The organism is Bradyrhizobium sp. 197 (genome assembly GCF_023073375.1).
In the GTDB taxonomy this organism is placed as follows: Bacteria; Pseudomonadota; Alphaproteobacteria; order Rhizobiales; family Xanthobacteraceae; genus Bradyrhizobium.
Window position 1 is genome coordinate 1 of record NZ_JADPJJ010000189.1, and the last position, 55706, is coordinate 55706.

At 64.3% G+C, this 55706-nt stretch carries 57 protein-coding genes (1 of these 57 running past the window's edge); 28 read left to right on the forward strand and 29 right to left on the reverse strand.

All coding sequences use genetic code 11. The features are described from left to right. Positions 1-255: 255 nt before the first annotated feature. The 7 genes from IVB27_RS41135 to hemJ all read right to left on the reverse strand — a co-directional run bounded on the left by IVB27_RS41135 (position 256) and on the right by hemJ (position 8753). The gene (locus IVB27_RS41135; RefSeq protein ID WP_247352561.1) at positions 256-1140 is read right to left on the reverse strand and encodes a ParB/RepB/Spo0J family partition protein; all 885 of its coding nucleotides are present in this window, start codon (positions 1138-1140) and stop codon (positions 256-258) included. Between the two features lie 148 nt (positions 1141-1288). Further along, a complete protein-coding gene (locus tag IVB27_RS41140; RefSeq protein WP_247448231.1) occupies positions 1289-2143 on the reverse strand; it encodes a ParA family protein in 855 nt (284 codons plus the stop codon). Positions 2144-2173: 30 nt separating this feature from the next. Next, positions 2174-2857: a 16S rRNA (guanine(527)-N(7))-methyltransferase RsmG gene (gene rsmG / locus IVB27_RS41145; protein WP_524536567.1), complete on the reverse strand. Its 684-nt coding sequence runs from the start codon at positions 2855-2857 to the stop codon at positions 2174-2176. A 99-nt stretch (positions 2858-2956) separates the two neighbouring features. Further along, positions 2957-4837, reverse strand: coding sequence for a tRNA uridine-5-carboxymethylaminomethyl(34) synthesis enzyme MnmG (gene mnmG / locus IVB27_RS41150; RefSeq protein WP_247448234.1), 1881 nt, complete (start codon positions 4835-4837; stop codon positions 2957-2959). 282 nt (positions 4838-5119) lie between these two features. Further along, positions 5120-6478 (reverse strand): tRNA uridine-5-carboxymethylaminomethyl(34) synthesis GTPase MnmE, encoded by a 1359-nt coding sequence (gene mnmE, locus IVB27_RS41155; protein ID WP_247448235.1) that lies wholly within the window; start codon positions 6476-6478, stop codon positions 5120-5122. 327 nt (positions 6479-6805) lie between these two features. Next, positions 6806-8071: a transcription termination factor Rho gene (gene rho / locus IVB27_RS41160; RefSeq protein ID WP_247448236.1), complete on the reverse strand. Its 1266-nt coding sequence runs from the start codon at positions 8069-8071 to the stop codon at positions 6806-6808. A gap of 247 nt (positions 8072-8318) precedes the next feature. After that, the gene (gene hemJ / locus IVB27_RS41165; RefSeq protein ID WP_247448237.1) at positions 8319-8753 is read right to left on the reverse strand and encodes a protoporphyrinogen oxidase HemJ; all 435 of its coding nucleotides are present in this window, start codon (positions 8751-8753) and stop codon (positions 8319-8321) included. A 456-nt stretch (positions 8754-9209) separates the two neighbouring features. On the opposite strand from hemJ, the gene IVB27_RS41170 reads away from it, so the two are divergent. Genes IVB27_RS41170 through dnaQ form a run of 4 tightly spaced genes read left to right on the forward strand, consistent with a single transcriptional unit; the run spans position 9210 to position 12039 of the window. Next, on the forward strand, positions 9210-10049 hold the full coding sequence (locus tag IVB27_RS41170; RefSeq protein WP_247352572.1) for a pyruvate, water dikinase regulatory protein: 840 nt from the start codon (positions 9210-9212) through the stop codon (positions 10047-10049). Between the two features lie 19 nt (positions 10050-10068). Then, positions 10069-10677 (forward strand): Maf family nucleotide pyrophosphatase, encoded by a 609-nt coding sequence (locus IVB27_RS41175; RefSeq protein ID WP_247448238.1) that lies wholly within the window; start codon positions 10069-10071, stop codon positions 10675-10677. A gap of 23 nt (positions 10678-10700) precedes the next feature. Continuing rightward, the gene (gene coaE / locus IVB27_RS41180) at positions 10701-11294 is read left to right on the forward strand and encodes a dephospho-CoA kinase (RefSeq protein ID WP_247352576.1); all 594 of its coding nucleotides are present in this window, start codon (positions 10701-10703) and stop codon (positions 11292-11294) included. A 28-nt stretch (positions 11295-11322) separates the two neighbouring features. Continuing rightward, on the forward strand, positions 11323-12039 hold the full coding sequence (gene dnaQ / locus IVB27_RS41185) for a DNA polymerase III subunit epsilon (protein WP_247448239.1): 717 nt from the start codon (positions 11323-11325) through the stop codon (positions 12037-12039). On the opposite strand, the gene secB is transcribed toward dnaQ, so the two are convergent. Then, positions 12036-12518: a protein-export chaperone SecB gene (secB, locus tag IVB27_RS41190; protein WP_247352580.1), complete on the reverse strand. Its 483-nt coding sequence runs from the start codon at positions 12516-12518 to the stop codon at positions 12036-12038. The two genes, dnaQ and secB, sit on opposite strands and share 4 nt — an antisense overlap. 419 nt (positions 12519-12937) lie before the next feature. Between secB and IVB27_RS41195 the strand changes: the two genes are divergently transcribed. Genes IVB27_RS41195 through IVB27_RS41205 form a run of 3 tightly spaced genes read left to right on the forward strand, consistent with a single transcriptional unit; the run spans position 12938 to position 15787 of the window. After that, positions 12938-13633, forward strand: coding sequence for a Tim44/TimA family putative adaptor protein (locus tag IVB27_RS41195; protein WP_247352582.1), 696 nt, complete (start codon positions 12938-12940; stop codon positions 13631-13633). Next, on the forward strand, positions 13611-15200 hold the full coding sequence (gene mltA, locus IVB27_RS41200) for a murein transglycosylase A (protein WP_247448240.1): 1590 nt from the start codon (positions 13611-13613) through the stop codon (positions 15198-15200). The genes IVB27_RS41195 and mltA overlap by 23 nt, the downstream gene beginning before the upstream one ends. Then, complete coding sequence (locus IVB27_RS41205) at positions 15197-15787, forward strand: Smr/MutS family protein (protein ID WP_247448241.1); 591 nt, start codon at positions 15197-15199, stop codon at positions 15785-15787. Before mltA ends, IVB27_RS41205 begins: the two co-directional genes overlap by 4 nt. On the opposite strand, the gene IVB27_RS41210 is transcribed toward IVB27_RS41205, so the two are convergent. From IVB27_RS41210 to hslV, 4 genes are all read right to left on the reverse strand, one after another. Then, the gene (locus IVB27_RS41210; protein ID WP_247448242.1) at positions 15784-16908 is read right to left on the reverse strand and encodes a hypothetical protein; all 1125 of its coding nucleotides are present in this window, start codon (positions 16906-16908) and stop codon (positions 15784-15786) included. The two genes, IVB27_RS41205 and IVB27_RS41210, sit on opposite strands and share 4 nt — an antisense overlap. Before the next feature lie 29 nt (positions 16909-16937). After that, the gene (hslU, locus tag IVB27_RS41215; RefSeq protein ID WP_247448243.1) at positions 16938-18242 is read right to left on the reverse strand and encodes an ATP-dependent protease ATPase subunit HslU; all 1305 of its coding nucleotides are present in this window, start codon (positions 18240-18242) and stop codon (positions 16938-16940) included. Between the two features lie 51 nt (positions 18243-18293). Next, complete coding sequence (locus IVB27_RS41220) at positions 18294-18911, reverse strand: DUF2585 domain-containing protein (protein ID WP_247448244.1); 618 nt, start codon at positions 18909-18911, stop codon at positions 18294-18296. Positions 18912-19012: 101 nt separating this feature from the next. Continuing rightward, a complete protein-coding gene (gene hslV, locus IVB27_RS41225; RefSeq protein WP_247448245.1) occupies positions 19013-19573 on the reverse strand; it encodes an ATP-dependent protease subunit HslV in 561 nt (186 codons plus the stop codon). Positions 19574-19761: 188 nt separating this feature from the next. Here hslV and hisB point away from each other — a divergent pair, with 188 nt between their 5' ends. The 8 genes from hisB (at position 19762) to IVB27_RS41265 (ending at position 24935) form a co-directional block, all read left to right on the forward strand. Further along, positions 19762-20355, forward strand: a complete 594-nt coding sequence (hisB, locus tag IVB27_RS41230; protein ID WP_247448246.1) for an imidazoleglycerol-phosphate dehydratase HisB — start codon at positions 19762-19764, stop codon at positions 20353-20355. A gap of 63 nt (positions 20356-20418) precedes the next feature. Continuing rightward, positions 20419-20949, forward strand: a complete 531-nt coding sequence (locus IVB27_RS41235) for a DUF2628 domain-containing protein (RefSeq protein ID WP_247448247.1) — start codon at positions 20419-20421, stop codon at positions 20947-20949. Then, the gene (gene hisH, locus IVB27_RS41240) at positions 20946-21596 is read left to right on the forward strand and encodes an imidazole glycerol phosphate synthase subunit HisH (RefSeq protein WP_247352601.1); all 651 of its coding nucleotides are present in this window, start codon (positions 20946-20948) and stop codon (positions 21594-21596) included. Before IVB27_RS41235 ends, hisH begins: the two co-directional genes overlap by 4 nt. Beyond that, on the forward strand, positions 21593-22330 hold the full coding sequence (gene hisA / locus IVB27_RS41245) for a 1-(5-phosphoribosyl)-5-[(5-phosphoribosylamino)methylideneamino]imidazole-4-carboxamide isomerase (RefSeq protein ID WP_247448276.1): 738 nt from the start codon (positions 21593-21595) through the stop codon (positions 22328-22330). The genes hisH and hisA overlap by 4 nt, the downstream gene beginning before the upstream one ends. A gap of 10 nt (positions 22331-22340) precedes the next feature. Continuing rightward, positions 22341-23117 (forward strand): imidazole glycerol phosphate synthase subunit HisF, encoded by a 777-nt coding sequence (hisF, locus tag IVB27_RS41250; RefSeq protein ID WP_247448248.1) that lies wholly within the window; start codon positions 22341-22343, stop codon positions 23115-23117. Between the two features lie 103 nt (positions 23118-23220). Next, positions 23221-23547 carry a phosphoribosyl-ATP diphosphatase gene (locus IVB27_RS41255; RefSeq protein WP_247352605.1) on the forward strand — a complete coding sequence of 109 codons (327 nt, stop codon included), beginning with the start codon at positions 23221-23223 and terminating at the stop codon, positions 23545-23547. A gap of 21 nt (positions 23548-23568) precedes the next feature. After that, positions 23569-24525: a type I pantothenate kinase gene (gene coaA / locus IVB27_RS41260; protein WP_247448249.1), complete on the forward strand. Its 957-nt coding sequence runs from the start codon at positions 23569-23571 to the stop codon at positions 24523-24525. A gap of 107 nt (positions 24526-24632) precedes the next feature. Beyond that, on the forward strand, positions 24633-24935 hold the full coding sequence (locus IVB27_RS41265) for a hypothetical protein (protein WP_247448250.1): 303 nt from the start codon (positions 24633-24635) through the stop codon (positions 24933-24935). Between the two features lie 21 nt (positions 24936-24956). On the opposite strand, the gene IVB27_RS41270 is transcribed toward IVB27_RS41265, so the two are convergent. From IVB27_RS41270 to IVB27_RS41285, 4 genes are all read right to left on the reverse strand, one after another. Next, positions 24957-25586: a histidine phosphatase family protein gene (locus IVB27_RS41270; protein WP_247448251.1), complete on the reverse strand. Its 630-nt coding sequence runs from the start codon at positions 25584-25586 to the stop codon at positions 24957-24959. A 103-nt stretch (positions 25587-25689) separates the two neighbouring features. After that, on the reverse strand, positions 25690-27915 hold the full coding sequence (locus IVB27_RS41275) for an ATP-binding protein (protein ID WP_247448252.1): 2226 nt from the start codon (positions 27913-27915) through the stop codon (positions 25690-25692). A gap of 140 nt (positions 27916-28055) precedes the next feature. Further along, positions 28056-28523, reverse strand: coding sequence for a hypothetical protein (locus tag IVB27_RS41280; protein ID WP_247448253.1), 468 nt, complete (start codon positions 28521-28523; stop codon positions 28056-28058). Between the two features lie 108 nt (positions 28524-28631). Then, positions 28632-30170, reverse strand: a complete 1539-nt coding sequence (locus IVB27_RS41285; protein WP_247352613.1) for a YifB family Mg chelatase-like AAA ATPase — start codon at positions 30168-30170, stop codon at positions 28632-28634. 228 nt (positions 30171-30398) lie between these two features. Here IVB27_RS41285 and IVB27_RS41290 point away from each other — a divergent pair, with 228 nt between their 5' ends. Together IVB27_RS41290 and IVB27_RS41295 are read left to right on the forward strand one after the other, a co-directional pair. Continuing rightward, the gene (locus tag IVB27_RS41290; protein WP_247352615.1) at positions 30399-30644 is read left to right on the forward strand and encodes a PilZ domain-containing protein; all 246 of its coding nucleotides are present in this window, start codon (positions 30399-30401) and stop codon (positions 30642-30644) included. A 136-nt stretch (positions 30645-30780) separates the two neighbouring features. Further along, positions 30781-31566 carry a tetratricopeptide repeat protein gene (locus tag IVB27_RS41295; protein ID WP_247448254.1) on the forward strand — a complete coding sequence of 262 codons (786 nt, stop codon included), beginning with the start codon at positions 30781-30783 and terminating at the stop codon, positions 31564-31566. Between the two features lie 75 nt (positions 31567-31641). Here the strand turns inward: IVB27_RS41295 and IVB27_RS41300 are convergent, their stop codons facing one another. The 7 genes from IVB27_RS41300 to rsmI form a co-directional block, all read right to left on the reverse strand. After that, positions 31642-32931, reverse strand: coding sequence for a CpaE/TadZ family protein (locus tag IVB27_RS41300; RefSeq protein WP_247448255.1), 1290 nt, complete (start codon positions 32929-32931; stop codon positions 31642-31644). Further along, a complete protein-coding gene (locus IVB27_RS41305) occupies positions 32928-33662 on the reverse strand; it encodes a CpaD family pilus assembly protein (RefSeq protein ID WP_247448256.1) in 735 nt (244 codons plus the stop codon). The genes IVB27_RS41300 and IVB27_RS41305 overlap by 4 nt, the downstream gene beginning before the upstream one ends. A 56-nt stretch (positions 33663-33718) precedes the next feature. Next, complete coding sequence (locus IVB27_RS41310) at positions 33719-35236, reverse strand: type II and III secretion system protein family protein (protein WP_247448277.1); 1518 nt, start codon at positions 35234-35236, stop codon at positions 33719-33721. Between the two features lie 10 nt (positions 35237-35246). After that, on the reverse strand, positions 35247-36071 hold the full coding sequence (cpaB, locus tag IVB27_RS41315) for a Flp pilus assembly protein CpaB (protein ID WP_247448257.1): 825 nt from the start codon (positions 36069-36071) through the stop codon (positions 35247-35249). A gap of 309 nt (positions 36072-36380) precedes the next feature. Then, a complete protein-coding gene (gshB, locus tag IVB27_RS41320; RefSeq protein ID WP_247448258.1) occupies positions 36381-37325 on the reverse strand; it encodes a glutathione synthase in 945 nt (314 codons plus the stop codon). A gap of 10 nt (positions 37326-37335) precedes the next feature. Beyond that, positions 37336-37737, reverse strand: coding sequence for a YraN family protein (locus tag IVB27_RS41325; RefSeq protein ID WP_247448259.1), 402 nt, complete (start codon positions 37735-37737; stop codon positions 37336-37338). Continuing rightward, positions 37724-38674: a 16S rRNA (cytidine(1402)-2'-O)-methyltransferase gene (gene rsmI / locus IVB27_RS41330; protein WP_247448260.1), complete on the reverse strand. Its 951-nt coding sequence runs from the start codon at positions 38672-38674 to the stop codon at positions 37724-37726. Before rsmI ends, IVB27_RS41325 begins: the two co-directional genes overlap by 14 nt. Before the next feature lie 337 nt (positions 38675-39011). On the opposite strand from rsmI, the gene IVB27_RS41335 reads away from it, so the two are divergent. After that, complete coding sequence (locus IVB27_RS41335; RefSeq protein WP_247448261.1) at positions 39012-40277, forward strand: penicillin-binding protein activator; 1266 nt, start codon at positions 39012-39014, stop codon at positions 40275-40277. Between the two features lie 606 nt (positions 40278-40883). On the opposite strand, the gene hemW is transcribed toward IVB27_RS41335, so the two are convergent. From hemW to rph, 3 genes are read right to left on the reverse strand one after another with little or no spacing between them, the layout of a single operon-like run. Beyond that, positions 40884-42038 (reverse strand): radical SAM family heme chaperone HemW, encoded by a 1155-nt coding sequence (gene hemW, locus IVB27_RS41340; protein WP_247448262.1) that lies wholly within the window; start codon positions 42036-42038, stop codon positions 40884-40886. After that, on the reverse strand, positions 42025-42660 hold the full coding sequence (rdgB, locus tag IVB27_RS41345) for an RdgB/HAM1 family non-canonical purine NTP pyrophosphatase (RefSeq protein WP_247448263.1): 636 nt from the start codon (positions 42658-42660) through the stop codon (positions 42025-42027). Before rdgB ends, hemW begins: the two co-directional genes overlap by 14 nt. Positions 42661-42671: 11 nt before the next feature. Continuing rightward, complete coding sequence (rph, locus tag IVB27_RS41350; protein WP_247352635.1) at positions 42672-43385, reverse strand: ribonuclease PH; 714 nt, start codon at positions 43383-43385, stop codon at positions 42672-42674. 181 nt (positions 43386-43566) lie between these two features. On the opposite strand from rph, the gene hrcA reads away from it, so the two are divergent. After that, a complete protein-coding gene (hrcA, locus tag IVB27_RS41355) occupies positions 43567-44655 on the forward strand; it encodes a heat-inducible transcriptional repressor HrcA (protein ID WP_247352636.1) in 1089 nt (362 codons plus the stop codon). Between the two features lie 95 nt (positions 44656-44750). Next, a complete protein-coding gene (gene grpE / locus IVB27_RS41360) occupies positions 44751-45356 on the forward strand; it encodes a nucleotide exchange factor GrpE (protein ID WP_247448264.1) in 606 nt (201 codons plus the stop codon). 78 nt (positions 45357-45434) lie between these two features. Here the strand turns inward: grpE and pncA are convergent, their stop codons facing one another. Both pncA and IVB27_RS41370 read right to left on the reverse strand, forming a co-directional pair. Next, a complete protein-coding gene (pncA, locus tag IVB27_RS41365) occupies positions 45435-46157 on the reverse strand; it encodes a bifunctional nicotinamidase/pyrazinamidase (RefSeq protein WP_247448265.1) in 723 nt (240 codons plus the stop codon). Between the two features lie 100 nt (positions 46158-46257). Next, positions 46258-47199 carry a hypothetical protein gene (locus IVB27_RS41370; protein ID WP_247448266.1) on the reverse strand — a complete coding sequence of 314 codons (942 nt, stop codon included), beginning with the start codon at positions 47197-47199 and terminating at the stop codon, positions 46258-46260. 394 nt (positions 47200-47593) lie between these two features. Here IVB27_RS41370 and dnaK point away from each other — a divergent pair, with 394 nt between their 5' ends. From dnaK to IVB27_RS41410, 8 genes are all read left to right on the forward strand, one after another. After that, a complete protein-coding gene (gene dnaK, locus IVB27_RS41375) occupies positions 47594-49495 on the forward strand; it encodes a molecular chaperone DnaK (protein ID WP_247352644.1) in 1902 nt (633 codons plus the stop codon). 259 nt (positions 49496-49754) lie between these two features. After that, on the forward strand, positions 49755-50891 hold the full coding sequence (dnaJ, locus tag IVB27_RS41380; protein WP_247448267.1) for a molecular chaperone DnaJ: 1137 nt from the start codon (positions 49755-49757) through the stop codon (positions 50889-50891). Positions 50892-50979: 88 nt separating this feature from the next. After that, entirely contained in the window at positions 50980-51579 is a 600-nt protein-coding gene (locus IVB27_RS41385; protein ID WP_007598495.1) for a class I SAM-dependent methyltransferase, read from the forward strand. A 57-nt stretch (positions 51580-51636) separates the two neighbouring features. After that, positions 51637-52215: an NADPH-dependent FMN reductase gene (locus IVB27_RS41390; protein WP_247352649.1), complete on the forward strand. Its 579-nt coding sequence runs from the start codon at positions 51637-51639 to the stop codon at positions 52213-52215. 6 nt (positions 52216-52221) lie between these two features. Further along, complete coding sequence (pyrF, locus tag IVB27_RS41395) at positions 52222-52935, forward strand: orotidine-5'-phosphate decarboxylase (protein WP_247448268.1); 714 nt, start codon at positions 52222-52224, stop codon at positions 52933-52935. A 73-nt stretch (positions 52936-53008) separates the two neighbouring features. Further along, complete coding sequence (locus tag IVB27_RS41400; RefSeq protein WP_247352652.1) at positions 53009-53320, forward strand: DUF1330 domain-containing protein; 312 nt, start codon at positions 53009-53011, stop codon at positions 53318-53320. 319 nt (positions 53321-53639) lie between these two features. Continuing rightward, the gene (gene dapB, locus IVB27_RS41405) at positions 53640-54455 is read left to right on the forward strand and encodes a 4-hydroxy-tetrahydrodipicolinate reductase (RefSeq protein ID WP_247448269.1); all 816 of its coding nucleotides are present in this window, start codon (positions 53640-53642) and stop codon (positions 54453-54455) included. 87 nt (positions 54456-54542) lie between these two features. Then, positions 54543-55166 (forward strand): 2,3-bisphosphoglycerate-dependent phosphoglycerate mutase, encoded by a 624-nt coding sequence (locus IVB27_RS41410; RefSeq protein WP_247448270.1) that lies wholly within the window; start codon positions 54543-54545, stop codon positions 55164-55166. 111 nt (positions 55167-55277) lie between these two features. Here IVB27_RS41410 and IVB27_RS41415 read toward each other — a convergent pair whose 3' ends face one another. Beyond that, positions 55278-55706, reverse strand: partial view of a methylated-DNA--[protein]-cysteine S-methyltransferase gene (locus IVB27_RS41415; protein ID WP_247352659.1) — the 3' portion only. Its footprint extends 468 nt past the window's final position; 429 of the gene's 897 nt are visible here — the last part of the coding sequence; its start codon lies beyond the right edge, outside the window — the gene reads right to left on this strand; it ends in the stop codon at positions 55278-55280.

Below are 55706 nucleotides of genomic sequence, written 5' to 3' on the forward strand. Positions count from 1 at the left end.
ATCCACAGACAATGAGGAATTTGGCGGCGTCACCCATACCTTGACTCACAAACACATGTGGTCAGTCAAGAGAATACAAACGGCCACCTGGGCAGTTACCGCTGCGCTCGCAATGACGTGTGGATGGGCGTTAATTCCTCATCCTGAGGAGCGCGCTCTTGCGCGCGTCTCGAAGGATGAAGGCCCGGGCCCTTGCCCTTCGAGACGCTGCTTCGCAGCTCCTCAGGGTGAGGGTAAGAGAGTACGAATGACGGCCTACAGCGCGCCCTTCGCCAGCCGCCGCATCACCTCGTCGAGCTGGTCGAGATTGCGATAGTTGATCTGGACGGAGCCGCCGGGGTCGCGGTGGCTCACCGTGACCTTGAGGCCGAGCGCGTCGCTGACGCGCTTCTCCAGGTCGACCGTGTCGGGATCCTTTTCCTTCGCCCCCGTGCGCGCCTTCTGCGGCTTGCGTTCCGGCACGCCCTCTTCATGCGCCAGCGCTTCGGTCTGGCGGACGTTGAGGCCCTCTTCGACGATGCGCTTGGCAGCCGCGAGCGGATCGGGCACGCCGATCAGCGCACGGGCGTGACCTGCGGTCAGCTCGCCGCTCGTGATCAAGGCTTGCACCTCGTCGGGCAGCTTCGTCAGCCGCATCATGTTGGCGATGTGGCTGCGGCTCTTGCCGACGACTTTGGCGATGTCGTCCTGGCTGCGTTTGAACTCGTTGGCGAGCGCGTGATATCCGAGCGCTTCTTCCATCGGGTTGAGGTCTTCGCGCTGCACGTTCTCGACGATCGCGAACTCCAGCGCATCGCTGTCGCTGATGTCGACGGGGACGATCGGCACTTCGTGCAGGCCGGCCATCTGCGAGGCACGCCAACGCCGTTCGCCCGCGATGATCTCGAAGCGGTCCTGCCCGCCCTTCACCGGACGCACCACGATCGGCTGGATCACGCCATGCTGCTTGATGGAGTCAGAGAGCTCCTTGAGCTCGGCCTCCGAAAAAGCGCGGCGCGGGTTGCGCGGATTGGGTTTGATGAATTCGATCGGCACCTTGCGCTGCGCGCGCGGGCGGTCGACATGCTGAGCCTCGCCGCCGACGTCCCCGATCAGACTCGCAAGACCCCGGCCCAATCGCGAACGCGCTTCGTCGGCCATCGTCAGCTCCCTTGGATTCACTTGAGCGCACTCCAGAACTGAATTCTCGAAACTTGTAGGATGGGTAGAGCGAAGCGAAACCCATCGCTGTTGGCGCGTTCGATGATGGGTTTCGCTGCGCTCTACCCATCCTACGAATTAGCGCACCTCAATGCGTCGTCCGCAGCTCGCGCTCGCGCTGGATCACTTCGGTGGCGAGCCGCAAGTAAGCTTCGCTGCCGACGCATTTGAGATCGTAGACCAGCACCGGCTTGCCATAGGACGGCGCCTCCGAGATGCGCACGTTGCGCGGGATCATGGTCTTGTAGACCTTTTCGCCCATGAACTGCCGGACGTCGGCAACGACCTGGTTCGAGAGGTTGTTGCGCGAGTCGAACATGGTCAGCACGATGCCGTGGATCGACAGGTTCGGATTGAGCGTCGAGCGCACCTGCTCCACCGTCTGCAGCAATTGCGACAGACCTTCGAGCGCGAAGAACTCGCACTGCAGCGGCACCAGGATCGCGTCGGAAGCCGCCATCGCGTTCACGGTGATCAAGTTGAGCGAGGGTGGACAGTCGATCAGCACGTAGGTGTAATCGGCGTCGGGCGAGACGTTGTTGTTGAGCGTGCTGATCGCGTCACGCAGCTTGTAGGCACGACCGGGCGTGGTGCCGAGCTCGAGCTCGAGGCCGGAGAGATCCATGGTCGAGGGCGCGATATGCAGCCGCGGCACGGCAGTCGACACCACCGCTTCTCGCAGGCTCGCCTCGCCCACCAGAACGTCATAGGTCGAGCAGGAGCGGTTGCGGCGATCGATGCCGAGGCCGGTCGAGGCGTTGCCCTGCGGATCGAGATCGACGATCAGGACGCGCTCGCCAATCGCCGCGAGCGCCGTGCCGAGATTGATCGCCGTGGTTGTCTTTCCCACGCCGCCCTTCTGATTCGCCAGCGCCAGGATGCGCGGATGGCCCTGGGGGACGGCGGCGGTCTGTTCCTGCTGCGGTTCGTCAATCACGCTCATCGCAAATTCCCCACTCGACCCCTGAACGCCTCACCCGCGCCGTTCGGCGGAAGCCAGCTCGACGATCCAACCGTCACCTGTCCGGCTTTGGTGGAGCTGCGGCTGAATATTCCAATATTTAGTGGCTTCGGTCAATTCAGACTCTACATCTTGACCCTTGAGAAACAACGCTTTTGCGCCCTGGCGCATCAGCGGCTCCGCAAAGCCGATGAGCTGGTGTAGCGGAGCCAGCGCACGCGCGGTGACGCAATCGACCGGGCCGGTGATTCTATCCACATTATCCCCGATCTCGGCGAGATGTACGACTCCCGGAGATGTCGTGACGCGAATAGCTTCGCGCAGGAAGGCCGCCTTCTTGGCGGTTCGCTCGACCAGATGGACGCTCGCCTCGGCGGTCCCCGCCATGGCGCAGGCGAGGACGACCCCAGGAAAACCGCCGCCGCTGCCGAGGTCGGCCCAGCGTTTGGCCGACGGCGCGAGCGCCACGAGCTGAAGCGAGTCGGCGATGTGCCGGGTCCAGAGATGCGGCAACGTCGAGGGCGCGACGAGGTTGGTCTTGGCTTGCCATTCCCGGAGCAGTGCGATGTAGCGATCGAGCCGGGCTTCCGCTTCATGTGAAACGGGCGCGAGCTTGAGCGCCGCGATCTTGTCGGCAGCGACGATGGAGTCCAGCGACTGATCGTTGGCGCTGGCCTTGTCGAGCTTCGGCCTGATCGGCGCCGGTTCGGAGCGAAGACCAGTGCCCTCGCCCGCCGAGGGTTTTCCTGATGACGATCTGCCGCCGCCCGGCCCGCGTTGTTTCACGTGAAACGCCTATGCGATTGCTTTGGAAGCCTTCCGCGCCTCACGGCGAAGATAGGCCGCGAGGATGCCGAGCGCCGCCGGAGTCATGCCGTCGATCCGGCCGGCCTGGCCGACGGTGAACGGCCGCGTCTTCTCCAGCTTGGCCCGGACCTCATTGGAAAGACCGGGGACCTGCTGGTAATCGACGTCCGACAGCACCATCCCCTCATCCCGCCTGAAGGCTTCGACGTCCGCGCTCTGGCGCTCCAGATAGACATCGTACTTGGCATCGATCTCGAGATGGGTCGCAATGACGGGATCAATGGCAGAGAGCTGCGGCCAGATCGCGCGGACCTGGCTCCAGCCGATGTCGGCATACGCCATCAGCTCGAAGGCCGATCGACGCTGGCCATCCCGGTTCAGGGACTGCCCGTGCTTGATGGCTTCGTTTGGGGTGATCGTCAGTGACTTCGATAGCACTCGTGCCGCATTCAGAGCGTCCATCTTGGCCCGATGATGCAGCGTCCGGGCGCTGCCAACGCAGCCCAAGGCGATACCCTTCTCGGTCAGACGCTGATCGGCATTGTCGGCGCGCAGCGTCAGCCGGTACTCGGCCCTTGAGGTGAACATCCGATAGGGTTCGCTGATGCCGCGGGTGACGAGGTCGTCGATCATCACACCGAGATAGCCATCGGCACGATCGAACACCGTCAGTTCGGCGCCGCTGGCGGCCAGCGCCGCATTCAGCCCGGCCACGATGCCCTGGCCGGCGGCTTCCTCGTAGCCGGTCGTGCCGTTGATCTGCCCGGCCAGGAATAGACCGCGAAGACGCTTGGTCTGGAGGGTCGGATCGAGCTCCCGGGGATCGACGTGGTCGTATTCGATGGCATAGCCCGGCCGGACCATCTTCACCCGCTCCAGGCCGGGAATGGTTGCGAGGATGGCGAGCTGGACCTCCTCCGGCAGCGAAGTCGAGATGCCGTTGGGATAGACAGTGCTATCGTCGAGACCTTCCGGCTCCAGGAAGATCTGGTGACCGTCGCGATCGCCGAAGCGAACGATCTTGTCCTCGATCGAGGGGCAATAGCGCGGTCCGGAGCTCTTGATCTGGCCGGAGTACATCGGGGAACGATGCACATTGGCCCGGATCACCTCGTGGGTCGCGGACGTGGTCCGGGTGATCCCGCACTGGATCTGCGGCGTGGTGATCCGCTCGGTCATCACCGAAAACGGCTCCGGAGGCTCGTCGCCCGGCTGCATCTCGACGGCAGACCAGTCGATCGTCGTACCATCCAGACGCGGCGGAGTCCCCGTCTTGAGCCGTCCAAGGGTGAACCCGGCTCGCTCAAAGGAGGTCGAAAGGCCGATCGCAGGAGGCTCGCCAACCCGGCCGGCCGGCCAGTTCTTCTCACCGAGATGGATCAGGCCGCGGAGGAAGGTGCCGGTGGTGACGACCACGGCCCCTGCCCGAAGTTCGCGCCCATCCGCTAGACGCAAGCCGGTCACGCGGCCCTCGATCACGATCAGCTCGTCCGCCTCGCCCTCGACAACGGAAAGACCCTCGGTCTCCCGGATCGCCGTCTGCATCGCGGCGGCATAGAGCTTTCGGTCCGCCTGCGCGCGCGGTCCGCGGACAGCCGGTCCCTTGCGGCGGTTGAGAACACGGAACTGGATTCCGCCGGCATCGCCGACGCGGCCCATCAGACCATCAAGGGCATCGACCTCACGAACCAGATGGCCCTTGCCGAGACCGCCGATGGCGGGATTGCAGGACATCGCACCGACCGTGGAGAATCGATGCGTCACCAGAGCGGTCGCTGCGCCCATGCGGGCAGAAGCAGCCGCGGCCTCACAGCCGGCATGACCGCCGCCAATCACGATGACGTCGAAGCTCTCTCGCTCTGTTCGCATAGGCGGACTTGTATCCCAGAGGCCGGGAAGCCGGAAGTGGAAACTGAATGAGGATGCTGTTTCACGTGAAACGGAACTTCGAGGCCAGAACGCTGTTCGTGAAAACAACCCCATGCACAGTAGACAGTGCCTTGTTCCGCCTCCTGTTTTTCACGAAGCAAAACGAGTCAAAGAGCCAATGTTTCACGTGAAACACATGGAACTCCACTCTTCCTCAGCCAAAGTCCAAAGAGTGGAACAAGAGCTGGTCCTACAATCTAGTCCTACAATGAAGAACTAGCCCTACTTTCCGATACAGAATTTCTGGAAAATCGCCCCGAGGACGTCCTCGACGTCCACCCGACCCAACAGCCGGCCCAAGGCATAGGCGGCAGCACGCAGTTCTTCGGCGGCAAGCTCCTCGCCCTCTTCTACAAGCTCCAGACTCCGGCGCAAGCTGTCCGACGCCCGGCGCAGCAGATCCCGCTGGCGGGCCCGGGTCACCAAGGCGCCCTCGGTCGTTCCGAAGAAGTCAGCGGCGAATTTCACGAGGGCATCGACCAGCTCGGGAATGCCGTCCCCCCGGCTCGCTGAGATTCCGAACCCGCCGCGCGGCCCGGCGTCCTTGTCTCCGCTGAGATCGATCTTGTTGCGCACGATCCAGACCGAGCCGCTGGAGGGACTGCTCCCGCTGCTGGACTTCCCCAGCGACCCCATCGCGTCCGGATCGACAGCGCTGCCACCCTCCACCAGCCACAACACGAGGTCGGCGTCTTCGGCCCGCGCTCGCGCCCGGCGGACACCCTCCTGCTCGACCGGATCATCGGTCTCGCGAATGCCGGCGGTGTCGATCACCGTGACGGGATAGCCGTCGAGATCGAGCTGCACTTCGATCACATCACGCGTGGTGCCGGCATGCGGCGAGACGATCGCGACGTCGCGGCGCGCGAGCTGGTTGATGAGTGTCGACTTGCCGACATTCGGCTCGCCCGCAATCGCAACCACCAGACCGTCGCGCAGCCGTTCAGCTTGTCCCTGTGCCGCAAGGACTTCTGCGATTTCGCCGTGCAGAGCCTCGATCGCCTTGACCGCAGGCGCCCTCAACTCGGCGGGCACATCGCCCTCGTCGGAGAAATCGATGCCGGCCTCGATCAAGGCCGAGGCCTCGATGATGCGCTCACGCCAGTCACGCGCGCGATTACCGAGGAGACCCTGCAACTGCCGTAGCGCCTGGCGGCGCTGGCGGTCGGTGTCGGCATGAATGAGATCGTCGAGGCCTTCCGCCTCGGTCAGATCGAGCTTGCCGTTCTCGAACGCGCGCCGCGTGAACTCGCCGGGCTCGGCGGCGCGCATATTCGGAATTACGGAAATAGCGGCGAGGAGTGCAGCCAGCACCGCGCGGCCGCCATGGACGTGAAATTCGGCGACGTCCTCGCCGGTCGCGCTGGCCGGCCCCGGGAACCACAGCACCACCGCGTCGTCGATCGGCTGGCCCGCGCCGTCACGAAGCAGCCGGCGGCTGGCCTGCCGCGGCATCGTCAGTTTACCTGCCAACGTTGTCAGCGCCAGGCTGGCGCCGGGCCCGGAGACACGCACCACCGCGAGCGCGCTCGGCGGGCGGCCGGACGACAATGCAAAGATGGTCTGGTCTCGCGGATGCATGGCCTATTTGTCCGGCTGATGGGGAAAAGGCAAACATCCGTTGCGGGGCGAGGGATCGCGTTGCTTTGCTGCCCCAATTCCCGCAGCAAAATCCATATTGCGATGCAATATGTCTGGGACGAGGTTTGCTGCAAAATTGCTCGCCGCCGATTAAGCCGCCAGCTAAAATGGCATTCCAGAATTCTATTATTTCATAACAATATCAGCGACTTATGATAAATCTGGTTAAGCCGAAAATGCCCGACCATGCTGCACCTTCGCTGCAACAAAGCCGCACAAAAGAAAAGGGCGCCCGGAGGCGCCCTCTGATTCCACGCTGCACCTGGCTCAGGTGTTCATCGAGTCGAAGAACTCGGAATTGCTCTTGGTCGAGCGCAGCTTGTCGAGCAGGAAGTCGATGCCATCCATCGTACCCATCGGGTTCAGGATGCGCCGGAGCACGTACATCTTCTTCAGGACCAGTGGATCGGTGATCAACTCTTCCTTGCGGGTGCCGGAGCGGGAAATGTCGATCGCCGGGAAGGTCCGCTTGTCCGAGACCTTGCGGTCGAGGATCAGCTCGGAGTTACCGGTGCCCTTGAACTCTTCGAAGATGACTTCGTCCATGCGGCTGCCGGTATCGACCAGCGCGGTCGCGATGATCGTCAGCGAGCCGCCCTCCTCGATGTTGCGGGCGGCACCGAAGAAGCGCTTCGGGCGTTGCAGCGCGTTGGCGTCGACACCGCCGGTCAGCACCTTGCCGGATGACGGCACCACGGTGTTGTAGGCGCGGCCGAGGCGCGTGATCGAATCGAGCAGGATCACGACATCGCGGCCATGCTCGACCAGGCGCTTGGCCTTCTCGATCACCATCTCGGCGACCTGGACGTGGCGCACCGCCGGCTCGTCGAAGGTCGAGGAGACGACCTCGCCCTTCACCGAGCGCTGCATGTCCGTGACTTCTTCCGGACGTTCGTCGATCAAGAGCACGATCAGATAGCACTCAGGATGATTATGCGCGATCGAATGCGCGATGTTCTGCATCAGCACGGTTTTACCGGTGCGCGGCGGCGCGACGATCAGCGCGCGCTGGCCCTTGCCGATCGGCGCGACGATGTCGATCACCCTTGCAGATAGGTCTTTCCGCGTCGGATCGTCGATTTCCATGCGGAAACGCTGATTCGGAAACAGCGGCGTGAGGTTGTCGAAATTGACCTTGTGCTTGGCCTTTTCCGGGTCCTCGAAATTGAGCGTGTTGACCTTCAGCAGCGCAAAGTAGCGCTCGCCCTCTTTCGGGCTGCGGATGTGGCCTTCGATGGTGTCGCCGGTGCGCAGGCCAAAACGGCGGATCTGCGAGGGAGAAACGTAGATGTCGTCCGGGCCCGGCAGATAATTCGCATCAGGCGAGCGCAGGAAGCCGAAGCCGTCGGAGAGAACCTCGACGACGCCTTCGCCGACGATGTCGGTCTCGGCGATCGCAAGCTGCTTGAGGATGGCAAACAACAGCTCCTGCTTGCGCATGGTGCTGGCATTCTCGACCCCGTTCTCTTCCGCGAACGAGACGAGCTCGGCCGGCGTCTTCGACTTGAGGTCCTGGAGTTTAATTTCCCGCATTGGGGTGGTCCTGTGGGGTAACCTGGGGAGGGGGTGCGAGGAGGCTCTGAAATGCGGACGCGAGAATGTAAGGTCCGCAGGTCTGGCAAGGAGAGCGCCGGTGAGGCTTCAAACCTGATGGGGTGTCCGGCTTTTGGAAAGCTCAGACACAACCACATCCGCCTGCGTTGGGTGGGATATCGCTTATATAGAAAATCGGCTCACACTCCGCAAGCCGAAGCGCTGAGCGATCGTTCGCGATCTTTGCCTAGAACGGCTTCACGATCACCATGATGACGATCAAAATCATCAAGGCGGTTGGTACCTCATTGATAATTCGATAGAATTTATGGCTTCGTGGACGCCGGTCCGCGGCGAAATCCTTCAACCAGCGCGAAAAAAAGCCGTGGACCGCCGACATCGCCAGGACCAGCGCCAGTTTTACGTGCAGCCAGCCGAAGGTGAACCAATGGCCGGCCCAGGCGAGATAGAGCCCGGCGAGCCAGGTGACGATCATGGCGGGATTGATGATCGCCTTGAACAGGCGCCGTTCCATGATCTTGAACGTTTCCGACTGCTTCGAGCCGACCTCGGCTTCGCAATGATAAACGAACAGCCTTGGCAGGTAGAGCATGCCCGCCATCCACGAGATGACGGCGATCACATGCAGCGCCTTGATCCAGAGATAGACGTCTTCGAACATTTTTCTGCGTCCGGATTTCTGCCGAGGCAAGGGAACTGGGGATAGTAAGAACCCGTTAAGGTCTTGCCTGCACACTTATCTGTCCGTAGCGCCCTTCTCCAATAAGAATCTTAGATTCTTAAGGTTTGAGTCTATGTGACGGTGAATTGGACTCACACAATTCAGTCCGCCCGTTGCCACGCGCTTATTCACATCCATCAACATATACCCGATCCCTCTGGTCGCTTTCGATAAGTCGACCAGCTTCAAAGGCTTGCGCGTTTCTGTCGGCAGCTTATCAAGGGGGTTATCGGCCCAATCCCGTTTCCCTTTCGGCAGGGCGTCGAACTTGTTCTCAGGGGCAGTGGTGTGAAGAAAGTTGGCGGTTATCCCGCCCCTGCTGTCGCACATCCCTTTCCGAGCGGTTAAGCTCCACAGAAATCCACAAACCACACCGCCTTCATACAAAGAGCTTTTGTGCCGACCTCGAATAATTATTTCCATCTGCACCTCGTCTCCGACTCCACCGGTGAGACGCTGATCACGGTCGCACGCGCCGTTGCCGCCCAGTACGCCAACGTTACCCCGGTCGAGCATGTCTATCCGCTGGTGCGCAGCCAGAAACAGCTCGATCGTGTGCTCGACGAGATCGAGGAAGCGCCGGGAATCGTGCTGTTCACGCTGCTCGAGAAGGACCTGGTTTCCAGGCTCGAGGACAAGTGCAAGGGGATCAATGTTCCGAGCCTGTCGATCATCGGCCCGGTGATGCAATTGTTCGAGGCGTATCTCGGAGCTGCCACGACCGGCCGGGTCGGCGCCCAGCACGTGCTCAATGCCGAATACTTCAAGCGCATCGACGCGCTGAACTACACCATGATCCATGATGACGGTCAGCATGTCGAAGGGCTCGACGACGCGGACGTGGTGCTGGTCGGTGTCTCCCGCACCTCCAAGACTCCGACGTCGATCTACCTTGCCAATCGCGGCATCCGCACTGCCAACGTGCCGCTGGTTCCGGGCATTCCGGTTCCCTTGCAATTGGAAACGTTAACGCGACCGCTGGTCGTGAGCTTGCATGCGACGCCGGAACGCTTGATTCAGGTGCGCCAGAACCGCCTGCTCTCGATGGGCGCGGATTCCAGCAGCGACACCTATATCGATAGGCAGTCAGTCGCGGAGGAAGTCGCATTCGCCCGCAAGCTGAGCGCCAAGCACGATTGGCCGCTGCTCGACGTCACGCGGCGCTCGATTGAGGAAACTGCCGCGGCGATCATGAAGCTCTATAGCGATCGCCAGCGTAACCGGCCTTCTGAATAGTCTTGGGAATAATTTTGCGATGGGTCTGTGGCTCGGCAAATCTTCGTTGATCCTGGCCTCGCAGAGCAGCGCGCGAAAGATGCTGCTGGCCAATGCCGGGCTCGAGTTCAAGGCGATCACGGCTGATATCGACGAGCGCGGTATCCAGGCTGCCTCGGGGCTTTCGAGTCCGGGCGGGATCGCCCTGCTGCTGGCGCGCGAGAAGGCCAAGGCAGTCTCGGCCAATCATGCAGGAAGCACCGTCATCGGTGCGGATCAAACGCTGGCTCTTGGAGATCGCCTGTTCAACAAGCCTGCGGGCCGCTCCCAGGCGCTGGCGCAATTGCGCGATCTCTCCGGCAAGTGCCATGAGTTGAATTCCGCCGTGGCGATAGCACGCGATGGCGAGATCATCTTCGAGGACGTCTCGGTCGCCCGCCTGTCCATGCGGCAAATGACCGAGGCTGAGCTTTCGGCCTATCTCGACGTCGCCGGCGATGCAGTCACCACCAGCGCCGGCGGCTACCAGCTCGAAAGCCTGGGTATCCATTTGTTCGAGCGTATCGAAGGCGACCACTTCACCATTCTCGGCCTGCCGCTGCTGCCGCTGCTTGCGTTCCTGCGGCGCGAGCGGCTAGTTGCGGTGTGAATGGCAGATATGGCTGGGCACTGATGCGAATCCTGGGACTGACCGGCTCGATCGGGATGGGCAAATCCACCACCGCGAAATTATTCGAGGAGGCCGGCGTCCCTGTCTACGATGCCGATGCGGCCGTGCATCAGCTCTATGAGGGCGAAGCTGCGCCCGCGATCGAGGCCGCCTTCCCCGGCACCACCGCGAACGGCAAGGTCGATCGGCCGAAACTGTCGGCGCGTGTGGTGCACGATCCCGCCGCCATCAAGCAGCTCGAGAAGATCGTCCATCCGATGCTCGGCGCTTCCCGAAACAAATTCTTCGCCGACGCCGCTGACGCGCCGGTCGTGGTGCTGGACATTCCGCTGCTGTTCGAGACGGGCGGCGAGACGCGGGTCGATGCCGTGGTCGTCGTGACGACGTCTCCGGAACTCCAGCGCGAGCGGGTACTGGCGCGCGGCACGATGGACGAGGCCAAGCTCGACGCCATTATCGCCAAGCAGACGCCCGACGCGGAAAAGCGCAAGCGTGCCGATTTCGTGGTGGATACCTCACACGGACTCGAACCGGTGCGCGCCCAAATCGCGCACATCCTCGCCGAGGTCGTTAAGATGCCGCAGCGGCGAGCCTGATTCGCCGCCTTACACGGCTTGCTGAATCATGCGCGAAATCGTTCTCGACACCGAAACCACCGGCCTCGATCCGCTGCGTGGAGATCGCCTGGTCGAAATCGGCTGCGTCGAGATGTTCAATCGCATGCCAACGGGGCAGAGTTTCCACGTCTACATCAATCCCGAAAGGGACATGCCGGCGGAAGCCTTTGCCGTGCACGGGCTGTCGGCCGAGTTTCTGACGACGAAGCAGCTGTTTCACGAGGTCGTCGACGAGTTTCTGGAGTTCATCGGCGACGCGCCGCTGGTGATCCACAACGCCTCGTTCGACATCAGTTTCATCAACGCCGAGTTGGACCGGATCAAGCGCGCGGCGATCCCGCGTGAGCGGCTGGTCGATACGCTGCTGCTGGCGCGGCGCAAGCATCCCGGCGTGTCGAACCGGCTCGACGATCTCTGTTCGCGCTATGCGATCGACAATTCACGCCGAACCAAGCACGGCGCGTTGCTCGACGCCGAGTTGCTTGCGGAAGTTTATGTCGATCTGGTCGGGGCCCGGCAATCGCAGCTGCTCCTGGCTTCGGAAGCCGAGGAGATGCGCGTCAATGGGGCGGCCGATGCGCCGCGGCGGCAGCGGCCGGTGCCGCTCACGCCGCGGATTTCAGACGCCGAGCGCGAGGCCCACCGGGCCTTCATCGCGACCCTCGGCGACAAGGCGATCTGGAACGAGTTCTTGCCCGCTCCAGGCGCCGCTTCGGCCGGTTAGGCCTGACCGGCCGGCGGAGCGGCCATTTGCCGCTCCATGTTCTGACGATAGAGACCGACGAAGTCGACCGGATCCAGCATCAGGGGCGGGAACCCGCCGTCGCGCACGGCGGTCGCGATGATCTCACGGGCGAACGGGAACAGCAGGCGCGGGCATTCGATCATGACCAGCGGATGCAGATTGTCCTTCGGCACATTGGAGATCCGGAACACGCCGGCATAGGCGAGTTCGAACGAAAACATGATCTTGCCGGCGGTCTCGGCCTTGCCCTCGACCGACAGGGTCACCTCGAACTCCTGTTCGCTGAGGTTGTTGGCGCTGACATTGATCTGGATGTTGATCTGGGGCGGCTGGCTCTGCTGCTGGAGCGAGCTGGGCGCGTTCGGATTTTCGAACGAGAGATCCTTGGTATATTGCGCCAGCACGTTGAGCTGGGGAGCCTGGGCCGCTTCGGGAGGGGTGCCGTTACCGTTGGTCATAAGAGTGTCTCCTTACCCGATTGGGCTGAATTTCGCGGCGGTTGGCTAACATAGGGCTACCTCGTTCCACAAGGACGAACGGTCCCGGATGGGGAATTCAGGCCGCGCCGACAGCGGTGTCGTTCACCCCCGCCGATCCAGCCAAGTCGCGCCTTAAACGATTGAAGATGCGCGATTTCCGGGCAGGATCGGGTTTCCCCTTAAGCATAAAACGCGCTACACTCGGTGCTGTGCCAAAAGGCGCCATTGGCCGGGCCAGGTTTCGTGCCTACATCCCACGGACCTGACGCGCGGACCTAAAATGGTGACGTAGACTTGCCGTTTCCGTGTGGAACGGTCTACTGGCCGGATCGATTTTCCCGGCAACGACCCCTTCGGGACGGCTCCTTATCTACAGAAGACTAGAAAGCGAATACGACGTGGACATCTACACCATCATCTTCCTGGCGCTGGCGGTCTTCATCTTTCTGAGGCTGCGCAGTGTGCTGGGGCAGCGCACGGGCAACGAACGGCCGCCGTTCGACCGTAACGCGCTCCAGGGTGCCCAGGACAAGAACGTCGTGACCATGCCGGGCAAGGTCATCGACCAGGCCCCGTTGGCGCCGACGGCCGAGCCGGCCCCGCCCTCAGACCGCTGGAAGGGCCTGACCGAGCCGGGCACCGTGCTGGCGCAGGGCCTGGACGGCATCGTCGAAAAGGATTCCACCTTCGATCCACGCCATTTCATCTCCGGCGCCCGTGGCGCCTATGAGATGATCGTGCTGGCCTTTGCCAATGGCGACCGCCGCGCGCTGCGCGACCTGTTATCGTCGGAGGTCTATGACAGCTTCGATGCCGCCATCAAGGAGCGCGAGAAGAACGAGCAGAAGACCGAGACGCGCTTCGTCTCGATCGACAAGGCCGAGCTCGTCGGCGCCGAGCTGCGCGACCGTACCGCCCAGCTCACGATCCGCTTCGTCTCGCAGATGATCTCGGCGACCCGGGACAAGGCCGGCAACATCGTCGACGGCAGCGCCGATACCGTCGCCGACATCACCGACATCTGGACTTTCGCCCGCGACATCACCTCTCGCGATCCGAACTGGAAGCTGGTTGGCACCGGAAGCGCGAATTAAGGCTTTCCTGAAGACCAGCGCGACGGCGCTTTGCGCAGCTGTCGTCGCGCTATCGTCGTTTTCGCTCGGCGCCGAGGCGGCGCGGCGCCACTATCGCAGCCATCACCATCATCTCCCGGAATTGCCCGCCGCGCCGCCGCGGGCCTTGCCGTATCCGCAGCTTCCCCTGCCATTCGAAATCCCTGGCGCGCAATATCTGCCGCTGGCCTGGGCCGACGTAAAGGGCTGGAGCGACGACGCCCATCTCGCCGCCTATAAGACGTTTCGCGCGAGCTGCCGTCCGATCAGCGCGCAGACCGGCGCTCCCGAACCGAAGGCTCTGGGCGCCTCGCTGAGCGAACCCTGCCGGGCAGCGAAATCTCTTGAGCTTGCTGACGACGCGAAAGCCAAAACCTTCTTCGAGGAGAATTTCGCGCCGCTGCGCATCTCCCGCCTCGGGGAGCCCGATGGTTTCGTCACCGGCTATTACGAGCCGGTGCTGGAGGGATCGCGCACGCAGACCGATGTCTACAACATCCCGGTCTATCGCCGACCCTCGAACCTGTTCGTGCGCGGCTACAAGCAGGATTCGGTCAGCCTGCCCAACAAGGGCCCGGTGTATCGCAAGATCGGCCGCCGCAAGCTCGTGCCCTATTATGACCGCAGCGAGATCGAGGACGGCAAGATCGCCGGCCGCGGACTCGAGATTGCCTGGCTGAAGGACCCGACCGATCTGCTGTTCGCCCAGATCCAGGGCTCGGCGCGGATCAAGTTCGACGACGGCGGCACGGTCCGGCTCAACTACGACGCCTATAACGGCTATCCCTATACGGCGGTCGGTCGCATCCTGATCGAGCGCGGCATCATTCCGAAGGAAGAGATGTCGATGCAGAAGATCAGGGAGTGGATGGCGCAGACCCCTGACGGCGCCAGGGAACTGCGGCGCCAGAACCGTTCCTACATCTTCTTCCGCGAGGTCAATCTGTCCGACAAGGACGAGGCGGTCGGCGCGCAAGGTATTCCGATGACGGCCGGCCGCTCGATCGCGGTCGACAAATCGCTGCACGTCTACGGTACCCCGTTCTTCATCGAGGGTGAGCTGCCGATCGATTCCGAACGCGCGAAGACGCCGTTCCATCGCTTGATGATCGCGCAGGACACCGGCTCGGCCATCATAGGACCCGCGCGTGCCGATCTCTATTTCGGCGCAGGCCAGGAGGCCGGCCGGGTCTCCGGGCGGCTGCGCCATGCCATGCATTTCGTGATGCTGGTGCCGAAGAGCCTCGATCCCACAGTGCGCGGCGCGCGGCTGCCGGTGCCGGATCCGCGGCCCTCGGAGAAGATCGCAAAGCTGTTTCCGCAAACCGAGCCTGCGAAGGATTCCGCCAAGGATCCGAGCAAGGATCCGACCAAGGATCCGACCAAGGATCCGACCAAGACGGCGGCTCCGGCCGCAGCCGTGACACAAGGCAAAGGTGAGACGGTCGCCGTCGCCAACCCGGTCCCGCTGCCGGCACCGCGCCCGGTGATAGAGCCTGTTCGCGAGCCGCGGCGGCCGGTGAAAAATCATCCCCATCGGCAGCAATGAAGCGATCGTCCCGTCCGCCCGTGCCGGAGCCTCGTCCCTCGCCGCGCCGTCGCGCGCTGAGCGAGGAAGAACGCGAGCTGTGGGATACGATCGCAAAGCAGGTCAAGCCGCTGAGGAAGCATCGCGCGGCGAAGGCGCAAGCTGCGCCGCGCACGGAGCCTTCACCCGCCGCGCCTGCCGCGCGGCCTGCGCCATCGCCGCGTCCGATCGCTGCCGTCCCGGCGCCGCGCGTCGCAAAACCGGCCATTCCGCCGCTGGCGCCGCTTGGGAAGCGTGAGCGAACGAAACTCTCGCGCGGGCGCAGCGAGATCGAGGCGCGCCTCGATCTGCACGGCATGACCCAGCTGCGCGCCCATCGCGCGCTGACCGGATTCCTGCACCGCGCTCACCATGACGGCCTGACCTTCGTGCTCGTCATCACCGGCAAGGGGCGAAGCGGCGGCGAAAGCGGCGTGCTGCGCCGCCAGGTGCCGGAATGGCTGAGCCTGCCGGAATTCCGTGCCTTCGTCGTCGGCTTCGAGGAAGCCGGTATCGGCCATGGCGGCGGGGGCGCGCTCTACGTGCGGATTCGCCGGGCGAGATTTTAGAATGGCCGCACGATCCCGACGCGGGGGATCAGCGTGAGGAACAGGCCGAAGATATTTGTGCTCCGATCTTCCGCCGGGATCAGTGTGGTCTCGCGCGCGGCGGGCAGCATCTTCACCGCGTGCAGGATCAGGAACATGCAGACCGCCCAGTTCGAGATCCAGCGCGAATAGTCGAACACCATTGCGAACATCACGAGATAGGCAACGCTGACGCCGGCGAGCGCAGCGACCACGAGACGGCGGTGCGTGTCTTTTGCAAGTGCAGCGATCAGGTTCGAAAAATAGCGCCACAGCGGCGTATGCAGCCAGATCAGCAGCGCGAATACGGGCACGCCCAGGATGTTGTGGGGCAGGCGGCCCCAGGTGTCGGAAATCTCCTGCGCCAGCGGCTGGTACCAGATGTAGGCGAATTGCAGCAGCTCGGTCCGCGACGGATCGGCCATCCGGGTTGTCAGATACGCCACGAAATCCGCTTCCGGGATCGGCATCGTTCCCAAAAACTGCGCGGCCAAGAACAGCGTGGAGACGACAAGCAACGCAATCATGCCGAATGCGACGTTGGTGCGATCGCAGCCGTGCGTCAGATAGTGCCTGATCACCACGATGGCGATGATGGTCGGCACATACATCAAGAGATGGATGTGGTGGACCAGCACCAGGATGATCGAGAACAGCGCGGCCAAAGCCACGAACAGCAGTGAGCCCGCCGGCACCAGCAGCAGGATGATCGCCAGCGCGCAGCCATAGATGTCGAAATGGCCAAGCGTGTGCATGAAGTTCTTGAGGAAGAACGGCGAGCCCGCGATGAAGACGAACAGCGGCAGCGTCCTTGCGGTGAAGCCGAACGTCTTCTGGAACAGTCTTGCATAAAGGGCGAGCGTCACCAGCCACGTCACGCCGCCGAGCGCGAACACCAGCCATACCGGCACCTTGCCCGTGAACAGCGCGACGATCGCCCCGATCAGCGCGCGCTTGACGAAGCCGAAATGGTAATCGACCAGAAGGTGGATGTAGGGGACGTAAGGCGGCAGCTGGATCTTGTGAACGAAGACGCCGACGATGACCGCAGCGTTGATCGCGAGCAGAAGGCGCCAGGGGTATTGCATGATGCGAGCGGTCACGCGGTAACTGATAGCGCGACCGCCCGAAATTACAAAATGAACCGGCTCAGATCCGCGTTCTTGGCGAGGTCGCCGACGTGCTTCTGCACGAAATCCGCGTCGATCTTGACGGTCTCGCCGTTGCGGTCGGGAGCGGTGAAGGAGATCTCATCCAGCACCCGCTCCATCACGGTCTGGAGCCGCCGCGCGCCGATGTTCTCGACGGTGGAATTCACCGCCACCGCGACGTCCGCGAGCGCGTCGATGGCGTCGCCGGTGATGTCGAGCGTGACGCCCTCGGTCTGCATCAGCGCGACATATTGCTTGATCAGCGAAGCCTCGGGCTCGGTCAGGATGCGGCGCATATCGTCTCGGGTCAGTGCCTGCAGCTCGACGCGGATCGGCAGGCGGCCCTGCAGTTCCGGCAGGAGGTCGGACGGTTTTGCGACGTGGAAGGCGCCGGAGGCGATGAACAGGATGTGGTCGGTCTTCACCGCGCCGTGCTTGGTCGAAACGGTCGTGCCCTCGATCAAGGGCAACAGATCGCGCTGCACGCCCTCGCGCGACACGTCGCCGCCGGCGCGGCCTTCGCGTGCGCAGATCTTGTCGATCTCGTCGAGAAACACGATGCCGTTATTCTCGACCGCGCTGATCGCCTCCTGCGTCAACTGATCGCTGTCGAGCAGCTTGTCGGACTCCTCGTTGACGAGGATCTCGTGCGAGCTCCCCACCGTCAGCCGCCGCGTCTTGCTGCGTCCCCCGAGCTTGCCGAAAATGTCGCCGATCGAAACCGCGCCCATTTGGGCGCCGGGCATGCCCGGGATCTCGAACATCGGAAAGCCGCTGCCGCCGCCTTGCGTCTCGATCTCGATTTCCTTGTCGTTGAGCTCGCCTGCCCGTAGCTTTTTGCGGAAAGAGTCCCGCGTTGCCGCGCTGGCATTGGCGCCGACCAGCGCGTCGAGCACGCGCTCCTCGGCGGCAAGTTGCGCGCGTGCCTGCACGTCTTTGCGCTTGCGCTCGCGGACCTGGGCAATCGCGACCTCGACGAGGTCGCGCACGATCTGCTCGACGTCGCGGCCGACATAGCCGACCTCGGTGAATTTCGTCGCCTCGACCTTCAGGAACGGCGCGTTCGCCAGCTTGGCGAGCCGCCGCGCGATCTCGGTCTTGCCGACGCCGGTCGGGCCGATCATCAAGATGTTTTTCGGCAGTACCTCTTCGCGCAAGGAGCCTTCCAGTTGCTGCCGCCGCCAGCGGTTACGCAGCGCGATCGAGACGGCTCGCTTGGCATCGGCCTGGCCGACGATGAAACGGTCGAGTTCGGAAACGATTTCACGGGGAGAAAAGTCTGTCATGGGACCTTAGCTAGGATCAGATGCGGGGCGGGACAAGCCGCTTTTTTGTCGTCAGATGATCGGCGGACCCGATTGCCATTGTTTCACGGCCTCGAACGGATGGATCAGCATCAGGATATTGAGCGTCAGATTGTCGCGAATATGCAGCGCGAGCATGATTTCGAAGGCGAGCCCCAGCAGGACGGTCACCGGTACGGGCAGCAGGCGCGCGGCGAGGAAGCCCAGCATCATGGACAGCGTGTCCGAGATCGAATTGACGATGCTGTCGCCGAAATAGTCCAGCGAGATCGTGCCGGCGCGGTAGCGCTCGATGATGAACGGCGAATTCTCGACGATTTCCCAGGTACCTTCGATCAGCATCGCGATGATCAGCCGCGCGGGCCATGAGAGTTGCGGCGACGGCAGGCGCACGAACAGCAGCCAGGTCAATCCGTAGAACAGGAAGCCGTGCAGGACATGCGAGAAGGTGTACCAGTCGGCGATGTGCTGCGAATTCTCCGAGCTGTTCACCACGCCATGCCATAGCTTGACATAGCCGCAGGTGCAGATCGGCACCCGCCCCATCGCAAACAGGATCGAGGCCTGCAGCGCCAGCAATAGCAGCGCGATGCCGACCCAGTAGGTCGGCGGGATCGCCGTCTTGGCTTTCTCGGAAATCGCGAGCGTCATGAATTGCGCATCATCAGCAACGGAGGATCATCGGAAGTAAGGCATTGCGCCGCTTCGCTCGCAATGACGCGGAGCTCAGTTTTGACGTCGAAACCTGGACCCTAGCCGGCCGACAGGGCTTCGATGGTGACGTTGCGGTTGGTGTAGACGCAGATGTCGGCGGCGATGTCGAGGGAACGGCGGACGATGGTCTCGGCGTCCTTGTCGGTGTCGAGCAGGGCTCGGGCCGCCGCCAGCGCGTAATTGCCGCCGGAGCCGATCGCCATCACGCCGGCCTCGGGCTCCAGCACATCGCCGGTGCCGGTCAGGACCAAAGAGACGTCCTTGTCGGCCACGATCATCATGGCCTCCAGCCGCCGCAAATAACGATCGGTACGCCAGTCCTTGGCGAGCTCGACGGCGGCCCGGGTCAATTGCCCCGGATATTGCTCGAGTTTGGCTTCCAGGCGCTCAAAGAGCGTGAAGGCGTCGGCGGTGGCACCGGCAAAGCCGCCGATGACGTCGCCCTTGCCGAGCTTTCGGACCTTTTTGGCATTGGACTTGATCACGGTCTGGCCGATCGAGACCTGGCCGTCGCCACCGACCACCACCGTGCCGCGCTTGCGGACGGTCAAAATCGTGGTGCCGTGCCAGCCCGGCGAGCTGTTTGGGGAGTCCTGCATGAATGAACCTCGTTGTCCGGGCTGATTTAGGCGGTCAGGAGCCGCGGCACAACGGGCCGCTCCGGGCCCGATTTCGCTCACCATAGGCAGAAGTAGCAGCCCGGCCAGCCGTTCCCGCAGTAGCGAAGGTGTCATTTGGCTGTTAAAAGACCGGCGTTTTCGGCTCAAAACCAGAATGGAAACCGATTTTGCGCACCGCGACGATCAAGCGCAAGACCAAGGAAACCGACATCGAGGTATCAGTGAACCTCGATGGCACCGGCGTATCCAATATCGCGACCGGCATCGGTTTTTTCGACCATATGCTCGATCTCCTCGCTCGCCATTCCCGCATCGACCTCACGGTCAAGGCGGTGGGCGATCTGCACATTGATTATCACCATACCACTGAAGACACCGGCATCGCGCTTGGCCAGGCCATCAAGCAGGCGCTCGGCAACATGGCGGGCATCACCCGCTATGCCGGCGTGCATATGCCCATGGACGAGACGCTGTCGCGCGTGGTCATCGACATCTCGGGCCGCCCGGTCCTGGTGTTCAAGGTCGACTTTCCCCGCGACAAGATCGGCGAGTTCGACACCGAGCTGGTGCGCGAGTGGTTCCAGGCCTTCGCCATGAACGCCGGCGTGACTCTCCACGTCGAGACCCTATATGGCGATAACAGCCACCATATCGCCGAATCCTGCTTCAAGGGTCTGGCGCGGGCGCTGCGGACGGCGGTTGCGATCGACCCGAAGACGGTGGGCGAAATCCCGTCCACCAAGGGCTCGCTCGGCGGCTGACATCTCGGGCCGGCGGCACGCGCCGCTTGCGGTATCACTGAAATTAGAGAGCGGGGCATCACCATGCCTGTCTACACAGTTCATGCTCCCTCTCCTGCCGGAGCCGATCTGCGCGCGACCGACAAGTTCGTCTTCGTACGCGACGGCTTCCATTTCTGGGCGATGATTTTCGGCCCGCTTTGGCTGCTGTGGAATCGGCTGTGGCTGGCGCTGATCGGCTGGGTGATCTTCGTTGCCGCGTTCAACGCCGGGCTGTCCAGCCTCGGAATCGGACGCAGCTCGATCTTCTTCGCCGACATCATCGTCGCGCTGCTGATGGGTTTCGAGGCCTCCAGCCTGCGCCGCTGGACGCTGTCGCGCGGTAAATGGCGGCAGCTCGACGTGGTGATTTCCGACGACGAGGACACCGCCGAGCGCCGCTTCTTCGAGCGCTGGAGCCAGAAGCAGCGCGGCATCGTCAACGATCAATGGGCCGTCGATCGCGGTGGCCCGCCGCCGACCCGCAACGTGCCGGGGCAGCAATTCTCAAGCCCGCCGCCGATGCCGGCGGGCGGCATCATTGGTTTGTTTCCGGAACCGGGAGGGTCAAGATGAGTGTCGCCATCATCGATTACGGTTCCGGCAATTTGCATTCCGCCGCAAAGGCGTTCGAGCGCGCTGCGCGCAGCATGGAGAACCCGCAAAAGGTCTTCGTCACCAGCGATCCGGACCAGGCCTACAGCGCCGACCGTCTGGTGCTGCCGGGCGTCGGCGCCTTCGCCGATTGCCGGCGCGGGCTCGATGCGGTCAACGGCATGGTCGAGGCGATCACCGAGGCAGTGCGTGTCAAGGCGCGGCCGATGCTCGGCATCTGCGTCGGCATGCAGCTGTTCGCCACCCGCGGCAAGGAACATGTCATCACGCCAGGGCTGAACTGGGTCGGCGGCGACGTCGAGAAGATCACGCCGCGCGACGAAAGCCTGAAGATCCCGCACATGGGCTGGAACACGCTCGATGTGCTGCGCGAGCATCCGGTGCTGAACAAGCTGCCGCTCGGCCCCAAAGGCCAGCACGCCTATTTCGTGCACTCCTATCACCTCAATGCCGCCAACGAGGCGGACGTGCTCGCGCGCGCCGATTACGGCGGGCCTGTCACCGCGATCGTCGCAAAGGATACGGCCATCGGCACCCAGTTTCACCCCGAGAAGAGCCAGCGCTTTGGTCTGGCCCTGATCTCGAACTTCTTGCGATGGAAACCGTGATTCTCTTCCCCGCGATCGACCTCAAGAACGGCCAATGCGTGCGCCTCGAGCAAGGCGACATGGCGCGTGCGACCGTATTCAACCTCAATCCCGCCGCGCAGGCCGAGAGCTTTGTTGCGCAAGGCTTTGAGTATCTCCACGTTGTCGATCTCGACGGTGCGTTTGCCGGCAAGCCGGTGAATGCCGAGGCGGTCGAGGCGATGCTGAAGACGATCAGGATTCCGGTGCAGCTCGGTGGCGGCATTCGCGATCTCGCGACTGTCGAAGCCTGGCTCGAAAAGGGCATCACCCGGGTCATCATCGGCACCGCCGCGGTGCGCGACCCTGAATTGGTGAAGGCTGCCGCAAAAAAATTCCCCGGCCGCGTCGCGGTCGGCCTCGATGCACGCGACGGCAAGGTCGCGGTCGAAGGCTGGGCCGAGACCTCGCAGGTGACGGTGCTGGAGATCGCGCAGCGTTTCGAGGATGCTGGCGTCGCCGCGATCATCTTCACCGACATCGCGCGCGACGGCCTGCTCAAGGGCCTGAATCTCGATGCCACCATTGCGCTCGCAGATGCGATCTCCATCCCCGTGATCGCCTCCGGCGGCCTCGCCTCGATCGAGGACGTCAAGGCGATGCTGACGCCGCGCGCGAAAAAGCTCGCCGGTGCGATCGCCGGCCGCGCGCTTTACGATGGCCGCCTCGAACCGGCAGCCGCCCTCACATTGATCCGCGACGCGCGCGCCGCCTAGGAGCTGACACATGTTCAAGGTGCGCGTGATCCCCTGCCTCGACGTCAAGGACGGCCGCGTCGTCAAGGGCGTCAACTTCGTTGACCTGCGCGATGCCGGCGACCCCGTCGAAGCGGCGATCGCCTATGACGCCGCCGGCGCCGACGAGCTCACTTTTCTCGACATCACCGCGACCCATGAGAACCGCGGCATCATGCTGGACGTGGTCCGGCGCACCGCTGAAGCCTGCTTCATGCCCGTGACCGTCGGCGGCGGCGTGCGTGAGGTCAACGATATCAAGACGCTTCTGCGTGCCGGCGCCGACAAGGTCTCGATCAACAGCGCCGCGGTGTCGCGGCGTGAGTTCGTCAAGGAAGCCGCCGAGAAATTCGGCGGGCAGTGCGTGGTGGTCGCGATCGACGCCAAGCGGGTCAAGCGCGCCGGTGGCGGAGAGCGCTGGGAGATCTTCACCCATGGCGGCCGCAACTCGACCGGCATCGACGCCATCGAATATGCCCAGGAGGTGGTCTCGCTTGGCGCTGGTGAAATCCTGCTCACCTCGATGGACCGCGACGGCACAAGGCAGGGTTTCGACATCCCGCTGACCCGCGCGATTGCAGACAGCATTCCCGTTCCCGTGATCGCCTCGGGCGGTGTCGGCAATCTCGACCACCTCGTCGACGGTATTCGCAACGGCCACGCCACCGCCGTGCTGGCTGCCTCGATCTTCCACTTCGGGGAATTCACCATCCGCGAAGCCAAGGAGCACATGGCCCGGCGCGGGCTGGCCATGCGCCTCGATGCCTGACGACTCCCGTCCATAAAAATGCTACACGATTGGCGGGACCGGCTTGTCCCGTCAGATAACCGGCCAGGGCAATCGGCCAAGGCGCGTTTTCCGGGTATTTTGTATGCCGCGTTTCACGATCCACGATCTGGCCGAGACCATCGACGCTCGCGCGGCAGCGGATGGCGAGGCGTCCTATACCCGCAAGCTTCTCGACAAGGGCGCCGAACATTGCGCCAAGAAGTTCGGTGAGGAAGCAGTCGAAACCGTAATCGCAGCAGTCGAAAACGATCGCGCGCATCTGATCGCCGAAGGCGCCGATCTGCTCTACCATTTCCTTGTGCTGCTCAAGGTCCGCGGCGTAAAGCTGGAAGAGGTCGAAGCCGCATTGGACAAGCGGACTTCGATGTCAGGGTTGGAAGAGAAGGCGTCGCGCAAGGGCGGCAACTAGCCGAGGTGGAAAGATCGCGTCATGGATATCCGCGCACCCGAGCAGCAGTATAATCCGTACCGCGTCTATACGCGCGAGCAATGGGCGCGGCTGCGCGACGACACGCCGATGACCCTGGAGCCGGGCGAGTTCGATCGCCTGCGCTCGCTGCATGACCGCCTCGATTTCCAGGAAGTCGAGGACATCTACCTGCCACTGTCGCGCCTGCTGTCGATCTATGTCGATGCCATGCAGCGGCTGTATTACGCGGAGCGCCAGTTCCTCAACATCCGCGACCGCAAGGTGCCCTACATCATCGGCGTCGCCGGCTCGGTCGCGGTTGGAAAATCCACCACGGCCCGCGTGCTTCAGGCGCTGCTGGCGCGCTGGTCGCCGCGTCCCAAGGTCGAGCTGATCACCACCGACGGATTTCTGTATCCCAACGCCGTGCTGGAGCGGCAGGGCATCATGCAGAAGAAGGGTTTTCCGGAGAGCTACGACCTGCCGCTGCTGCTCAGCTTTCTCTCCGACATCAAGGCCGGCCGCCGCCACGTTCGCGCGCCGGTCTATTCGCATTTGACTTACGACATCGTGCCGAACGAGTGGGCCGAGATCGACCAGCCCGACATCCTGATCGTCGAGGGCGTCAACGTGCTGCAAACAGGCAAGCTGCCGCGCGACGGCAAAGCCGTGCCCGTGGTCTCCGACTTCTTCGATTTCTCGGTCTATATCGACGCCGACGAGGCGGCGCTGCGGCAGTGGTACATCCGGCGCTTCCTGTCGCTGCGCGACACCGCGTTCACCAATCCGAAATCCTACTTCAACCGCTACGCGCTGTTGTCCGACGAGGAAGCCACCGCCACCGCGATCGCGATCTGGGAGCGCACCAACCTCGCCAATCTCGAAGACAATATCCTGCCGACCCGCCCCCGCGCGACGCTGATCCTGAAGAAGGGCGCCGACCACACGGTGGCGAGCGTGGCACTGCGCCGGCTGTGATCGCGCCGACGGACGGGAGGCTTTCCGCTAAATTGTCAGGCCAAGTGTCTTTTGTTGCAGACCGACAAAGCGTAATCCGTTACGGCCTTCGAAAACACGAGGGGTCCATGGTTGATCGGCTCAGAAGCGCGGCGGAGCAGCTCGAAGCACCCACATGCGCGGACTGCCATATCGAGATGAGGTGGTACCGGTCCGAACTGCTGGCGGACGCGCCGCATCCGATCATTGCCCATCTTTTTGTGTGCCCGCATTGCAAGCGCGCGGCCCAGGCAGACACCATCTTCAAGGGCACAGCGGCGCCGCCGGACAAGCTGTCCGCGCCGCGTTTTCCTGCTCAGGCCGCATCACGGTTCGTCCCGCCGGACCGCGCAGGGATGCATCGGCCCCGACCTGTTCCGCACCCAAGCTGACGTGCATCGCCGGCAAGTGGCTCACTTGCCTGCCTTCGCGTTCCAATCGGCAGGCTTGATGCGCCCCACGAAAGCCGCCGCACCGGTGGCGCTTGCCCGGTAGGCGAAGGCTTCGCCCTCCTGCACGTCGCCGGCGTCCTTGCCGAAGGCATCGGCGATGTTGGTCTTGTGCGTAACGAGGAAGGTGTTGGTGCCGGCCTGCGGAGCCGCATCGAGGAGCTGACGTACGGCCTGTCCGGCTTTTGCATTTGCGCCGGCCGGGTTTGCCATTCCCGATGCGCTGGCGTTGCTGCTGTCCGTCAATGCGTCGACCGGCTTGGCCTCGCGGCCGGAGATCAGCTTGCCCGCCTCGATCGCGCGGTTCAGCCGGCTGGTGTAGACATCGCCGATCGGGATCGCGAGTTCCCTGATGGCCGCCCCGATCTGGCGCGCCATGTCCCGGCCCTTTTCGCTGAGCTGACGCTGGGCGCCCATATCGTCGAATTTGAAAGGGTAGACATCCTTTTGGCTGTCGTCGGTGGCGGTGTGCCGAAACACCAGCACGTAGCCGCCTTGCTTGAGCGAGGCGATCAAGTCAGGCGTATCGGCTGCAGTCGCTTGGGTGGAACCACAGAGAAGGGATATGACGGCGAGGCGGCAAAGCACGTTCATGCGCGAAATCCTCCGTTGCAAATGCCCCGGAGGATGGTGACGCGCGACGCGGTCGATTTCAATTATCGATTGCCGGCCGATCAGGTTCTCACGAAATTCTGGATCAGACTGCCAGATGCCGCGCCGCCGCCAGTCCGGCCAGCGCCTCTTCCAGCTTCTCGCGATCGAGCGGCTTGATCAGAAACCCGTTCATGCCCGCTTCAAAACAGGCGTAGCGATCTTCCACCAGCGTGTTGGCGGTGAGCGCGAGGATCGGCGTGTGGTGGCCGCCTTTGGCCGCCTCATGCGCACGGATGCGCTTGGTCGTTTCGATGCCGTCGAGCTGCGGCATCTGGATGTCCATCAGCACGAGATCAAAGGGCGTACCGGCCGATGACGCGCCGAGCCAGCATTCCAGCGCGGCCTCGCCATGGACGGCGATGACGACGCGGTGGCCGAGTTTCGTCAGCAGCGAGCGCATCAACAGCGCGTTGATCTCGTTGTCCTCGGCGACGAGAATCGACAGGCCTTTCGCCGGTACCGCGCCGGTGGATTGGGCCGGTGGCTCCGGCGCGAGATCGGGCGAGGCGACCTCCGGGGTCAGCGCGAGGCGTGCAGCGAGTGAGGCCGCGCGAAGCGGCTTGACCAGGAAGCCGGTGAAGGCCGGCGAAACTTTCTCGTGGCGCGAGCCCGATGTCAGCAGCACGAGGCGTTGCATCGCATGCCTGCGTGCGGCTTCGCCGAGGCGGTCAGTGATGGCGGCGCCAAGCGCACGATCGATCAGCACCGAATGCCATGAGCGTTCCGGCAGCAGCGCTTCCGCGACCGCCGCGTCGGTCACCATACAGGTCTGGCCACCCCAGCGCTCCAGCCGCCGCGCGATCAGCGAGGCCTCGATACCGTCGGCGATCAGCAGGATCGACTTGCCGGCAAGATCAGGGCTCGCCAACGCCGTCGGTTCTGCGCCGGCGTGTGATGGCGCGAGCGGAATCGCGACCTCGAAGGTCGAGCCCTTGCCCGGCTCGCTCGTGAGCGTGATGCGGCCGCCCATGCGCTTGACGATGCGCTCGCTGATGGCGAGGCCGAGGCCGGTGCCGCCATAGGTGCGCGCGATGCGCTCGTCGGCTTGCTCGAATTCGCGGAAGATGCGCTGTTGCGCCTCCGGTGCGATGCCGACGCCGGTGTCGCGCACCAGAAAACTGATCTCGTTCGGCCAGATGCCGGGCTCGACGATCAGCGCAACGCCACCACTCGCAGTGAACTTGATGGCATTGCCGGCAAGGTTGAGCAGAACCTGGCGCAGCCGCGCGGCGTCGCCGACCAGTTCGAGCGGCAGGCGCTCGTCGACATAGGCGGCGATCTCGAGGCTCTTTGCCTGCGCGCGCGGCGCGAGCAGCTCGGTGATGTCCTCGATCAGGGCCGACAGCGCGAAGGGACGCTGCTCGAGATCGAGCTTGCCGGCTTCGATCTTGGAATAGTCGAGCAACTCCTCGATCAGCGCCATCAGCGCTTCGCCGGAGGTCTTCACGGCCTTGGCGTAGGTCGTCTGCTCCGGCGTCAGCGTGGTGTCGAGCAGCAGGCCGCCCATGCCGATGATGCCGTTGAGCGGCGTGCGGATCTCGTGCGAGGCCATGGCGAGGAAGCGCGATTTGGCGCGGTTGGCGGCGTCGGCCTGGTCGCGGGCGTCGGACAGCGCACGCTCCGTCTCGGTGCGGTCGGTGACATCGCGTCCGACACTCTGCAATTCGGCGGGCTGGCCGGCGTCGAGGCGGACATAGCCTTCGCGCCAGGCAATCCAGCGCGCGCCGAGCGGGGTTGCGATCTTCTGGTCGTGAATGCGCGTGCCGTTGCTCTCGCGGGCGCTGTCACCCTGCTCCAGCACGTCGAAATCAAAGCGCGTGCCGACCAGCGCGCCACGCGCCTGCACCGCGAGCGCGCAATAGGCTTCATTGGCGAAGGTGATGCGGCCGCTTGTGTCGCGCAGCACGATCAGATCGCCCTGCTGTTCGAACAGGCTGCGGGCGCGTTCTTCCGCTTCCTTCAGCTCCCAATTGCGGTCGATCAGCGCTTCGTTGTGGGCGGCCAGCGCACGCATCCGCTTGTTGACGAAGCGCAGGCGCATGCTGAGCGTGGCAAGGCCGAGGCAGGAGAGCGCGAACAGGAAGCTGGCGCCGATCGCAAACGCGTTGGGATCGTAGCCGGAATTCTCCGACCGGCTGCCGGAGACAAAGCCATAGGCGCCACCGAAGGTCGCCGAGAAGATCATGAAGGAGCGGATCGCGAAGGCGATTTTGGGGTACTGCCGCCTGAAGCGGCGCATGCGCACCTTGATCCGGAACGTCCGACCCATCGCCACCGACCTGACTGTTTTCTTAAAACCCTGTGCTCGCTGTAAACGACGATGTCCCGCCGACCTTGCGAACAGTTTGAGGTCTTGCGGCCGCCTCCAAACAGGGTTGACGTAGCATTAACGGCTCAGCGCGAGGCGGCTCAAAGCGAAGCGGCCTGGAGATGGCGGTGGCCGCCGTGGGCGCCGACGATCAGCGCCGCCGCCTCGCGCTGCGAGAACGTCTTCGAGCGCACATAGACGCGGTAATCCGCCGGCCCCTCGGTGGAGAGATAGATCACCTGGCCGCCATCGACGGGCTGCGCCGCAATCGAGATCAGGCGGGTCGAAGGATTGGCCTGGCAGGTCTCGGATTCCGAACCGAGGCCGTCGTCGACGACGGCGAAGTCTGCCGCATCCGCATCCTCGGTGATCTGAACCCGCACCGTGGCCTGGGCGGGATCATCGGTGAAGGCGACGTGCAAGCCGGCAGTCCAGAACAGCGACGTCAGCTCGACCGAGGTTTCGCCCATGGCGATGCAGGGATGCGAGACCGATCCGATCTCGCTGCGGGCAAACACCGCAGCCGCGAGCAGGGGAACGACCGAGGCCAGGATCTTGAAACGCAACATGACACGCTACTCGCCGGGCCCCGGGAAACTCGTGGCGGGAACTGATGGGCCTTATGGTTTGCAGAGCGTAAAGGAAACTCGTTACCGCCGGGTTGATGCGCGTTCACATCACGCCATCTGGCGCACATCCTCCGCGAGTGCGCGGTAGGACAACGCTTCGGCGAGGTGCAGCCGGCCGATCTTGTCGGCGCCGTCGAGGTCCGCGAGCGTGCGCGCCACCCGCAGCACGCGGTGATAGCCGCGCGCCGACAGCCGCATGGTCTCGGCGGCGTCGCGCAGCAGTTTTTGGCCCTGCGCGTCCGGCTTGGCGATCTCCTCCAGCACCGAGGCCGGCGCTTCGGCATTGGTGCGGACCTTCGGCAGCCCCGCGTCCGCGTAGCGCGCAAGCTGGATGTCGCGTGCCGCCGCGACGCGCGCGGCGACCTCGGCCGAACCCTCCGCGGGCGGCGGCAGGATCAAATCGGCCGCGGTCACTGCGGGAACCTCGATGCGCAGGTCGATCCGGTCCATCAGCGGCCCCGAGATGCGGGCCTGATAGTCGCCCGTGCAGCGATCGATGCGGCCGCGCTTGCAGGCATAGCCGGGTTCGAACGCATTGCCGCAGCGGCAGGGATTCATCGCTGCGATCAGCATGAAGCGCGCAGGGTAGGTGACGCGGTGATTGGCGCGGGACACCGAGACCTCGCCGTTCTCCAGCGGCTGCCGCAGCGAATCCAGTACGCGCGGATCGAATTCGGGCAGCTCGTCGAGGAACAGCACGCCCTGATGCGCGAGCGAGATCTCGCCGGGCCTTGCGCGCATGCCGCCACCGGTGAGCGCGGCCATGCTGGCGGAATGATGCGGCGAGCGGAACGGACGCCGCGCCGTCAGCGCACCGCCCTCGATCTCGCCGGCGACGGAGGCGATCATCGAGACCTCCAGCAGTTCGCCGGGGGAGAGCGGTGGCAGGATCGAGGGCAGGCGCGCCGCGAGCATCGATTTGCCGGCGCCGGGGGCGCCGATCATGAGCAGGTGATGCCCGCCGGCGGCCGCGATCTCCAGCGCCCGCTTGGCGCTCTCCTGGCCCTTGATGTCGCGCAGGTCGAGCAGCGAGGCGGCGGCTTCGTGCACCTTCGGCACCGGCCGCGACAGCACCTGCGTCCCTTTGAAGTGGTTGGCGATCTGAATGAGTGAACTTGCGGCGATGATCTGGATGTCCGGGCTCGCCCACGCCGCTTCGGAGCCGCAAGCCGCCGGACAGATCAGTCCCTCCTCGCGCACATTGGCGCCGATCGCGGCGGGAAGAACACCGGCCACCGGCGCGATCGATCCGTCGAGGCCGAGCTCGCCCAGAACGGTGAAGCCGGTCAGCGCATCAGGGGGGATCGCGCCGATCGCCCCCATCAGCCCGAGCGCGATCGGCAGATCGTAATGGCTGCCCTCCTTGGGCAGATCGGCGGGCGCGAGATTGACGGTGATCCGCCGTGCCGGCAGCGCCAGGCCCGAGGCGATCAGCGCCGAGCGGACCCGCTCGCGGGCCTCCGACACCGCTTTGTCCGGGAGACCTACGATCGCAAAGGCCGGCAGACCCGGCGCGACCTGCACCTGCACGTCGACCGCGCGGGCCTCGATCCCCTCAAAGGCGACGGTAGAAACCCGCTGAACCATGCCCGAACCAGCCTGCCCTCTTGCACAATTAGGGGTAGCAGAGCGGGGCGGTTCTTGCAAGAACAATACGGGAACATGTTGAGGGGAGCTCGAAGGCCCTAACCAATTGTAAACACGACCAGGACACTACGCCTCGAATGCGCATGGCTCTCCTCAGCACATTCCAACGAATGTCCGCTACTCCTAAGGCTGCGGGATGGGCCGTGGTCTAACGGGTGAACAATTCAAATGCTTGCAAATCGCCGGAGAAGCGAACGTCGGGGCTGCACTCGGCTCGCCAAGATTCACTTTGGCTCGGGCTCGCTGCCGAGGGATTGCACGATCACGGATATCTCGGATGGCGGCGTGAAAGTGGTGGCCGAGTTTCTTGAGGTGCCGCCGCAATTCACCATCATCTTCGCGCCCGACTATTCCCGCCAGTGCCGCCTGCGCTGGCGCATCGGCTGCGAGTTCGGCGCTGAATTCACTGACTAGGCGAGCATGATCCGGAAAAGTGTGAAGCGGTTTTCCGAAAAGATCATGCTCAAACAATAGACAGAAGCGCGCTTCCTTAACGGGACTTTAGCGTTAATCGGTAAGCATCTCTGATCAGTCGCCGAGTGATCAGAGTATGTCCAAGCGTTTGTCCGTTGCCTCTCCTCCGGCGAGATTTCTGTTTTCCGCGCTTCTGATCCTGGCCCTCGGCGGCTGTCAGACCACAGGCATCGAGGACATCACCGGCGCCCTCGGCGGAAAGTCGGAAACGGCCGGCAGGCTCGACGCCAAGCCGGACGTGAAGCCGGACATGGACGCGCTGCGTGAGCGCTATCGCGCCAAGCCTGGCGATCCCAACGTCGCACTCGAATACGGCAAGGCGCTGCGCCAGACCGGCCAGCGCGCGCAGGCGCTTGCGGTGCTGGAGCAGGCCGTGCTCGCGCATTCCACCAACAAGGCGGTGCTCGCCGGCTATGGCCGCGCGCTCGCCGACAGCGGCAATTTCCAGCAGGCGTTCGACGTCCTCGGTCGCGCGCATTCGCCTGAAGATCCAGACTGGCGCATCCTGTCGGCGCAGGGCGCCGCGCTCGATCAGCTCGGCCGCAGCGAGGAGGCGCAGCAATATTACGCCACCGCCTTGAAGATCGTGCCCGAAGAGCCGTCGGTGCTGTCCAATCTCGGACTGTCCTACATGCTCCAGAACAATCTGCCGCGGGCCGAGGAAACGCTGCGCCGCGCGAATTCGCGCAACCCCGCCGATTCCCGCGTGCGCGCCAACCTCGCGCTGGTGGTGGGGCTGGAAGGAAAGCAGGCCGAAGCCGAAACCATCGTGAAGGCCGATCTGCCGCCGGATCAGGCGACGGAAAAGGTCACGGCGCTGCGGCAGTTGCTGGCGAAGAAGCAGCAGCGGGCGGACAAGTAACCCGCCGACTGCCTGGTCTTGGCGTGTTTTCTTGACGCGAACCGGTATCCACTTCGCTCGAAAGCGCGCTTGCGCTTACGACGCCTTGCGATGCGGGGCCGACCCGCGCCCCGACATGCCCTTCAGCTTCTTCAGGAGCGGTCCGAGCAGCGAGCGCTTCGGCTTCTTCACCTCGCCGCGCCCGGCGAGGCGGTTCGCCATGTTCTGGAACAGCTCGGTGGTGCGGTGGCTTTTGGAGACCTCCGCAATCATCTGGCCGTTGTTGGCCGCGGTGGAGAACAGCTTCGAATCGAACGGGATCACCGCGATCGGCTGGCTCTCCATGGTCTTGGCGAATGCCTTGACCTCGATCTCCGCCCGCTTCGGCATGCCGACCTGGTTGATGCAGTAGAGCGGCGGCCGGTCGTTCGGCCGCGCCGCCTTCAACACGTTCAGCATGTTCTTGGTGTTGCGCAGGTTCGCAAGATCGGGCTCGGCCACGATCACGATGTCGTCCGCGTTGACCAGCGCACGCCGCGTCCAGCCCGACCATTGATGGGGAACGTCGAGCACGATGCAGGGCGTGGTCATGCGCAGCGTGTCGAACACCGCGTCGAAGGCCTCCGCGCCGAAATCGTAGACGCGGTCGAGCGTTACGGGCGCGGCGAGCAGGCTGAGCCGCTCGGTGCATTTGGCGAGCAGGCGCTCCATCAGCGCCGTGTCCGGCCGGTCCTGCGACAGCACCGCATTGGCGATGCCCTGCATCGGGTCCTGGTTGTAGTCGAGACCCGCGGTGCCGAAGGCAAGGTCGAGATCGATCACGACGGAGTCAAGCGCGAGGTCGCGGGCGATGGTCCAAGCCACATTGTGCGCGACGGTGGAGGCGCCGACGCCACCCTTGGCGCCGACCACCGCGATGACGCGGCCGGTGATGATGGTTTCGGACGCCGAGAACAGGCTGCAGATCGAGCGGACGACGTCGAGCGTTTCGACCGGTCCCACCACATAATCGTTGACGCCGCGGCGGACCAACTCGCGATAGGGCGCGGTGTCGTTGGGATTGCCGATCACGACCACACGGGTGCCGGGATCGCAGACGCCGGCGAGGTCGTCGAGCCCTTCGAGGATGTCACGCGTGCCGTCGGATTCGATCACAATGACGTTCGGCGTTGGCATCGTTTCATAGACTTCGATGGCCGCGGCGAGGCCACCGTCCTTGGCGGTGAGATGTGCCTTGGCAAGACGGCGATCCTGCCCGGCCGCGGTCATCGCGGCGAGCGTCTGCGCGGTCTCGCAAAAGGCCTGCACGGAGATGCGAGGAACCGGCGCAATGTGTTCCTCGGGGTGCTGCGGATCGTCCGCTTCTTCGTCGTGGACGCTTGTCATCTGCCTGTGTCGCTGAGTTTGGCCTTGTCGGCCTCTGGATTGGCGGTTGCGATCGGCGTGCCCTTGCGATAGCGCTCGAAGGCGATGTCGCGCCGTGCGGTATAGGCCGGCGTCTCGGACCGCGGCTGCTCGAGGTCGGCCGGATTGTCGATCATCGCCGCAAGATTGCGCTGGGTGGCGCAGCCCAGATTGAAGTAGGGCCGGTTCTCGTTGTAGCCGGGATCGAGGATGCTGGGGCCAACGTCTTCGGGCCACAGCCCGCAGGGGCCGGCGACCGCGGCGATCCGGGAATAGCTCAGGCGGATGGTGGGCAGCAGTCCGGGATCCTCGGGCCGATAAGGATGCTGGACGATCGCACGGGAGGGTACGCCGCCGGATGCGAGCACGGAACGAATTTCGTGATAGGTCGCCGCCGCCGCGCGCGAATTCGCGGCGTCGACGGGGACGTCGACGACAACCGAGCCCGTGCCTTCGCGGCCCCAGTCACGGGCAACGCCAGCGACGTCCGAGCGCTGTGCGGCCGAGAGACCGCCGCGAGCCTTGCCGACGAAGATCACGATCGACTTCTTGGCTTCCTGCACCACGATCGGGTGACGCTGGCGATAGTCGGTCGGCACCGTCTGGGTGACGGTCTCGCCGGTGGTGTTGCAGGCGCCCAGCATGACGGAGAGTCCCGTCAGTGCCAGCGCGACGCTCAACTTGCGACGTCGATCGGCCATGGTTTTCGTCATCGCTTCATCCCCTCTTGCCCGTCCCTCGCCCCGTTCCCCAAGCCGTCCGTTCGTCATCAGTCGATGATGAAACCGAAATCGTCGGGCGTGCCCGCGATCGGATCGACGCGGCGCGCGATGCCATAGAGGCGGTTCATGCGGCCGAGCAGCGCCGTCTGGGCGTCAGACGCCGGCGCGAAGCCGTCGTCGGGCCGCGACAATTCCTTCTGGGCCACCGCGCGCACCACATAGGGCGTCACGATCACCATCAGCTCGGTCTCGTTGTTGACGAAGTCCTGGCTGCGGAACAGCGCGCCGAGGATCGGCACCTGGTCGACGCCGGGCAGGCCGTTGATCGCCTGTTTGGTCTGCTGCTGGATCAGGCCGGCCATCGCCATCGAGCCGCCCGAGGGAATTTCCAGCGTCGTTTCGGCGCGTCGGGTCTGGATCGAGGGGATGGTGATCGAGTTGGTCGAGGACGAGGACAGCGCCTGGGTGACCGTGATGGCGCTCTGGCTCGACAGCTCGGACACCTCAGTCATCACGCGCAGGCTGATTCGGCCCTCGCTGAGCACGACCGGGGTGAAGTTCAGGGAGATGCCGAACTTCTTGTAGGTGATCTGGGTGGTACAGACGTGGGTGACCGGATCGCAGGCATAGCCTGACGGAATCGGGAATTCGCCGCCGGCGATGAAGGTGGCGGATTCGCCGGAGATCGCGGTCAGGCTCGGTTCGGCGAGCGTGCGCATGACACCGGCGCTTTCCATCGCGCGCATCGTGGCGCTGACGGTCGCGAGGCCCTTGGTGAGGCCGGCAACGCCTAATCCGTTGTTGCTGACGATCGGTCCGCCGCTGACCGAGAACGGGTTGGAATTGTTGAAGTTGACGACCGCGGTGCCGGCGTTCAGGCTGGCGCTGAGATCGACGCCCAGCTGCTTGACGATATCGCGGCGCACTTCGCCGACGACGACCTTGAGCATCACCTGGTCGCGGCCGCGCACGACGATGTTGTTGACGACCTTCTCAGAGTTGCCGACCAGCTTCGCGGCGACGTCGCCGGCCTGCTGGGCCTCGACCGGGCTCGACACCGAGCCGGTCAGCATCACGCTGTCGCCGACGCCTTCGATCTGCACGCCCGGCAGCGACTGACGCAGCGCCGCACGCATGCCGTTGAGGTCGCGCTTCACCGCGATGTCATAGGCGGCGACCTGCTGGCCGTCGGCGCCGAAGAACACGACGTTGGTCTGGCCGACCTGTGCGCCGATGATATAGGCGCGTTGGGCCGAGCGGATCACCGCATTGGCGATCTTGGGATCGGCCACCAGCACGTCCTTGACCTCGCGCGGCAGGTCGATGACGGCGGATTTGCCGACGCCGAGCGACAGGAAGCGCGTCCTCGCCGGCGCGATCGTCGCGACCGATGCCACATCGAGATCCGGTGCCTGCATCGGCGCCTGGTCGCCGACCGGCGCATCTGCGGCGCTGACGATATCGGGGGCTGCGAAGAGCCCCAGGATCAGCATCGTCCCCGTCCAGAACGAGCGCGCGCGATTCCCCCGAATGCGCATGCCGGTCCGATCATCCCCGTAGTTCATCATGTCCCCATCACTTCTGTGACGTCAGTTGCCGCGCCTGCACGCCGTAGCGAATGACGTTGATCCCGCCGGGACGCTTGATCGCCTGGTCCTCGGGCGTGCCGTCGACCGAGTTGGCATCGACGATGCTGCGCAGCGCGAGCGACAGCGTGCCGCTCTGACGCGCGGCCGATAGCGTGGCGACCTGGTCGGGCCTGAGCTCGAGCGTGACGGTCTTGCCGACGACGGCGTTCTGGCCGTCCTTTTCCTTCGGCGCCTGGTCGATCGCGAGCACGCGGATATTGGTCAGGATGACCTCGGACAGGACGAGGTCGTTACCGCCGGTCGGGCCGTTGCTGTTGTTCGCGCCGTCGGGATTCTTCAGGCGGCGGGTCAGCACGACGTCGACGCGGTCATTCGGCAGGATGAAGCCGCCGGCGCCGGTCTCGGCTGAGAGTTCGGTGGAGACGGCGCGCATGCCCGACGGCAGGATCGCGGCCATGAAGCCGGAGCCTTCGGCCTTGACCAGCTTCTGCTCGCGGATCGGCTCGCCTTGCATCAACGGCACGCGCGCGATCGAACCTGCGATCTGGGTCTGCGCCTCGGGCCTGTTGTCGCGCCGGATGAAGGCGCTGCTCGCGGTCGCCGCCGGCCAGACCTGCCATTGCATGTCATCGGGCTTCACGGCCTGGCCGAGTTGGATGTCGTTCTTGGCGACCAGGACCTCGACCGTCGGCAGCTTCTCGGCGACGGGGAGAGCGGGCGCGGGCCTGTTCTCATAGCCGCTCGCCAGATACGCAGCGACGCCGCCGGCGCCCAGCGCGATGACGAGAACGACAATGCGTGCGGTGTTCATACGCCTCTACTCTTACGCGGGGCACTCGAACCGCACCTGGCGGGTTCCCCGACGTCGATGAGTAGGCAGTAAAAGTATAAGGGGTGTTGCGAGGCCGAATGTGAGCGCGGGCGGCGCTGCGGTCTTTCGGCAGATGGTGAACGTCGCGTTAGCCGGTCGGCCACTAGCTCCGTAGTTTCACGCAGCGGCCCACGCGTTCGAATGATGCGCGCGGCGTCATGGTGAATGGGTGGTTAGTGGTGTGCGCGCGGAGCAGCGTGCGCGGTGCGTAGCCCGGATTTCTCTTCACTCCAGGCTACGCACCCGTGCCTACTTCGCCCGCTTCTGCTCGATGACGTCCCAGAGTTTTGCCGCAACGTCGGGGCCGCCGAGATTTGCAATCGCGCGAATGCCGGTTGGCGAGGTCACGTTGATCTCGGTGAGGTTGCCGTTGATGACGTCGATGCCGACGAACAACAGCCCGCGCTCGCGCAGCGCCGGCCCGACGGTGGCGCAGATCTCGCGCTCGCGCGGCGTGAGCTCGGTCTCCTGCGCTGCGCCTCCGCGCACCATGTTCGAGCGGAGGTCGTCTGCGGCCGGGACGCGGTTCACCGCGCCGGCGAACTCGCCGTTGATCAGGATGATGCGCTTGTCGCCGTGCTTCACCTCGGGGATGAACTGCTGGATCACCCAGGGCTCCCTGAAGGTCACCGAGAACATGTCGAACAGCGACCCGAAATTCATGTCCTGGGGCATCACGCGGAATACCGCCGCGCCGCCGTGGCCGTGCAGCGGCTTCATGACGACGGCGCCGTTCTTGTCGCGAAAAGCGTTGATCTCGTCCATGTCGCGCGAGATCAGCGTCGGCGGCATCAGCTGCGGAAAGTTCATCACGAGCAGCTTTTCCGGCGCATTGCGCACCGAGGCGGGATCGTTGACGACGAGTGTCTTCGGATGGATGCGTTCGAGAAGGTGGGTTGAGGTGATGTAGGCGAGGTCGAACGGCGGGTCCTGGCGCAGCAGCACCACGTCGAAGCCGTTGAGCGCCTCGCGCCGGGGCTCGCCCAGGGTGAAGTGATTGCCGGGCTCGTCGCGCACGGTGAGCAGCTGGACGGGAGCGACGATCTCCTCGCCGACCATCGAGAGCTTGTCGGGCGTGTAATAGGACAGGCCGTGGCCGCGCTTCTGCGCCTCCAGCAGCAGCGCAAAGGTGGAATCGCCCTTGATGTTGATGCGGGCGATGGGATCCATCTGGACGGCGACGTTCAGTTTCATGGTCTGCCTTTCAGGTCGAGGCGTCGAATGCCGCCAACACATGGCGTGGAAGTGACCGCGGCGCAATCAGCATGGCATCGAATCGCATTTCAAATTCCGCATGCTCGGGATGCGCGACAAGCCAGCCTTGCGCGGCATTGATGATGCGCTCCTGCTGGCGCGGCGTCACGGCGAAGGCGGCGTCGTCCAGCGTCGCGCGCGCCTTGACCTCGACGAAGGCGATCAAATCGCGGCGGCGCGCCACGATATCGATCTCGCCATGCGGTGTGCGGTAGCGTTTGGCGAGGATGCGGTAGCCCTTGGCCATCAGATAGGCTGCGGCGCGGCTTTCCGCGGAGATGCCGGTGCGGAACGCGGCGACGCGCTCGGGCGAGGCGACCTTCGGTTCCGCCGGGACCTCATTCTTCGCCATCGCCGCCCCGCAGGTCTTTGGCAAGCGCGAGCGCGCGGGCATAAACCTCGCGGCGCGGCCGGCCCGAGAGCGCGACCGCGTGCGCCACCGCGTCCTTGACGCTGTGCGCGGCAAGCTGCTCGCGCAGGACGTCGTCGAGCGCATCCGATGTCAGCATCTCGGCATCCGGCGCGGGCGGAGCGATCACCAGCACGAATTCGCCGCGCGTCTCCAGCGTGTCGGCGTCGCGCGCCAGCTCCTGCAGCGTCGCGCGCGAAATCTCCTCGTGCAGTTTCGTCAGCTCGCGGCAGATCGCGGCTTCGCGGGTCCCCATGATCTCGGCGAGCTCCGCGAGCGTGTCCTGCATGCGGTTGCCGGAGTCGAACATCACCAGCGTCGCATCGATGCGCGCGAGTTCGGCCAGGCGCGATCGTCGCGCGGCCGATTTCGACGGCAAGAAACCCTCGAAGAAGAAGCGGTCGGTCGGCAGCGCGGCGACCGACAACGCCGCCAGCACCGAGGACGGGCCGGGCAGCGCGTAGACCGCGTGGCCGGCGGCGCAGACCTCGCGCACCAGCTTGAAGCCGGGATCCGAGATCAGCGGCGTGCCGGCGTCCGACACCAGCGCGATGGAGCCGCCCTGCCCCAGCGCCTCCAGGATTTTTGGACGGGCCGCTTCGGCGTTGTGCTCGTGATATTGCTTGAGCTGCGCCGCAATGGCGTAGCGCTCGGTCAGACGCCGCGTGATGCGGGTGTCCTCGCAGGCGATGACATCGACCCCGGCGAGGGTCTGCAGCGCCCGCAGCGTGATGTCGCCAAGATTGCCGATGGGGGTCGCGACCAAATGCAGGCCCGGCGCGGCCTTCGGCGCCGCAAGACGATGGGCGTCGATGGAGAAACCGCGCGAGGCGGGTTCCGTAGTCTCAGGTGTATTTATCGGGGACGGCTTTGCGCGCATGATGAATCGAACTTAGGCATGATCCCAGGGGCTGGGAACCGGTCCTCGGAAAAGATCGCTTGGGTGAGGGGCGAGGAAGGACTGGAATGTGATCCATCCGGCATCACATTCCAGAGGGAATGAAGCGTCAGCGCCATATTCACGGCGGAAACGCCGCCTTGATGCTGGGTGGCGGCGGTGGACAGCTAGCCAGGACTTTAAGGTTGAGCCGCGTTAAGCGGTCATTATCCTTTTGTTTGAGTTAACTATTTGCCGACAATATGCCTGAATCCACGGCTTGTGTCGTGGAAAGAATGTCGTGACCGGCCGGCGACGGTCGGTCAGAAGAGAAGCTGCTATGACGGGCCCGCGTGATCCCAGATCTTCCTTTTCGGAGGAGCCTCCCGTTCAGGGGCCTCTGATATCGCCCCTGATATCAGGGGCGACCCGGCGGAGCGCGCTCGGCCTGTTGCTCGGCACGCCGCTGCTGTCGGCCTGCGCCGGCGTCCAGCAGAGCCTGAGCCAGTTCTCCAGTCCGTTCAGCAGTTCCTCCCAGCCTCCTGCTCAGCCGGCAGGCCCGCCGCAACAGGCAACGACCGCCGGCACCGGCGGGGTGAAGGTCGCCGTGATCCTGCCGCTCTCGGCGGCCGGCAATGCGGGTCTTGCCGCGCAGTCGATGCGCAACGCCGCCGAGATGGCGCTGGCCGAGTTCCAGAATCCCAACATCCAGCTCCTGATCAAGGACGACAATGGCAGCCCGCAGGGCGCGCAGGCGAGCGCGCAGCAGGCGGTCGATGAGGGCGCCGAGATCATCCTGGGACCGCTGTTCGCGCAGTCCGTGCCTGCGGTGGCCCAGATCGCGCGCACGCGCGGCATCTCGGTGATCGCGTTCTCGACCGACTCCAGCATCGCCGGCCGCGGCGTTTATCTGCTGAGTTTCCTGCCGGAATCCGACGTCAACCGCATCGTCGAATATTCTGCCGGCATCGGAAAGCGCGCCGTCGCCGTACTCGTGCCAGACAATGCCTATGGCAATGTGGTCGAGGCCGCGGTGAAGGCGGCAGTGCCGCGCCGCGGCGGGCGCATCGTCGCGTTCGAGAAATACGGCGCCGATCGCGCGACGCCGGCCCGGACCGTGGCGCAGCAACTCGGCAGCGCCGATGCGTTGTTCATCGCCGATGACGGCGACGCCGTGGTCGCAGTCGCCGATGCGATGACCGCGGCGGGTGCAAATCTGCGCAATATCCAGCTGCTCGGCACCGGCCTGTGGGACGGTCCGCGCGTCTATGCCAGCCCAAGCTTGCAAGGCGGCCTCTACGCCGCTCCGGACCCGGCCGGCTTCCGCGCCTTCTCCGGCCGCTATCGCACCAAATACGGCGCCGAGCCGGTGCGTACCGCAACGCTCGCCTATGACGCGGTCGCCCTCGTCGCCGCGCTGGCGCGCACACAAGGCACGACGCGCTTCTCGTCCGACGTGCTCACCAATCCCTCCGGCTTTGCCGGCATCGACGGCCTGTTCCGCTTCCGCGCCGATGGGACGAACGAGCGCGGGCTTGCGGTGATGAAGGTGACGACCGGCGGCGGCGTGGCCGTCGCGGGCTCGCCGAAGAGTTTTGGGGCGTAACGTACCAGGTTTGCGTGCGGTATTTTTGAACCGCGTGACAGGCCGGCGCGTTAGTTTTGTCCCCGTTGTTTGAGGACTGTGTGTCCTCATGCGTCTTGTAGGAGGAATCCTACTGTGCGTAGTGTGTACGTGATTTCAGTCAGGCTGAAGCCCGTGATTCGAGCCCCTGCTGAAAACACAAAGACCGCCCGGGGTGGAAACCGGACGGCCTTTGATCAGATGGTCCCCTAGGTCAGGGATCGCCAGTGGGAGAGCCGGGTCGACTTGGCGGAAGACCGGCTCCCCTCCACGTTGTGAATCGGATGGATCCGAATCGCAGGGTCAATGGTGGGGCGTCGCTGTTCCGGAGTCCACGCTAATGGCAAGGATTCCTGTGTCCGTCCCGCTTTTCCCCAAGGGGAGGCCGTACCTTGACGGATAAGAAGCAGGGAATCAGGACAATCCGTCTCGGGACGAGGTCTTGAAGCGGATCCTCAAGATGGAGCCGAAGCCGCACAAGCCACCGCGCGACATAACCCCAACCGAAGGCCTAACCGACCATACTTCCGCGCACGCTGGACGAAGTTGGTAGGTTAGCCGAGGCGTAATCCACCTTACGAGAACTCGCTACGCCGCCAGATCCGCAACCACCGCGTCCAGCACCGGGAATCCGCTGCTCGTGACGCGCAGACGCCCCGTTGCATCCACCGTGATCGCGCCTTCTTCGCGCAGCAGCGTGATGCGCTTGGGATCGAGCGAGCGGCCGGAGAGAGCCCTGTAGCGCTCGGGGTCAATGCCTTCTGCAAGGCGCAATCCCATCAGCAGGAATTCGTCGGAGCGCTCTTCGCTGTTGAGGAGATCGTCGGTGACAATGCCGTGGCCGTTGGTCTCGACCCGCATCAGCCAGGCTTCGGGGCGCTTCTCGGTGGCGGTGGCGTGCCTGATACCGTCGATGTCGAGCCGGCCATGGGCGCCGGGGCCGACGCCGGCATATTCCTCGCCGCGCCAGTAGACCAGATTGTGCCGGCACTCGGCGCCCGGCCGCGCATGATTTGAGATCTCGTAGGCGGGCAGGCCGAGCTTGTCGCAGGTCTCCTGGGTGACGTCGTAAAGCGCGCGTGCGACCGCTTCATCCGGCGTCTTCAGCTTGCCGGCCTGATGCAGGCCAAAGAACGGCGTGCCTTCTTCGATCGTCAATTGATAGAGCGACAGGTGCTCGGCCGCTTCGTCGATCGCGAGACGCAGTTCATCGGCCCACATCCCCGGCGTCTGGTCGGGACGGGCGTAGATCAGATCGAACGAATAACGATCGAACGAGCGGCGCGCGATGGCGACGGCATCGAGTGCCTCGCGCGCACTGTGCATGCGGCCCAGTGCTTTCAGTGAGGCATCGTCGAGCGCCTGCACGCCGAGCGAGACACGGTTGACGCCGGCGGCGCGATAACCGGCAAAGCGCGTGGCTTCGACGCTGGTCGGGTTTGCCTCCAGCGTGACTTCGACGTCTTTCGCCACAGCCCAGTGCTTGCCGATGGCGTCGAGCACAGCGCCGACGGTCGCAGGCTGCATCAGCGATGGCGTGCCGCCGCCGAGAAAGATCGAGGTGACCTCGCGACCGGGCGAACGTTGCGCGGTCGTTTCGATCTCACGCGCGAATGCTGCCGCAAAACGCGCTTCGTCGATCGCAACGTGGCGGACATGGCTGTTGAAGTCGCAATAGGGGCACTTCGACAGGCAGAACGGCCAGTGCACGTAGACGCCGAAGGCTTCCTTAGCGCGGTTCAAGGCAGATCTCCGCCAGTTTCACGAAGGCGCGGGCACGATGCGACAGACCAAGACCGAGCGGCGGCAGGCCGTGCTTCTCGATGCTCTCCATCTCGCCGAAGGTGCGGCTGTGGCCGTCGGGCAAGAACATCGGGTCGTAGCCGAAGCCGGCGGTGCCGCGCGGCGGCCACACCAGCGTGCCGTCGACGCGCGCCTCGACCTCTTCGAGATGATCGTCGGGCCATGCGACGCAGAGCGCGGAAACGAAGTGCGCCTTGCGCTTGTCGGGCGTGGTCGCGCCGCGCTCCTGCAACAGCCGTTCGATCTGCGCCATCGCCGCGGCAAAATCCTTGCTCGGACCGGCCCAGCGCGCTGAGTAGATGCCCGGCGCGCCATCGAGCGCGTCGACCACGATGCCGGAATCATCGGCGAAAGACGGGAGCTTCGTCGCTTGGGCTGCCGCGATCGCCTTGATCGCAGCATTGCTGCGGAAATCGTTGCCGGTTTCTTCCGGCTCGGGAAGGCCGAGCTCGCCGGCCGACACCGCCTCGACGCCGTAAGGCGCGAGCAGCTCCTTCATCTCGGCGAGCTTGCCGGGATTGTGGGTCGCGATGACGAGCTTTCCGGTGATTCGGCGATGCATCGGCTTATTGACTACGCTACCGCCAGTTTCTGCAAGTCCACGAGACGCGCGACGCCCTTGCGCGCCAGCGCCATCAGCGCCAGCAACTCGGCTTCCGTGAACGGCTCGCGTTCCGCAGTGCCCTGGACTTCGATGATGCGGCCATCGCCCGTCATGACGAAATTGGCGTCGGTGTCGGCTTCCGAATCCTCGGCATAGTCGAGGTCGAGCACGGGCGTGCCTTTGTAGATGCCGCAGGAGATCGCGGCGACGTTGTCGCGCAACACGTTGGCCTTGACCATGTTGCGCGCCTTCATCCAGTTGACGCAATCGGCAAGCGCGACCCAGGCACCGGTGATCGAGGCCGTGCGGGTGCCGCCATCGGCCTGGAGCACGTCGCAATCGACCGTGATCTGGCGCTCACCCAGCGCTTCGAGATTGATGATGGTGCGAAGCGCACGGCCGATCAGGCGCTGAATTTCCACGGTGCGGCCGCTCTGCTTTCCAGCGGAGGCCTCGCGGCGGGTGCGTTCCGAGGTCGCGCGCGGCAGCATGCCGTATTCGGCGGTGACCCAGCCGCGGCCCTGGCCCTTCAGCCATGGTGGCAGACGGTCTTCCAGCGTGGCGGTGACCAGCACATGGGTGTCGCCGAATTTTACCAGGCACGAGCCTTCCGCATATTTGACCACGCCGCGCTCCAGCGTCACGGGGCGCAATTCGTCGGGCGCACGGCGGCTTGGCCGCATGGGAAATCCTCCAAAACTCTCGGAAAAGGGCTGTTCGCGGTGCTTGTAGGTGGGGTGAGGGTGGGCGGCAAGGGGGAAGATCGAGACCTTATTCACCCCCGATTTTCGATCCGCGAACGCCACGCTTGTCAGAAGCGCCCGGGATAGACAAATTACGTGCATCCGAGAGGAGTTACCGTCTGTGGCCCATCACGATCCGATCCATCTGATCGCGCCGCGCGCGGGTCTCGCCCAGCTCAACGAGCGTTCCCGCGACATCTTTCGTCAAATTGTCGAAAGCTATCTCGCGACCGGGGAGCCGGTGGGCTCGCGCAATATTTCGCGCCTGATCGCCATGCCGCTGTCGCCGGCCTCGGTCCGCAACGTCATGGCCGATCTGGAACAGCTCGGCCTGATCTATGCCCCGCATACCTCCGCCGGCCGGCTGCCGACGGAACTCGGCCTGCGCTTCTTCGTCGATGCCCTGATGCAGGTCGGCGACCTCACCGAGGCCGAGCGGCAGGCGATCCAGAGCCAGCTCACCTCCGTCGGGCAGGCGCAATCAGTCGAGGCCGCGCTGGAGGAGGCGCTGACGCGGCTCTCCGGCCTCACGCGCGCCGCCGCGGTGGTGCTGACGCCAAAATCCAATGCGCGGCTCAAACACATCGAATTCGTCCGCCTGGAACCGGAGAAGGCGCTGGTGATCCTGGTCGGCGAGGATGGCCAGGTTGAAAACCGCGTGCTGGTGCTGCCGCTCGGGGTTCCCTCCTCGGCACTCACCGAGGCCGGCAATTTCCTCAACGCGCGGATCCGCGGCCGGACCCTGGCCGAGGCGCGGCTCGAGCTCGAGACCGCACTCGGAGAGGCCCGCGCCGAGCTCGATCAGCTCACGCAAAAGGTGATTTCCGCCGGTATCGCCAGCTGGTCCGGCGGCGAGAGCGAGGACCGCCAGCTCATCGTCCGCGGCCACGCCAATTTGCTCGAAGATTTGCATGCGCTGGAGGATCTGGAGCGCGTTCGCCTGCTGTTCGACGATCTCGAAACCAAGCGCGGCGTGATCGACCTGCTCGGCCGGGCCGAGACCGCGGAAGGCGTGCGGATCTTCATCGGGAGTGAGAACAAGCTGTTCTCGCTGTCGGGCTCTTCCACCATCATCTCGCCCTATCGGGATGCCGCCGGCCATATTGTCGGCGTTCTGGGCGTAATCGGGCCGACACGGCTGAATTATGCCCGTGTGATCCCGACCGTGGACTACGCCGCCCGCATCGTCAGCCGCCTCCTGGGGGGCTGACCGGCGCCTTGGGCCGATCACGGGCGCTTGATTTTCGCCGTCCGAAGCACGATATCCGGGCGAGAAAATCCCTGAGACGTTTGAGAAGAGAGCCGATGACCGATCGAGACCGGCAACCCGAAGACGCGGCCGCTGTGACGCCCGAGCCCGTGGTGTCAAAACCCTACATCATGCCGGACGATCCCGAGCCCGGCTCGGTCGAGCTTTTGCAGAAGGAAGCCGCCGAGGCGCGCGACCGCATGCTGCGGACGCTGGCCGAGATGGAAAATTTGCGCAAGCGCACCGCCAAGGAGGTCGCTGACTCCAAGCTCTACGGCGTCACCGGCTTTGCCCGTGACGTGCTCGATATCGCCGACAACCTCCAGCGCGCGCTCGATGCCGTTCCGGCCGATGCCCGTGCGGCGGCCGATCCCGGCCTGGCTTCGCTGATCGAGGGCGTCGAGCTGACCGAGCGCTCGCTGCTCAACGCGCTGGAAAAACACGGCGTGAAGAAGTTCGACCCCTCGGGGCAGAAGTTCGACCCGAACTTCCAGCAGGCGATGTTTGAGGTTCCCGACGCGTCGGTGCCCGCGGGCACCGTCGTGCAGGTGATGCAGGCCGGCTATACCATCGGCGAGCGCGTGCTGCGCCCCGCTTTGGTCGGTGTCGCCAAGGGCGGCGCGAAGGCCGTGCCCGCCGCCAACAGCAACGAGCCGGTTTAGCTCTCAATCCCCGCGGTTGAGGAGACGCGCGCGGAGAAGCGCGCCTCGGGATGAGGGGCTTGCAGCTCTTGGCGTCGCCTAAGCGCTCGCCGTGATATCCGCAGACTGAATCCGCTTCACACCGGCCTTGGTCATGTCGGCCCAGGCTTTTGCGAGCGAACCCTGATTGTCGATGCCGCGGCAGGCGTCTTCCACCACATAGACCTCGAAGCCCGCCTTGCGGGCGTCGAGCGCGGTCCAGGCGACGCAGAAATCCGTCGCCAGCCCCGCGACGAAGACGCGTTTGATCTTGCGCGCCTTCAGATAGCCGGCAAGGCCGGTCGAGGTCTTGCCGTCGGCTTCGAGGAAGGCCGAATAGCTGTCGACGTCCTTGTGAAAACCCTTGCGGATGATGAGTTCGGCGTGCGGGATCGCAAGGTCCTTCGACAGCGCGGCGCCGTCGGTGCCCTGCACGCAATGGTCCGGCCACAGCACCTGCTTGCCGTAGGGAAGATCGACAGTCTCGAACGGCTTCTTGCCGGAGTGTGCCGACGCAAACGAAACATGGCCTTGCGTGTGCCAGTCCTGTGTCATCACCACGTTCGAAAACGCTTTGGCCATCTTGTTGATGACCGGCACCACCTGCTCGCCTTCCTTTACGGCGAGGCTGCCGCCGGGCAGGAAGCAGTTCTGCACGTCGATCACGAGCAGCGCGGATGCATCGTCCGGCTTGATCGATGCCGCTGCTAAGAGCGCGCTTGGCACGAGGGTCGCGAGCGCCGTCGTTGCAAGCGCCGTCAAGATGTGTCGCCGATCCAGCATGGTCCGCCTCCCTCCAGATTGAACGGGGGAGAGCCTAGTTCCGCTCGTGTACGAACAGAAGCCCGAAAATGCAGCCGGATGTGGTCAGCGCATGGGCCTTTCAGCCTTTCGGCTGGATGCCGTCGCGTACCGCGCGGAAGCGGGTGAAGGCGGCCGGCCACTGGTCGCGCGGGGCGCTGGCGATGATGCGCAGCGAAGCGCCACCGCTGCTGAAGCGGATCCACTGCACCACGGTCACCGCCGTCTTGTCCTTGCCGCTGATACCGTCGATCCGGGTCTCGAAACCCTGCTGGCCGTTGATGCGAAGCGGCTCGGACATGGTGACGCGCGACTCGCGCACGCCAGGAATCTGCAGCGCCGCCTCCTGGGCGAAGCGGGCGCGGTCGTCGGCCTGCTGCGGGGTGGCGCCGATCACGCCGAGGATCATGAACGGCTTCGATTCATAGCCTGTGCCCTCGTCGCCGTCGGCCAGGATGATGCTCGAGCCCGGCGCCAGCGTGCGGACGTCCTTGAATTCGGCGAGATCGGTGATCTTGAACGGCATCAGCGCGAGCTGCTCGTCGGCCGAGACCTGCTTGCGGGTGGCGACGCTCGCAAACATCTGCCGCACCGCCTCGTCGGTGTAGATCTTGATCGCATTCTCCGGAATCTGCACCGCGACATAGCCGGAGAAGCCGGCGCCCGGCACGATCATCGAATAGCGCCTCACGGGGGTTTCGCCGGCCTTGCCGCTCTCGGTGGTGAAATAGGCCAGGCCCGCAGGCGTCTCGATCTTGTCCTGCTTGACGCCGTTGGTTCCGGCCGGATTGGAATTGAAGGCGCTCACGACCTCGCCATAAGCCGCCGGCGGCAGCTCGGTGATCAGCACCTTGACGTTGCCGTCCTCGCTCTGGAAGCCCGGAAACGTCTTGGCCGTGCTGAGGCCGACCAACGGCACCATGCCGAGGCGCAAGCCAGGCGGGAAAACGGCGTCGGCAGCCAGAGCCGGAAGTGCGGAGGCGACGAGGAGGGCGAGCGCAGCGAGGGGGCGGGTCAGCTTCATGGGCACTCTGATTGGTTCACATTGAGGCCGTTCGATGGTCGGCCACCGAGCCGCTTTGTCGCGCGGCGCAGCCTCGATGGCGGCTCTCCGGCGCCCGCCTTTTAGCGGGTTTGCCTCGCCGGTAACAGGGCGCGCGGATCATGGTGGCGGGGGCTGGCTGATATCTGAACCTGTTAATAATTCCTCACCCGCAAGGGCGGTTCAGCCCGGATATGATGCTTCAAAACGCGATGTTTTCACGGTCGAAACTTGCGTTCTCTCCTTGCGGGCCCCTCCCCCCCTCCTATATGAGCGTCAACCATCGCAATATCGCGAATGTTTGATCTTAGGGGGTTTCGGTTCGGGTGCCTTCTGGGCCCAGCCAGCCTGCCGCAAAAACAAGGATATCAGGACCATGGGAAAGGTCATCGGGATCGACCTCGGTACCACGAATTCGTGCGTCGCCGTAATGGATGGCAAGAACGCCAAAGTCATCGAGAATTCCGAAGGCATGCGCACGACGCCTTCGATCGTCGCCGTGACCGACGACGGTGAGCGCCTCGTCGGCCAGCCTGCCAAGCGCCAGGCCGTCACCAATCCCGAGCGCACCTTCTTCGCAGTGAAGCGCCTGATCGGCCGCCGCTACGACGACCCGATGGTCGAGAAGGACAAGAAGCTCGTTCCGTACAAGATCGTGAAGGCTTCCAACGGCGACGCCTGGGTCGAGGCCGACGGCCAGACCTACTCGCCCTCGCAGGTCTCTGCCTTCATCTTGCAGAAGATGAAGGAGACCGCGGAAGCTCATCTCGGCCAGAAGGTCGACCAGGCCGTCATCACCGTCCCCGCCTACTTCAACGACGCCCAGCGCCAGGCGACCAAGGACGCCGGCAAGATCGCGGGCCTTGAAGTGCTGCGCATCATCAACGAGCCGACCGCGGCTGCGCTCGCTTATGGTCTGGACAAGACCAAGGCCGGTACGATCGCCGTGTACGACCTCGGCGGCGGCACGTTCGACGTCTCGATTCTCGAAATCGGCGACGGCGTGTTCGAGGTGAAGTCGACCAACGGCGACACCTTCCTCGGCGGCGAAGACTTCGACATGCGCCTGGTCGGCTATCTCGCTGACGAGTTCCAGAAGGAGCAGGGCATCAACCTGCGCAACGACAAGCTCGCGTTGCAGCGCCTGAAGGAAGCCGCTGAAAAGGCCAAGATCGAGCTGTCGTCGACGACGCAGACCGAGATCAACCTGCCCTTCATCACCGCGGACCAGACCGGCCCGAAGCATCTGACGATGAGGCTCACCCGCGCCAAGTTCGAAGCGCTGGTTGACGACCTCGTCCAGAAGACCGTCGAGCCCTGCCGCAAGGCGCTGAAGGATGCCGGCCTCACCGCCGCCGAGATCGGCGAAGTGGTGCTGGTCGGTGGCATGTCGCGCATGCCGAAGGTCCAGGAAGTCGTGAAGCAGCTGTTCGGCAAGGAGCCGCACAAGGGCGTCAACCCGGACGAAGTCGTGGCGATCGGCGCCGCGATCCAGGCCGGCGTGCTTCAGGGCGACGTCAAGGACGTGCTGCTGCTCGACGTGACCCCGCTGTCGCTGGGCATCGAGACGCTGGGCGGCGTGTTCACCCGCATCATCGACCGCAACACCACGATCCCGACCAAGAAGAGCCAGGTGTTCTCGACCGCCGAGGACAGCCAGAACGCGGTTACGATCCGCGTCTTCCAGGGCGAGCGTGAAATGGCGGCCGACAACAAGATGCTCGGCCAGTTCGACCTGATGGGCATTCCGCCGGCCCCGCGCGGCATGCCGCAGATCGAAGTGACCTTCGACATCGACGCCAACGGCATCGTCAACGTGTCGGCCAAGGACAAGGCGACTTCCAAGGAGCAGCAGATTCGCATCCAGGCTTCCGGCGGTCTGTCGGAAGCCGACATCGAGAAGATGGTCAAGGACGCCGAGGCCAATGCCGAGGCCGACAAGAAGCGCCGCGAGGCGGTCATGGCCAAGAACGATGCGGACGGACTGGTGCATTCGACCGAGAAGGCGCTGGCCGAGCACGGTTCGAAGATCGCAGAGACCGAGCGCCGTTCCATCGAGGATGCCGTCAGCGACCTCAAGGAAGCGCTGAAGGGCGACGATGCCGAAGCGATCAAGGCCAAGACCCAAACGCTGGCCCAGGCTTCGATGAAGCTCGGCGAGGCCATTTACACGCAGCAGGCCGAGGCCGACGCCAAGAAGGATGCGGCCAAGGACGACGTCGTCGACGCGGAATTCACCGAAGTCGACGACGACAAGAACAACAAGAAGTCCGCCTGAACCCCGCGAGGGTGATGATGCGGACGACTTGGACCCCACACGCGCCAACGGCCTCCTCCCTCGCGGGGAGGCCATCGTGCCGGGCCGGGCGGGCCAAGACTCTGTTAAAATCGGCCCCGTCACGATCGATCAATTCCCAGCCGCTATGCTGAATGCCGCCATGCTGGCCTCTGCCATAAGGCGGAGGAGCGCTTATATCGTCGCGTGGCGACGTCGTTTCGCTCCGATTTGAATCGCGATTGGATAGACCGAGCTCATCATGTCCACGTCCACCAAGCGCTGCTACTACGAAACCCTCGAAGTCGAACGCGGTGCCGACGATTCCGTCCTGAAATCGTCGTTCCGCAAGCTGGCGATGAAGTTTCACCCCGACCGCAATCCCGGGGACAACACCAGCGAAGTCAAGTTCAAGGAAATCAACGAGGCCTACGAGGTCCTGAAAGATAAGGACAAGCGCGCAGCCTATGACCGTTACGGTCATGCCGCCTTCGAGCAGGGCGGCGGCGGCGGCGCCGGTTTCGGCGCGGGCTTCGCCTCCTCCTTCTCCGACATTTTCGAAGATTTGTTCGGCATGGCCGGACAGCGCGGCGGTGGCCGCGGCGGCCGCGAGCGCGGCGCCGACCTGCGCTACAACATGGAAATCACGCTCGAGGAAGCTTTTGGTGGCAAGACCGCGCAGATCGAGATCCCGGTCTCGGTCACCTGCGAGGCCTGTTCGGGCATCGGCGCCAAGGCCGGCACCAAGCCGAAGACCTGCTCGACCTGCGGCGGCGCCGGACGCGTACGACAGTCGCAGGGCTTCTTCACGCTGGAGCGGACCTGTCCGGGCTGCCAGGGCCGCGGCCAGATGATCGAGGACGCCTGCCCGTCCTGCTCGGGTCAGGGGCGCGTCACCCGCGAGCGGAATCTGTCGGTCAACATTCCTCCGGGCGTCGAGGACGGCACCAGGATCAGGCTCGCCGGCGAGGGCGAGGCCGGGGTCCGCGGCGGCCCGCCCGGCGACCTCTACATCTTCCTGTCGCTGTCCCAGCACCAGTTCTTCCAGCGCGACGGCGCCGATCTGCATTGTCGTGTGCCGATCTCGATGGTGACGGCCGCGCTTGGCGGCGAATTCGAGGTGCCGACCATCGAGAAAGGCAAGACCAAGGTGAAGGTCCCCGCCGGCACCCAGTCCAGCCGCCGATTCCGCATTGCATCAAAAGGCATGCCGGTGCTGCGCTCGCGCCAGATGGGCGACATGTATGTTCAGGTCGTGGTCGAGACTCCGCAAAATCTCACCAAGAAGCAGCAGGAATTGCTGGCCGAATTCGAAAAGCTTTCCTCCGGCAACACCCAACCGGAATCCGAGGGCTTCTTCACCAAGGTCAAGGACTTCTTCGGTAATCGGGCGAATTGACCCGGCTTGACCGTACCGCCTTCGGCCTATACCTCTTTGTGACCATTTTCTGACACGCCGCGGTCACGCGGTCCCGTCCGGTCCCGACATGCCATTGCCATCGTCCGCGCGTGCGTTGAAGAAGCCCCGTCTCGATGACGAGGTGCGTTTTCTCCGGTCATGGATTGAAAAGCCCCTCCACATGGGCGCGGTGATGCCGTCGGGCAAGCTGCTGGCCCGGACCATGGCCCATTACGTCGACGTCAATTCGGACGCGCCGGTGGTCGAGCTCGGACCCGGCACGGGTGCCATCACCTCGGCCTTGGTCGAGCGCGGCGTCGATCAAAAGCGTCTCGTTCTGGTCGAATACAATCCCGGCTTCTGCGCCCTGCTGCGCGACCGCTATCCGCAGGCCAAGGTGGTGCAGGGCGATGCCTATCGCCTCCGTGACACGCTCTGGAACGTCTTGAGTGCGCCGGCCTCCGCGGTGGTGTCGGGCCTGCCGCTGGTCACAAAACCGATGCTGACGCGGCTGCGGCTTATCCGCGATGCCTTCACGGCGCTGGCGCCCGGTGCGCCCTTCGTGCAGTTCACCTATGCGGTGGTGCCGCCGATTCCGAAATCGCTGCCCGGCGTGTCCACAGAGGCCTCGGAGCGGATCTGGATGAACCTTCCGCCGGCCCGCGTCTGGGTGTATCGCAAGGACTAATTCCGCCGGCATTCCTCTTTGCGTGGCGGGCTCGTTTCGCCGAACGCATGGAAGCGGATGTCCGCACCCAAAATCCTGATCATTCCCGGCTCGCTGCGCACCGGCTCGCACAATGCGAAGCTGGCGGCGGTCGCCGCCTATGAATTCGTCCAGGCCGGTGTCGAGATCACGCGCATCTCGCTCGCCGATTTTCCGTTGCCGATCTATGACGGCGATCTTCAGGCCAAGTCCGGTTTGCCCAGGCACGCGATCAATCTCAAGCGCATGATCGGCGCGCATCATGGCGTGCTGATCGTCTCGCCCGAATACAATGCCTCGGTGCCGCCGCTGCTGAAGAACGCGATCGACTGGGTCAGCCGCGTGCATGAATTGCATGAGGCGCGCGGCGACGTGTTCCGCAATCGCGCCTTCGCGCTCGCCGGTGCCTCGCAGAGCCGGCTCGGTGCCGCGCGCGCGCTGCAGGCGCTGCGGCTGATCTTGACCTCCTGCCACGCCAATGTGATTGCCAACCAGCTCACGCTCGCCTTTGCCGATCAGGCCTATGACGATATGGACAGGCTGAAGCACGAGGGCGATATCGCCGCGTTGAAGGAGCTGGTGCGGCAGTTGATCGATTTTTCCCAACGCATGATGTGAGGTGACATGACGCCAGCCGAGATCGCCCCGAAAGACCGCCTGATCGTCGCGCTTGATCTGCCCAGCGTTGATGCCGCGGAAGCGATGATCAACCGGCTCGGCGACAGCGTCACCTTCTACAAGATCGGTTATCGGCTCGCTTATGCCGGCGGCTTGCCGCTGGTCGGCAAGCTCGCCGACAAGGGCAAGAAGGTCTTTCTCGATCTCAAGCTGCACGACATCGGCAACACCGTGACGCAGGGCGTCGAAAGCATCACCAGGCTGGGGGCGACCTTCCTCACCGTGCACGCCTATCCGCAGACGATGAAGGGCGCCGTCGAAGGCCGCGGCAGTTCCAACCTGAAGATCCTCGCCGTCACGGTGCTGACCTCCTACAACGAGGACGATCTGCATGCGGCAGGCTTCCGGCTCGGCGTCTCCGAGTTGGTCGAAGCGCGCGCGCATCAGGCGCAGGTGCTCGGCGTCGACGGGCTGGTGTCGTCGCCCGAGGAAGTTGGTAGCCTGCGCAAGATCGTCGGCCACCAGATGAGGCTCGTCACCCCCGGCATCCGTCCGGCGGGCGCGGCGACCGGCGACCAGAAGCGCATCATGACGCCGGGACGCGCGATTGCGGCCGGTGCGGACTATCTCGTCGTCGGACGGCCGGTGCTGGAAGCCACCGATCCCAAGGCGGTCGCAGAAACCATCCAGGCCGAGATCGCGCAGGCGCTCGGAGCATGATCCGGAAAAGTGTGCAGCGGTTTTCCGATCAGATCATGCTCAAACAGAGACTATCAACAGAGGGAGAAGAACAATGGCAAAGGGTTACTGGATCGGACGCGTCGATGTGAGCAATGACGAGGGCTACAAGCCCTACGCCGTCGCCAACGGTCCGATCTTCAAGAAATGGGGTGGCCGCTTCGCCGTTCGCGGCGGCAAGTTCACCACCGTCGAAGGCGCCAGCCGCACCCGCAACGTCGTGATTGAATTCCCGGACTACGAGACCGCGATCGCCTGTTACAACTCGCCGGAATACCAGGCCAACATCAAGGTGCGCCAGCCGCACTCCATAGCCGATCTCATCATCATCGAGGGCCATGACGGCCCGCAGCCGTCAGACGGTTGAGCGCGATCCCGTCTCGCCCTCCCTTCCGGGAAGGGCTATCGCATATGGCGTCCTGGCGCGGTCTGCGTGCGCGCCTCGTCCTTCGAGACGACCGCTTTGCGGTCTCCTCAGGATGAGGCTAAGCAGCACCGGCCCCCGTGGAATTTGTTGCCACGTATTCCGACCTCATCCTGAGGGGCCGCCGTAGGCGGGCGTCTCGAAGGATGGCCGCAAGCAAATTGCCCTCCAGGGGAAGGTAGGGGCGCGCCTGCGCCCGTGATCTCCCCTCGGTTGCCGGAACTGCATCCCGCCGCTACAACGGCCGTGAGAGGATCACACCATGTCCGACATGCGCTTGATTGTTGCTGGAGCCGGCGGCCGGATGGGCCGGGCGCTGACGCGGGCGATTGCAGAAAGCAAAGGCGCGGTGCTGGCCGGAGCGCTGGAGGCGCCGGGCTCGGAGCTGCTCGGCAAGGATGCCGGCGTGCTCGCAGGCCTGCCCGCCAACGGCATCAAACTCTCCGGCGACCTCTGGGCGTTGTCGAAGGACGCCGACGGCATTCTGGATTTCACCGTGCCCGCGGCGACCCTCGCCAATGTCGCAATCGCCGCCGAGCGCGGCCTCGTCCACGTCGTCGGCACGACGGGTCTTTCCGGCTCCGACAATGCCGTGATCAAGAGCGTCACCAACCGCGCCGTCGTGGTGCAGTCCGGCAATATGAGCCTGGGCGTCAATCTGCTCGCCGCCGTGGTCAAGCGCGTCGCCAAGGCGCTCGACGAGAACTTCGATATCGAGATCGTCGAAACCCACCACCGCATGAAGATCGATGCGCCCTCGGGCACGGCGCTGATGCTGGGCCAGGCCGCTGCAGCCGGCCGCGGCGTCGCGCTCGACGAGCATGCAGACCGGGGCCGCGACGGCATCACCGGTGCACGCCGGCCCGGCGACATCGGTTTTGCGTCGTTGCGCGGCGGCACCGCGGCCGGCGATCACAGCGTGAGCTTCCTCGGCCCGTTCGAACGTCTGACGCTGTCGCATCACGCCGAGGATCGCATGCTGTTTGCCCACGGCGCGCTGAAGGCGGCGCTCTGGGCGCACGGCAAGAAGCCGGGGCACTACTCCATGGCCGACGTGCTCGGCCTGTCTGACATCTGAACGAACGAGTGCATGATCCGGAAAAGTGCGGAGCGGTTTTTCCGATAAGATCATGCTCAAAACAATAACCGGAACGGAAAGCAGTCAATGAGCGAACGTCTTCTCGTGCTGGTGCGGCACGGCCAGAGCGAATGGAATCTGAAGAACCTGTTCACGGGCTGGAAGGATCCCGACCTCAGCGAACTCGGCGTGAAGGAGGCAACCGAAGCCGGCCGCAAGCTGAAGGCGCAGGGCCTCGTGTTCGATGTCGCCTACACCTCGGTGTTGACGCGCGCACAGCACACGCTCGATCTCATTCTCGGCGAGCTCGACCAGAAGGGCCTGCCGACGGCGAAGGACCTCGCGCTGAACGAGCGCGACTATGGCGATCTCTCCGGCCTCAACAAGGACGACGCGCGCAAGAAGTGGGGCGAGGACCAGGTGCTGATCTGGCGCCGCTCCTACGACGTGCCGCCGCCCGGTGGCGAAAGCCTGAAGGACACCCTCGCGCGTGCGCTGCCCTACTATGTGCAGGAGATTCTGCCCGGTGTGCTCAACGGCAAGCGCACTTTGGTTGCCGCTCACGGCAATTCGCTGCGCGCGCTCATCATGGTGTTGGAAAAGCTTTCGCCCGAAGGCATTTTGAAGCGGGAGCTCGCGACGGGTGTGCCGATTATCTATCGGCTCAATGCAGATTCGACCGTGGCGTCCAAGCTGGATCTGGCGGGGTAGCATCGGCACCGTAGGGTGAGCAAAGCGTAGCGTGCCCACCGTGCATCAGCGATTGCGGAACGAGGATGGGCATAGCGCGCGAAGAGCGCGCCTTTGCCCATCCTACGAAATCTACTGCATCCCCAACTGCCCGGCTTCCCAGCCCAGCATCGCCTGCTTGCGGGTGATGCCCCAGTGGTAGCCGGTGAGCGTGCCGCTCTTGCCGAGTGCGCGGTGGCAGGGCACGACGAAGGAAACGGGGTTCTTGCCGACCGCAGCACCAACGGCGCGTGAGGCCTTCGGGCTGTTGATGTTGCAGGCGATGTCCGAATAAGACACCGCGCGGCCCATCGGGATTTTCAGCAGCGTCTCCCACACCCGTACCTCGAAATCGGTGCCGATCATCACCACGCGCAGCGGTTGATCCGGCCGCCACAGCTTTGTGTCGAAGATGCGCTGCGCCAGCGGCGCGGTGCCTTCGTGATCCTCGACATAGGTCGCGTTCCGCCAGCGCCGGGTCATATCGGCGAGCGCGACCTTCTCTTCGCCGTGATCGGCGAA

Coding starts and splice junctions, on each gene's coding strand:
- IVB27_RS41135 (WP_247352561.1), bottom strand. CDS start 1,140: ATGGCCGACGAAGCGCGTTCGCGATTGGGCCGGGGTCTTGCGAGTCTG.
- IVB27_RS41140 (WP_247448231.1), bottom strand. CDS start 2,143: ATGAGCGTGATTGACGAACCGCAGCAGGAACAGACCGCCGCCGTCCCC.
- mnmG (WP_247448234.1), bottom strand. CDS start 4,837: ATGCGAACAGAGCGAGAGAGCTTCGACGTCATCGTGATTGGCGGCGGT.
- mnmE (WP_247448235.1), bottom strand. CDS start 6,478: ATGCATCCGCGAGACCAGACCATCTTTGCATTGTCGTCCGGCCGCCCG.
- rho (WP_247448236.1), bottom strand. CDS start 8,071: ATGCGGGAAATTAAACTCCAGGACCTCAAGTCGAAGACGCCGGCCGAG.
- hemJ (WP_247448237.1), bottom strand. CDS start 8,753: ATGTTCGAAGACGTCTATCTCTGGATCAAGGCGCTGCATGTGATCGCC.
- IVB27_RS41175 (WP_247448238.1), top strand. CDS start 10,069: ATGGGTCTGTGGCTCGGCAAATCTTCGTTGATCCTGGCCTCGCAGAGC.
- coaE (WP_247352576.1), top strand. CDS start 10,701: ATGCGAATCCTGGGACTGACCGGCTCGATCGGGATGGGCAAATCCACC.
- dnaQ (WP_247448239.1), top strand. CDS start 11,323: ATGCGCGAAATCGTTCTCGACACCGAAACCACCGGCCTCGATCCGCTG.
- secB (WP_247352580.1), bottom strand. CDS start 12,518: ATGACCAACGGTAACGGCACCCCTCCCGAAGCGGCCCAGGCTCCCCAG.
- IVB27_RS41205 (WP_247448241.1), top strand. CDS start 15,197: ATGAAGCGATCGTCCCGTCCGCCCGTGCCGGAGCCTCGTCCCTCGCCG.
- hslU (WP_247448243.1), bottom strand. CDS start 18,242: ATGACAGACTTTTCTCCCCGTGAAATCGTTTCCGAACTCGACCGTTTC.
- IVB27_RS41220 (WP_247448244.1), bottom strand. CDS start 18,911: ATGACGCTCGCGATTTCCGAGAAAGCCAAGACGGCGATCCCGCCGACC.
- hslV (WP_247448245.1), bottom strand. CDS start 19,573: ATGCAGGACTCCCCAAACAGCTCGCCGGGCTGGCACGGCACCACGATT.
- IVB27_RS41235 (WP_247448247.1), top strand. CDS start 20,419: ATGCCTGTCTACACAGTTCATGCTCCCTCTCCTGCCGGAGCCGATCTG.
- hisH (WP_247352601.1), top strand. CDS start 20,946: ATGAGTGTCGCCATCATCGATTACGGTTCCGGCAATTTGCATTCCGCC.
- hisF (WP_247448248.1), top strand. CDS start 22,341: ATGTTCAAGGTGCGCGTGATCCCCTGCCTCGACGTCAAGGACGGCCGC.
- IVB27_RS41255 (WP_247352605.1), top strand. CDS start 23,221: ATGCCGCGTTTCACGATCCACGATCTGGCCGAGACCATCGACGCTCGC.
- coaA (WP_247448249.1), top strand. CDS start 23,569: ATGGATATCCGCGCACCCGAGCAGCAGTATAATCCGTACCGCGTCTAT.
- IVB27_RS41265 (WP_247448250.1), top strand. CDS start 24,633: ATGGTTGATCGGCTCAGAAGCGCGGCGGAGCAGCTCGAAGCACCCACA.
- IVB27_RS41270 (WP_247448251.1), bottom strand. CDS start 25,586: ATGAACGTGCTTTGCCGCCTCGCCGTCATATCCCTTCTCTGTGGTTCC.
- IVB27_RS41275 (WP_247448252.1), bottom strand. CDS start 27,915: ATGGGTCGGACGTTCCGGATCAAGGTGCGCATGCGCCGCTTCAGGCGG.
- IVB27_RS41280 (WP_247448253.1), bottom strand. CDS start 28,523: ATGTTGCGTTTCAAGATCCTGGCCTCGGTCGTTCCCCTGCTCGCGGCT.
- IVB27_RS41285 (WP_247352613.1), bottom strand. CDS start 30,170: ATGGTTCAGCGGGTTTCTACCGTCGCCTTTGAGGGGATCGAGGCCCGC.
- IVB27_RS41290 (WP_247352615.1), top strand. CDS start 30,399: ATGCTTGCAAATCGCCGGAGAAGCGAACGTCGGGGCTGCACTCGGCTC.
- IVB27_RS41295 (WP_247448254.1), top strand. CDS start 30,781: ATGTCCAAGCGTTTGTCCGTTGCCTCTCCTCCGGCGAGATTTCTGTTT.
- IVB27_RS41300 (WP_247448255.1), bottom strand. CDS start 32,931: ATGACAAGCGTCCACGACGAAGAAGCGGACGATCCGCAGCACCCCGAG.
- IVB27_RS41305 (WP_247448256.1), bottom strand. CDS start 33,662: ATGACGAAAACCATGGCCGATCGACGTCGCAAGTTGAGCGTCGCGCTG.
- IVB27_RS41310 (WP_247448277.1), bottom strand. CDS start 35,236: ATGAACTACGGGGATGATCGGACCGGCATGCGCATTCGGGGGAATCGC.
- cpaB (WP_247448257.1), bottom strand. CDS start 36,071: ATGAACACCGCACGCATTGTCGTTCTCGTCATCGCGCTGGGCGCCGGC.
- gshB (WP_247448258.1), bottom strand. CDS start 37,325: ATGAAACTGAACGTCGCCGTCCAGATGGATCCCATCGCCCGCATCAAC.
- IVB27_RS41325 (WP_247448259.1), bottom strand. CDS start 37,737: ATGGCGAAGAATGAGGTCCCGGCGGAACCGAAGGTCGCCTCGCCCGAG.
- rsmI (WP_247448260.1), bottom strand. CDS start 38,674: ATGCGCGCAAAGCCGTCCCCGATAAATACACCTGAGACTACGGAACCC.
- IVB27_RS41335 (WP_247448261.1), top strand. CDS start 39,012: ATGACGGGCCCGCGTGATCCCAGATCTTCCTTTTCGGAGGAGCCTCCC.
- rdgB (WP_247448263.1), bottom strand. CDS start 42,660: ATGCATCGCCGAATCACCGGAAAGCTCGTCATCGCGACCCACAATCCC.
- rph (WP_247352635.1), bottom strand. CDS start 43,385: ATGCGGCCAAGCCGCCGTGCGCCCGACGAATTGCGCCCCGTGACGCTG.
- grpE (WP_247448264.1), top strand. CDS start 44,751: ATGACCGATCGAGACCGGCAACCCGAAGACGCGGCCGCTGTGACGCCC.
- pncA (WP_247448265.1), bottom strand. CDS start 46,157: ATGCTGGATCGGCGACACATCTTGACGGCGCTTGCAACGACGGCGCTC.
- IVB27_RS41370 (WP_247448266.1), bottom strand. CDS start 47,199: ATGAAGCTGACCCGCCCCCTCGCTGCGCTCGCCCTCCTCGTCGCCTCC.
- dnaK (WP_247352644.1), top strand. CDS start 47,594: ATGGGAAAGGTCATCGGGATCGACCTCGGTACCACGAATTCGTGCGTC.
- dnaJ (WP_247448267.1), top strand. CDS start 49,755: ATGTCCACGTCCACCAAGCGCTGCTACTACGAAACCCTCGAAGTCGAA.
- IVB27_RS41385 (WP_007598495.1), top strand. CDS start 50,980: ATGCCATTGCCATCGTCCGCGCGTGCGTTGAAGAAGCCCCGTCTCGAT.
- IVB27_RS41390 (WP_247352649.1), top strand. CDS start 51,637: ATGTCCGCACCCAAAATCCTGATCATTCCCGGCTCGCTGCGCACCGGC.
- pyrF (WP_247448268.1), top strand. CDS start 52,222: ATGACGCCAGCCGAGATCGCCCCGAAAGACCGCCTGATCGTCGCGCTT.
- IVB27_RS41400 (WP_247352652.1), top strand. CDS start 53,009: ATGGCAAAGGGTTACTGGATCGGACGCGTCGATGTGAGCAATGACGAG.
- dapB (WP_247448269.1), top strand. CDS start 53,640: ATGTCCGACATGCGCTTGATTGTTGCTGGAGCCGGCGGCCGGATGGGC.
- IVB27_RS41410 (WP_247448270.1), top strand. CDS start 54,543: ATGAGCGAACGTCTTCTCGTGCTGGTGCGGCACGGCCAGAGCGAATGG.